Genomic DNA, 55969 nt, shown 5'->3' on the forward strand with positions numbered 1-55969 from the left:
GGTCAACTGGCGGAATCGCTAGGCGACATGCACTAGCGGGCACATCTATCTTCCCCTTAAAACCAAGGGGAAAAGCGATGATCCAAGCCCATGTTGTCAATGCCCAGAACAAGCATCTCTATGAACGCGAGTTCGAAGAGTTTCTCAGACGCCGCCACGATTACTACGCCGTAGCCAATCGCTGGGTGCCGATCAGTGATGACGGCCTGGAACTGGATCCCTTCGACACGCCGGAAGCCACCTACCTGCTCGGAATGCTCGGAGATCGGGTGGTCACCTCGGCACGCCTGATGCCGACGACCATTCCGAACCTCGTCTCCGAGGAGTTCCCGCACATGTGCGAGAACATCGGCATTCCCTGCAGCCCCGAATGGGCCGACTGGACCCGGACCTACGTGCTGCCCGAGTACCGCGGCGTCGGCGCCACCGGAATTCTCGGCCAGATGTTCTGCGCCGTGATGGAATACTGCCTCGACGAGGGGATCACCCACACCGGCGGCGTGCTGCAGCAATTCCTGCTCAAGCGCTGGCTCGACCTTGGCTGGAAAGTGATCCCCGCCGGGATGCCGCGCATCCTGTCGGGCGACTGGTGCCTGGTGGCCTATGTCGAAGTCAACGAAGCCGCCCTGCATTCAGGCCGGGTGCACGCGTCCGTCGATCGCCCACTGCTGATCCGCAAGGGGACGCAGCTGCCCTTCATCAAGCCATCCCTGACCCCGGAGATCGGGGCTGCTTCATGAGCGACAATCCGGCAAGCATCGAGGAGACCATCACCCTGTTGAAGATCCAGGCCCTTCTGGCCGGCGCCTACGAGCTCTCGCGTCAGGCCGACAAGGTAGCGCTGCGTTCGGACACAAAGTTCCTGTCCTACCTGATCAAGATGGCCCGGATGGAAGTCGGGGCCTGTTTCGAGACGGTCAAAACGGAGCGTCGCAGCTCCGAAAACCGCGACAATCTCGATCGCATGTGACCTGAATCGCGCCGCGCGACCTGTCCTGAGCGCGGCGCGGCCACCCGGTTGCCCAGGGGATTGCAGGCCCAAGGGTTTTCACCTTTCTTTAAGTACGTGCTGCTAGCTTGAAGGTGCGAGACCCCTCTCCGGGGAGGCATGACGCACTCTCGCCCGCCAGTTCGATCGCACATGATCCAGGCATGTTGGACTACCGGTTCAGACCGCGCTTGCATGTCGCCGCCTGCCCTTGACGGGGCGCGCCCATCCCTGCGCCGGTCTACACAAACAATTGCTTGTTATCGCGTTAGGAGTTCGTCGTGGCTGCCCAGAAATCAGACAATACCAAGACCCAGAGCAATAAAGGCGGCATGATGGGCATGGTTTCGAAAGCTCTCGGCGTCGCGGCGATTACGCTTGGCGCCCTGTTCTTCGCAGCGATGTTCGATGTCGGTCATGCCGGCCTGCTGCACACGCTTGCCGGTTCCTCCATCGTCCTGGTCCCGTTGTTCGCGCTGTTTTCGATTGCCGCGATGTTCCTGTCACCAAAGTCCGGCGCCGACCTTGACGAGCTTTCCGCCCAGGTCGCAGCACTCACGGAATTCAAGTCGAAGATCACCTCGCAGGTTCTCGCGCTCCAGAACAAGCTGGACTCGATGAGCGGCCAGGATGTTGAATCGCTCAGGACCCGGAACGAGGAACTGCAGGCACAGCTTGACGCCTACCAGCAGGCCGAACGCGAGAAGATGGATGTTGAAGTGGACTCGCTGCGCAAACGCAACGAGGAGCTCGAGGCCCAGATCAAGCAGTGGGCACTGGATACCATCTCCAAGAGCGTCTCCGGCGAGGCTCCCAAGGCGGCAAAAGCCGCCTGATCCAACAGGCCAATCGGCAAACAGTTCAGCTCTAGGGTGTTATCAGCACCTTCCGCCTCCGGCCGCTCTGTCTGCCGGAGGCGTTTTTGCATTCAGTCTGCATTACCCCAGATCGACCGGCACGCCTGTGGCCAGCGATTTTGCCGCCGCATCAGCTATCAGCTGCGCCGCAAGGCCATCGCGGATGCCCGGTGACGGCGCGGTTCCCTCGGTCAGGCAGTCGATGAAGTGCTTCATCTCGGCAAGATAGGCTCCGGCATAGCGCTCGAGGAAGAAATGCTGTGCCGGCGCCGAGCGGAAACCGGCGCCGCTGGCGATCTCGACATTGTTTTCAGCCACATTGTTGGCCTTGATCAGGCCAAGCGAGCCATGCACCTCGGCCCTCTGGTCATAGCCGTAGGTGGCGCGGCGCGAGTTGGAGATCTGGCAGATCCTGCCCGAGGCGGTGGTCAGCACGGCAACAGCGGTGTCTACGTCGCCGGCCTCGCCGATCGCCGGATCGACCAGTGCCGAACCGGTGGCGAAGACCCGCACGATCTCTTCGCCGAGCAGGAAGCGGGCCATGTCGAAATCATGGATCATCATGTCGCGGAACAGGCCGCCCGAGCTCTTGATGTAGCTGACCGGCGGCGGCGAAGGATCGCGCGACAGGATGGTGACGAGTTCGACATCGCCGATCTCGCCGGCCTCGATCCGCGCCTTCATCGAGGCAAAGCCGGGGTCGAAACGGCGGTTGAAGCCGGTCAGGAACGGCACGCCGGCGGCTTCCACCACGCCGATCAGCTCCCTGATCCGGTCGGCCGACATGTCGACCGGCTTTTCGCAGAAGATTGCCTTGCCGGCCTTCGCACTCTTCTCGATCAGGTCGAAATGCGTGTCCGTCGGCGTGCCGATCACCACCGCGTCGATATCCGGGCTGGCGATGATCTCGTCGACCGGTATCGCCGCCGCGCCGGTCCTGGCAGCCAGTGCGTTTGCCGCCTCGGGGAAAGCGTCGGCGACGGCCGCGATCCGGGCATTGTCGATGCGTTGCAGGCTGCCGGCATGAACCTGGCCGATGCGGCCGCAGCCTAAGAGTCCGATGTTGAGCATATGCGTCTGTTCCTGTTGCGACAGTTATGGTTGGCCCGGGCCGAATGCGCGGATCACCTCGCGGGCCGCCGCCATCACCGGGTCATGGGTTTCCTTGAGAATTGTCACCCGGTCGAAGCGGTCCGGGTCGCGGTTCACCGCCTCCCGCAGAGCGTCGCCGAAGGCCATGCGGAGTTCGGTGCCGATGTTGAACTTGCAGATCCGCGAGCCGCGAGCCAGCGCCGTGCGCTGCGCCACCGGAACGCCCGATCCGCCATGGATAACCAGCGGCACTTCGGTCAGCGCCTCGATGGCGCGGATGCGCGGCTCGTCAAGCCCGCCTTCCCTGTCCTGCTGCAGATGCACGTTGCCGACCGAGATCGCCATCGCGTCAACGCGCGTTTCGCGGGCGAAACGGGCGGCTTCCTCCGGATCGGTGCCAGCGGACGTCTCGCCGCCGGAATAGCCGACGAAGCCGATTTCACCCTCGCAGGAAATGCCGGCCGTGTGCGCCATCTCGGTGATCCGCGCTGTCTCCTCGATATTCCGCTCGAGCGGCTTGCGCGATCCGTCGAACATCAGCGAGGTGAAGCCGCTGTCGAGCGCTTCCCTGCATTCCTCGAAGGTGTAGCCGTGATCGAGATGGGCGACGACCGGAACGGACGCGTTTTCGGCGAGATGGCGGAACATCTTGCCAAGGATCGGCAGCGGCGTGTGCGCCCGGCAGGAGGGGCCGGCCTGCAGGATCACCGGCAGGCCCTCGGTTTCGGCGGCGGCCACATAGGCGCGCATGTCCTCCCAGCCGAGCGTCACCAGCCCGGCCACCGCATAGCCGCCCCTGAGTGCCGGCTGCAGGACTTCGGCGAGTGTTGCAATGCTCATTTGAACTTCGCGACCATGTCCTTGATGCCCGGGATCGTCTCGATCTGGTAGGCATGGGTGGGCTGGAAATACTGGATCAGCGAGCGCTGGCTGAGCCCGCCGAGGATGGTGAAATAATACATCTCGTAGCCCGGCAGCACGCAGCACGGGTGGTAGCCCTTGTCGAGGCAGATCGTCGAGCCGTCGACGATGTGGTAGGCGTCGCCCGGCTTGTTGTCCTCGCGCTGCAGCATCTGCACGCCGGAACCGTGATTGGGCCGGAAGCGGAAATTGTAGGTCTCGTCGTGCCGGGTCTCATCAGGCAGACGATCGGTGTCGTGCTTGTGGCTCGGAAAGCCCGACCAGCCACCCTGCCCGACGGTGAACAATTCGCTGACCAGAAGCCGTCCGACCTTGCCATGCTGCTTCTGGCCGAGAATGTGCTTGATCTTGCGGTGGGTCTTGGTGTCGTCGGAGCCGTACTGCACAAGATCGAGCCCGTCGGCGCGCACGTCGAAAGGCTCAAGCACCTTGTCGTATTTTGCCCCGGCGATAAAGGTCTCGGTCCGGTCGGACACGCAGACGATGGTCACCTTCGCGCCGACCGGCACATAGACGCCTTCCGGCTCGCCGTCCCAGACATCGACGCCGCGATTGCCGAGCTTGGCGAAGGACACGCCCTCGACACTGACATCGACGCTGCCGGTGGCGGGAACGATGCAGGTCTCGTAGCCGGGCACCTGATACTCGAACGCCTCGCCCTTCTTCAGCTTGACGATGTTGAAGTAGTTGAGCGGCACGCAGGCATTCTCGGCGTCCACGATCGGCTTGTTCTGGTTGTCATAGGGCGCGATATGCATGGGTGTGGTCCTTTCAGACGATATGGGGCTCAGACTGTGGTCGGGCCGGGATGGGTTGCGAGGAAGGCCTCGAGTTCCTGGGTATCGGGCATGGCAGGAGCGCAGCCGGGCCGTGAGACGACGATGGACGCACAGGCCGAACCGCGCAGCACCACGTCGCGGATATCGCGGCCTTCCGACAGCGAGGCCAGCAGCCCCGCCATGAAACTGTCGCCCGCCCCGGTGGGCTTGAGCGCTTCGACCGGATAGATGCCGGTGCGAATTTCATCGCCGTTCGCAAACGTCACCGCGCCGTCCGGGCCCATCTTGTAGACCACGATCGCGGCACTCGAGCGCGCCAGCTCACGCGCCTTGTCGAGACCCTTGTCGATGCCGCCGGCCATGAAGCCGAATTCCTCGTCATTGCCGACAATGACATCCGCCATCGCGCCCGCGCGCGACAAGACCTCCTCCGCGACCTGCGGGGACGGCCATGAGTAGGGCCGGTAGTCGACGTCGAAGATGATCGGCAGACCGGCTGCCCGGGCAAGTTCGAACGCCCGGAACGCGGCCGAGCGCGAGGGCTCGGCGGCAAACACCGTGCCGGCGGTGATCAACGCACCAAACCGCGCATAATCCACCGCTTCGACATCGGCGAGGTCCATCTGGAAGTCCGCTGCATTGTTGCGGTAGATGACGCTCTGATGCTCCTCGATCCGGCTCTCGTAGACCGCGAGCGAGGTACGGTATTCACCGGTGATCCTCTTCACATGGCTGCGGTCGACGCCGTAATGATCGAGCTGGTTCAGGCAGTACCAACCGACAGCGTCGTCCGACACCCTGGTCACCAGCGCCGCCTTGCAGCCGAACTTGACCAGGCCGGCGGCGATATTGGCGCTCGAGCCACCCATGCCCACCGTCATCGAAGCGGCATCACGGGTGCGGGTTCCCGCAGGCTCTGGCGACAGATCCATGCCGACCCGGCCGATGACGAGGAAGTTTCGCGCTCTGATGCCCTCGAATACATTCATGCCCGGCCTTCCGCATTGCCGGCGCGCGCCGCATCGAGCACTTCCGGATAGGGATAATTGAGCCCCAGAAGCTGGCGCATGTCGGGACTCGCCGCATTGAGGAAGGATTGCGGCAAGGCCGCGGGCATGTCCTCCATCGGCTTGACCCATTTGGGCAGGTACTGGATCAGGATGGCGCTACGGTCATGGTCGGACCGGTTCGGCATGGCGCAATGCCAGGTCACACCGTAAAACAGCGCTACGTCGCCGGGCTCGCCCAGCATCCGCTCGCAGCGTTCATGGAAGCCGTCCTCCGCTGTCGGGTAGCGCAGCTGTTTCTGGCTTCCGGGCACGTAAGCCGTGGCGCCGCTTTCTTCGGTGAACGGATCGAGGATCACCGAGACCTGGGCATTCATCGGAAACGAGCCGTTGAAGCCCATCGGATGGGTCTCGGGCTTGTGGAAATCCCAATAAGGATAATCCACATGCGGCTCCTGCCCCGGCCCGCCCGGAAGGATCCGGTTGGCGGCGATCGAGCCCATGATGAATTCGGTGCCAAGGAACTTGCGCAGGATATCCATCAGCACGGGATGCGCCGCCATGCGCGAAAACACCTCGCCCTTGGCCAGCAGGTTCCAGACCCGGCGCTGCAGGTTGATCTTGCCCTCCTGTTCCGCCGCGCCCTGGAAATGGGTGACCTTCTCCGTCTCGTTCTCCGAATGCGCCATGACAATGGCGCGGGCCTCGGCAATATCCTCGGGCGTGAACAGGCCGGAAATGGCGACCGCACCGCCGCCATTGAGCAGCTCTTCGATGATGATCTGTGGATCGGCCGATTGCGCGGTGAAGCGTTTCATCTCAGACACCCTTGCGTTGTTTGGAGCGGGTGGACTCCTGCTCTTCGTGCGCAGCCCTGACCTTGGCGTTGCCGGTGACATGCGGCGTGCCGACTTCCCACCACGCATGGCCTTCGGTGGTCCAGCCGTCATAGGGATCGACCTTCATGACGATGACATGGGTCTTCGGGCTCGCCTTGGCGCGCTTGAACGCTTCGCCCAGCTCCGCCGGGTTGGAGACGGTTTCGGCATTCGCCCCCATCGCCGCCGCGTGCGCCTCGAAATCGACCGCGAAGGGCTCGGCGACGGTGGGGCAATCGGCGATCAGGTTGTTGAAACTCTCGTTGCCGGTGTTGTTCTGCAGCTTGTTGATGACGGCAAAGCCGCCATTGTCGAGCACCAGGATTATCAGCTTCCGGTCGCTCAGCACCGAGGAATAGATATCGGAGTTCATCAGCAGGTAGGAGCCATCGCCGACAAAGACGATGGTGTCCTTGTCCGGTTCGCGCTCGAACTGGGCGATGCGCGCACCCCATCCGCCGGAAATCTCGTAGCCCATGCAGGAAAAGCCGAACTCGACGTCGACCGTGCCGATATCGAGCGTGCGCCAGTTGGCGGTCACTTCCGCCGGCAGCCCGCCCGCGGCGGTGACAACCCGGTCGCGCGGATCGCACAGCGCGTTGACCACGCCGATCGCCTGCGCATAGGAATTGGGCCGGTTGCCATGCGCGACATTGCCCTCGACGTAAGTGTCCCAGGCCTTGCGCTCGGCCTGTGCAAACGAGGTCCAGTCCCCAGGCACCGCGTAGCTGCCCAGCGCCGCATCGAGCGCCTCGATCGCAAGTTTCGCATCCCCCACCACCGGCAGCGACAGGTGCTTGGAGGCATCGTGCCGGGCGGCATTGAGGGAAACCAGTTTCGCCGCCTTGTCGAATGCCGTCCACGACCCGGTGGTGAAATCCTGCAGCCTTGTGCCGATGGCGATGATCACGTCCGCCTTTTCGGCAACCGCATTGGCGCTGTCCGAACCGGTAACGCCGACGGGACCGATATTGAGCAGGTGCTCGTTCAGGAGGTTCGCCCTCCCTGCGATGGTTTCGATCACCGGGATCTGCCGGGCCTCGGCGAAGGCGGTCAGTTCCTTGACCGCGCGCGAATACTGCACGCCGCCGCCGGCGATGATCACCGGCCGTTTCGCAGAGGAGATCGCCGCCGCGGCGTCAGCGATTTCATGTGCATCCGGCGCCTGCCGGCGGATGCGGTGCACCTTCTTCGCAAACAGCTCGACCGGGTAGTCATAGGCCCAACCCTGCACATCCTGCGGCAGACCGAGGAATGCCGGGCCGCAATCGGCCGGATCGAGCATGGTGGCGATCGCCGCGGGCAGCGACTGGATGATCTGCGCCGGATGGGTGATGCGGTCCCAATAACGGCTGACCGCCTTGAAGGCATCATTCAAGCCCATGGCCGGATTGCCGAAATGCTCGAGCTGCTGAAGCACTGGATCGGGCAGCCGGGTGAGAAAAATGTCGCCACACAGCATCAGCATCGGCAGCCGGTTGGCATGCGCCAGCGCTGCTGATGTCAACAGATTGGCCGTCCCCGGCCCCGCCGATGCCGTGCAGAACATGAAACGCTGCCTGAGCCACTGCTTGGCGTAGCCGGCGGCGGCAAAGCCCATGCTTTGTTCGTTCTGGCCGCGATAGAGCGGCAGCTCCGCGCGATGATCATACAGCGCCTCGCCCAGGCAGGTGACGTTGCCATGGCCGAAAATGCCGAAACCGCCGCCGCACAGGCGCATCTCCTCGCCGTCGATCTCGATATACTGGTTGGCCAGGTACCTGATGATGGCCTGCGCCGTCGTCAGCCGAACGGTCCCGTCATTCATGAGCGCTGCAACCTCCCGATGGCAGCGGCAGATTCTCCGGATTGTTTCCGGTTGCCAAAATGCCGCTTGCGAAACTCCGATTCCGAGGATACTTATTTTGCAACCGGTTGCAAACTGAATTTCAAAACAGAGGCTGATATGGGAGAGATCGGCATCGGGATCGTCGGCGGAGGCTACATGGGCAAGGCCCATGCGGTGGCGATGACGACTGTCGGCGCGGTGTTCGACACCGGCCTGCGGCCACGGCTCGAAATGGTCTCCGCAGGCTCGCCGGACTCGGCCGAACGCTACCGCAGAGCCTACGGATTCCGGCGCGCCGCGCGCGACTGGCGGGAACTGGTCGCCGACCCGCAGGTCGAGGCCGTCATCATCGCCTCGCCGCAATCCACCCACCGCGCCATCGCCGAGGCCGCCTTCGCGCTCGGCAAGCCGGTACTGTGTGAAAAACCCATGGGCGCAAGCCTGGACGACAGCCGCGCCATGGTCGAGGCGGCGGAAAAAAGCGGCGCGGCCAACATGGTCGGCTTCAACTATATCCGCACACCCGCAAGCCAGTTCGCGCGGCAATTGATCGCCCAGGGCGCGATCGGCGACATCACCTGGTTCAGAGGCGAACACACCGAGGATTTTCTGGCCGACCCCGAAACGCCTGCTAACTGGCGAACAGATGGCCAGGCCAACGGCACCATGGGCGATCTCGCCCCGCACATGATCAACGCAGCACTGGCGCTGATCGGCCCGATCCGCTCTCTGATCGCCGAGATCGAGACCGTTCATACCGACCGTCCCGGCGGAACGGTCTCGAATGACGACCACGCCCAGATGATGTGCCGGTTCGAAAACGGCGCGATGGGACAGATGCATTTCAGCCGCATCGCCACCGGCCGCAAGATGGGCTACGCCTACGAGATCACCGGCACCAGGGGCGCGATCCGCTTCGACCAGGAAGACCAGAACGCGCTCTGGCTCTACCGGATGGACGAGCCGGAAGCCGTGCGCGGTTTCCGCAAGATCCTGACCGGTCCGGCGCACCCCGATTACCTGCCGTTCTGCCAGGGCCCCGGCCACGGCACCGGCTACCAGGACCAGATCACCATCGAGGCACGGGATTTCCTCCAAGCGATCGAGACCGGCACGCCGGTCTGGCCGACCTTCCGCGACGGGCTCGCGGTCAACGAAATCGTGGCGGCGGCCTTCGCCTCCTCACGGACAAGAACCTGGCAAACCATCCAAACGCTCTGAGGGCTCTAGGACATGACCATCCAAATCGGCAATGCGCCCTGCTCCTGGGGCGTGGAGTTTCCAAATGATCCGCGCAATCCGGCCTGGCGCACGGTGCTGAGCCAATGCGCGCAAGCCGGCTACACCGGCATCGAGCTTGGCCCGGTGGGCTACATGCCCGAGGATCCGGCAATTCTTGCCGAGGCGCTTGAAGAGAATGGACTGGAGCTGATCGGCGGCGTGGTGTTCCGCGCCTTCCACGATCCGGCGCAATGGGACGACGTGATGGATGGTGCGGTCCGCACCTGCAAGGCGCTTCATGCCCATGGCGCACAACATCTGGTGCTGATCGATTCGATCTCGCCCCGCCGCGCGCCGACCGCCGGCCGCGCCAGCGAGGCCGAGCAGATGGATCAGGCCGAATGGACCGCCTTCCGCGACCGCATCGCCACCGTGGCCAAGCTCGGGGCGGAGGAGTATGGCTTGACGGTGGGGATCCATGCCCACGCCGCAGGCTTCATCGATTTCGAACCCGAACTCGAGCGCCTGCTCGACGAGGTCGACGAGAAGATCCTGAAGATCTGCTTCGACACCGGCCATCATTCCTATGCGGGTTTCGATCCGGTCAGCTTCATGAAACGCCATATGAAGCGCATTTCCTACATGCATTTCAAGGACATAGACCCGGATGTCAAAGCGAAGGCGATTGCCAACCGCACCGGCTTCTACGATGCCTGCGGGCAAGGAATCTTCTGCAATCTCGGCCAAGGCGACGTCGATTTCCCCGCCGTGCGGCAGATCCTGCTCGATCACGGTTTCGATGGCTGGTGCACGGTGGAACAGGATTGCGATCCCCTGCTCGACCCCGACACGCTGGGCGACGCCACAGCCAACCGCGCCTATCTCAAATCCATCGGCTTCTGAGCGGGGAACCTGACCATGACAAAGCTCAAATGGGGCATGATCGGCGGCGGCGAAGGCAGCCAGATCGGCCCGGCGCATAGGCTCGGCGCCGGCCTTGACGGCGAGTTCGAGTTTTCAGCCGGCGCCCTCGATCTCCGGCCCGATGCCGGCCGCGATTATGGTAGGCGGCTGGGCCTTGCAACCGACCGCGCCTATGGCGACTGGCGCGAGATGCTTGAGGGCGAGAAAAACCGCGAAGACCGCATCGATCTCGTCACCGTCGCCACCCCGAACGCCACCCATTACGAGATCACCAAGGCCTTTCTCGAGGCGGGCTTTCATGTACTCTGCGAAAAGCCGATGACCATGACGATTGAACAGGGCGAGGACATCGTCCGCACCGCCCGCGCCACGGGCAAGATCTGTGCCGTCAACTACGGCTACACCGGCTATTCGCTGGTGCGCCACATGAAGGCGATGGTTGCGCGCGGTGATCTCGGCAGGATCCGGCTGGTCAAGGCCGAGTTTGCCCATGGCCACCATGCGGATGCCGCCGACGCCGACAATCCTCGGGTCCGCTGGCGCTATGATCCGGCCAAGGCCGGCGTGTCAGCCCAGTTCGCCGATTGCGGCATTCACGCGCTGCACATGGCGAGTTTCGTCACCGGCCAGGAAGTCGAAAAACTCTCCGCCGACACCGTGTCCTGCATTTCGAGCCGAGAGCTCGAGGACGACGCCATGGTCAATTTCCGCATGGACGGTGGAGTGGTGGGGCGACTCTGGACCTCGTCCATCGCCATCGGCCGCCAGCACGGGCTGACGCTGCAGGTCTTCGGCGAAAACGGCGGATTGCGCTGGGCCCAGGAACAGCCCAACCAGCTCTACTGGATGCCGCTTGGCGGCCGCCTCCAGACCATCGAGCGCGGCGAGGCAAACCTCTCGCCCGAGGCAGACCGCACCACCCGCGTCACCATCGGCCACGCCGAAGGGATGCCGCTGGCATTTGCCAATATCTACAAGGATCTCGCCGAAGCCATCCGCGCCGAGAAGCAAGGCCGGAGCATGGACCCCGCCGCCAATCTCTACCCCCGCGCCGAGGACGGCCTGCGCTCGATGGCCGCCGTCTTCGCGGTGGCGGAATCAGGCAAACGGGACGGGATCTGGGTCGACGCCCGGCCGCCGATGTTCCGCTAGAGCAATTCCAGCGAAAGTGGAAACCGGTTTCGCGTCCGGAATTGCGTGAAAACAATAAACTGGAGCATTTCCGGTGATTTCGTTTTCACCGAAAATGCTCTAGCGGCAATCTGCCCCGCAGACCACGCCGCGACTTCGATTGCAAATCCGGCCCATCCGGTCGAAGATGGACCATGGCCCTTGAGATCGAACGCAAATTCCTGGTCGACAGCGACGCCTGGCGCGATGCCGTCGAGAGCTCGCAAACCATCGTCCAGGCCTATGTCGCCGTCGACGGCGACACCTCGATGCGGGTGCGCATCTATGACGAGACAAGGGCCGAACTGACGGTGAAGGTCGGCGTCTCGGCGATGACCCGGCACGAATTCGAATACGCCATCCCCGTTGCCGATGCCCGCGCGATGACCGAGGCCAGCCGAGGGCGGGTGATCGAGAAGACCCGCCACATCCTCACCATCGGGGGCTTCGTCTGGGAGGTCGATGCCTATGAAGGCCGGCTCGCGGGCCTCGTCACCGCCGAGGTCGAGATGGGCTCGGAGAGCGACGATCCGGCGCTGCCTTCCTGGCTCGGACGCGAGGTCACCGGTGAAGCCGCCTGGTCCAACGCCACGCTGGCGATCAACGGCTGGCCCGAGGCTGCGCACCGATGAGTTACAGCATCCGCCCCGGCAGGCCGCTGACCGGCGAGGTCACGCGCGTCGCCGAAATCCAGTACAGGCGCGCCATCGAGAGCCTGCGCAACAGGCCCGACGGTCCGCACGAAGCCATTCACGAGGCGCGCAAGCGTTTCAAGCGGCTGCGCGGCCTGTTCCGGCTGGTCCGTGCCGCAGCACCCGAATTCTGCGCCCGCGAGAACGCCCGGGTGCGCGACATTGCATCCACGCTGTCGGCGGTGCGTGACGCCACTGCACTGGTCGAGGCGATGGACCATCTGCTGGCCTCAGGCGCCGCGAGCAGCCATCTCCCCGAGCTTGCCGCCATCCGCGACCGTCTGGCCTGCCGCCGTGACCGCATCGCTTCGGCGGAAACCGACCTCGAAGCCAAAATCGCCGCGGCGATTGCCGACTGCCAGGACGGCATCGCGGCGCTTGCCGGGCTCAAGCTGCCGAAGAGCAAGGCCAGGGCCGTCGAACTGCTGGCCCGGGGCGTCGCCCGGAACTACGGCCGTGCAGTCCGGGCGCTCGAAGCAGCGACCGCCAGCGGCCTCGCCGAGGACTGGCACGATCTGCGCAAGCGCATCAAGTATCACCGCATGCACGTGCAGCTGATGAGCCCCGTCTGGCCCGGCGACATGGCAATGCGCGCTGAAATCTCCGATCTCGCCGGCGAGGCGCTCGGCGACGACCACGATCTCGCCAACCTCGAGGCCCTGATCGCCTCCGACCCGGACACGATCGGCGACCCGGCCGAGATCGCCACCCTGCGCACGGTGATGGCGGCCCGCTCGGCGGAACTGCACGAGAAGGTCCGCGGTATCGTGAAGAACCTGCTCAAGGACGACAAAAAGCTGGTGCGGAGCAGGATCGCTGCGCTGTGGCGGGATGCGGCAGGGTGAAGGCCGGCGCAGTGCAGCCGGTTGCGGAAATCAGACGACAGCCTTCACAGACTCACCGGCTGCAATGGCAACCCGTCTTTCAGCACCGAAGTCCGTACCTGGCCGCACGGCAGGCAGTAACCCTCGCACGCCCGGTTGATCACCAGGTTCGTTTGGTTGGGCCGGAAGACCTATCGGACCACGTGCACCGCACAGGGCGCATGCCGAACCACCCTGCCCGCGGTCGAACCGAGGAAATAGTCCTGCAGGCCGGGACGGTGAGACGCGATCACGATGCAATCGACGTCGTGCTCGGTGGCGTATTCGACAATCGTTGTGCCGGGATGTCCGCTGACCACGACGGGCTTGACATCGGCAACGCCCCCAAGCTTGGCTTTCAGCATCGTTTCAGCGTCCGCATGCCGGCTCCTGAAGTGCTCCTGAGGAAGATATGGCACCACGTAAGAAGGCATCTCCTCCAGCACATTCAGAGCGATGACAGACGCGCCTTCATCAGCAAGCGACCGGGCAGCGGCAAAGGCGCCGGCAACATCATGTGTGTGATCAAGGGCCACCGCCACGAGGATGTTCTTGTACATATCAGGGTCCTCCTTTGCTGTGTTTATCGCACGGATCAGGAGCGCATTTATTGATTTGCCTCAATCATCGGGCTTCTCGTCCCCTGATCTGGCCATTCGAACGGGGTACGCAGTGGCACGGTCAGCACCGAGGTGGCAATTTCAGCCAGCATATCCAGACGTGCCGTGCTTTGCTTACAGTGCCGCCCCGGAGACGACCCACGCCCTCACCCGATCATCTTCGCGCCAACGCAGGCGTGTTTCGCACATTCGAGCTCCAGCGTCGTGTGGTCGAGGTCGAACTGCTGCTTGAGCCGCGCCTTGACCGCCTGCTTGATCGCATCGGCGTCGCCCCAGCGTCCGGTGTCGATGACGAGATGCGCGTCGAGCGCCGCTTCGTGTTCCTGCATCTGCCACAGATGCAGGTGGTGCACGCTCTGGACGCCGTCGATGGCTTCGATGGTTTCGATCACCTGTGACGCGCTCGGCTCCGGCGGGGCGCCGAGCATCAGGATGCGGATCACATTGCCGATCTCGCCGAACGACAGCCACAGGATGTATCCGGCGATCGCCAGCGTGACGATCGGATCGATGATCTGCCAGTCGTAGAGGATGATCAGGGTTCCGGCGAAGATCACCGCCAGGGAGCCCAGCGCATCGGCGACGTTGTGCACGAAGGCTGCGCGGATATTGACGCTCTCCTTCGACAGCGAAAATGTCAGCAGCGCCGTCACCACATCGACGGCGAGCGCCACGCCGGCGATGATCACCACCAGCCATCCGTCGACGCCGGAAGGCTCGATGAAGCGCATGATCGCCTCGTAGACCAGATAGAAGCCGATCACGATCAGCGTCGTGTAGTTGATCAGCGCCGCCACCACCTCGGCGCGGCCATAGCCGAAGGTCATTTTTCCGTCGGCCGGGCGCCGGGCGATCTTGCGGGCAAAGAAGGCGATGATCAGCGACATCGCGTCGGAGAAATTGTGGATCGCGTCGGCGATCATGGCGAGACTGCCCGAGACGATGCCGCCGATAATCTGCGCCACCGTCAGCGCCAGGTTGACGACAACCGCCCAGGCAACGCGTGAATCGCCCTTCCCGGCGTCGATGTGGTGGTGATGGTGGCCTGCCATTAGGAGGGTCCTGCCTTTGCGCTGGAATCGTCTGGCCACAGCTTTACCCCTGAAGCCGGCCAAGGCCACAGCTAATCCGCCAATGCGACCTCTTGCCCGCGTTGATCGGGCAGCCGGACAACTGCCCAGGCGCCACCGCGTGGGCCGCCTGCCGAGGCTGATTGTATTGCCGCTCGCCTTTTCCTAAATAGGCGGGCAAACAGCAATGCAAATCCCGGGCGAGGACCTGGCACGGGGCCTGACGAGAGCGCAAGCGCGCGACAGGCCGGCAAAGGACACGACGCGTGAAACAATTCACCTACCCCAACTTCCCGACCCGGCACGGCTACATGACGGAGAAGACGCAGCGGGACTACATCACCGCCGCCATCGAAAAGAAGCTGCTTCCCGACAACGCCCACCGGATGGCGCAGATCATCTCGCTCGAGGCATCCAACGACCTGTCGAAGCCGATCCAGTTCTGGCAGCTTTTCTCGGTGCTCGGGCCGGAACGGATCGTCCGCATCGTCGAGAATTTCTACACCCGGGTGTTTGCCGACGAGGACTGGTTCGTTTCAGTCTTTGCCCGCGTCGGCGGCGTCAACCACCACATCAACACGCAAGCCTCGATGTGGGCCGACGTGATGGGCGGCGGTCCGTATTATCACGGCGCCGATTTCAGGCTGAGCTTCCACCACACCCACAACGCCATGCAGCTGATGAACGACCGCGGCGCCGAGCGCTGGACCAGGCTGATGGTCGAAACGCTCGATGCCTGCCAGGCCGACATGACCGATGATCCGCGGGTCAGGCCGGCGCTCAACACCTTCCTCGACCATTTCATGGGCAAATATGCCCGGGAATTCGCGTTTGCGAACACCAGCGTGTTCGGCGAGCTCAATCCGCCGGTCAAGCGCAAGCTCAATTTCATGGCGATGACGGCGGAGGCGATCGAGGCGCTGAGCGAGGAAGAACTGCGCGACGCACTCCACGATCGCGGCATCGACACCTCGGCCTATCCGGAAAAGCGGGACCTGGTCGAAAAGGCGCAGATGCTGTGATCCGGCCGATGCCGCTGACGGCCGATATCAGTCTACCGGTCTGAGGGTACCGCGCTCGATCACCTTGCACGGAAACAGCCGGGCTTCGGGGTAGCGGTCGGGGTTTTCCAGCATCGAGACGATCAGTTCGATCGAGGACGCAATGATCTGGCTGATCGGCTGGCGGATGGTGGTGAGATTGATGTTTTCCCAGCCCGCCATCTCCATGTCGTTGAGCCCGATGATGCCGATGTCGCCCGGCACCTTCAGGCCGCTGTCGGCAATGGCGCTGAGCGCGCCGATCGACAGCACGTCGTCACCGCAGAAATAGGCCTCGGCCGGCTTGTGCTTCAGCAGCGCCAGCATTTCCTTGCGCCCCGCGTTGAACGAATAGGCCTCGGCGAATGAGTGCCGCACCGAGATCTCCGGATGCTGCGCCAGCTCCTCCATGAAGCCGCGAAAGCGGTCCTGTGTCGAGGTTGCGGATTCCGGCCCGCCGAGAAAGGCCACATCACGATAGCCGCGGCGGATAAGCTCGCGCGCCGCCATCCGGCCGCATTCGGCGTTGTCGATGCCGACCACGTGCACTTCCGGCGAACTGGCGTAGCGGCCGAAGCTGTGCACCACCGGCACACCGGCATCGCGGAACGCCTTGGCGAAGCCCGGCGGCAGCGTCGAGGACGCGACCACCACGCCGTCGACCGAATATTGCCGGAGCATGCGGATCGAGTTGGCGGGATCGGTTTCATCCGACAGGTTGACCAGGAGCGGCCGCAAGCCCCGTTCCTGCAGCCCGCGGGTGAACAGGTCGAACACTTCGAGAAAGATCGGGTTGTGGAAATTGTTCGAGACCAGGCCGATCAGCTTGGTCCGCCCGGTGGTCAGGCTCGAGGCGAGCGCATTGGGACTGTAACCGAGTTCAGTCGCGGCCTTCTCGACTTTCCTGCGCATTTTCAGCGACACCGACGCGCCGTCGGTGAAGGTGCGCGAGACCGCCGCGCGCGACACCCCTGCCCTTTCGGCGACATCCTTCAGCGTTGGCGGCATTGATCAGCGTCTCCTGTCGCTCAGTCCGGAACCACCTTCATTACTGCCCAGAAAAACCAGTGAAAGCAAGAATTTCGAATTCCATTTTGCAACCGGTTGCAAAATGGAATGATTCGTGGTTTCCTGACCATCGAGAGACGGCGGGAGGCCGGCCTTTCCATTCATTCGACAAATACTCTGGGAGGAGATCATGATGTCATTGACCAAGAAGCTCGCTCTGGCGGTTGCGGTGTTCGCAGCGCCGGTGCTGAGCGCTACCACGGCATCCGCCGAAGGCGAACGCTACGTGCTCGTCAGCCATGCGCCTGACAGCGACAGCTGGTGGAACACCATCAAGAACGGCATTGCGCTGGCCGGCAAGCAGATGGGTGTGGAAGTCGAATACCGCAATCCGCCCACCGGCGATCTCGCCGACATGGCCCGCATCATCGAGCAGGCCGCCGCCTCCGGCCCCAACGGCATCATCACCACGCTGGCCGATTACGACGTGCTCTCAGGCCCGATCAGGGCCGCCGTCGATTCAGGCGTCGACGTCATCATCATGAACTCCGGCACCCCGGACCAGGCCCGCGAGGTCGGCGCGCTGATGTATGTCGGCCAGCCCGAATATGACGCCGGCTATGCGGCAGGCCTGCGCGCCAAGGGCGATGGCGTCGGCTCGTTCCTCTGCGTCAATCACTACATCTCCTCGCCGTCGTCGACCGAACGCTGCCAGGGCTTTGCCGACGGGCTCGGCGTCGATCTCGGCAACCAGATGATCGATTCCGGCCAGGATCCGGCCGAAATCAAGAACCGCGTTCTGGCCTACCTCAACTCCAACCCGGACACCGATGCGGTGCTGACGCTCGGCCCCACCAGTGCCGACCCGACGATCCTGGCGCTGCAGGAAAACGGCATGGCCGGTGAAATCTACTTCGGCACCTTCGACCTCGGCGCCAACATCGTCGAGGCTATCAAGGCAGGCACCATCAAGTGGGGCATCGACCAGCAGCCCTTCCTTCAGGCCTATCTGCCGGTGGTGGTGCTGACCAACTACCATCGCTACGGCGTGCTGCCGGGCAACAACATCAATTCCGGCCCCGGCTTCGTGACTGCCGATGGCCTGACGATGGTTGAAAAATACGCGGGCGAATACCGCTAGGGCTTCCTCCCCCTCGGGCAGCGGCGCTTCGGCGATGCTGCCCGTTTTTTTCCAGGAATCTCAAACGTCTGTGAGGTCTCATGTCCGACATGGCTGACGCACCTGCAAGCGACGAGCGCATCAAGCAGACATCCGCCCTGCGCAAGGCGCTGATCCGCCCAGAATTGGGTGGAATCTGCGGAACCGTGATCGTGTTCGTGCTGTTTGCGATTTTTGCCGGCGACAGCGGGATGTTCAATTCGCAAGGCATTCTCAACTGGTCCATCGTCTCGGCGCAGTTCATGATCATCGCGGTCGGCGCCTGCCTCTTGATGATCGCCGGTGAATTTGACCTCTCGGTCGGCTCGATGATCGGTTTCGCCGGAATGATGATTGCGATCTTCTCGATCACCCTGGGCTGGCCGGTCTGGCAGGCGATCCTCGTGACCTTCGCGCTGTGTGTCGCCATCGGCGCGCTCAATGGCATTATCGTGGTGCGCACCGGCCTGCCGAGCTTCATCGTCACGCTGGCCTTCCTCTTCATCCTGCGCGGCTTCACCATCTATTTGCCGCAGTTGATCGAGCGCAAGACCATCATCGGCGGTATCGACAAGGCGGCCGAGGGCGACTGGCTGGCGGCCCTCTTCGGCGGCAAGATCCTCAAGGGGCTGTTCGCCTGGCTCGGCGACGCCGGCATCATCGCTGTGTTCGAGCGTGGAAATCGCGCCGGGCAGCCGGTGGTCGACGGCATCCCGATGCTGATCGTCTGGGCGCTCATGCTGGTGGCGTTCGGCCATTTCGTGCTGACCCGCACCAAATTCGGCAACTGGATCTTCGCCTCCGGCGGCGACGCCCAGGCCGCGCGCTATGTCGGCGTGCCGGTCAACCGGGTGAAGATCCTGATGTTCATGTTCACCGCCTTCTGCGCGACCGTCTTCGCCACCTGCCAGGTAATGGAGTTTGGCTCGGCCGGCGCCGACCGCGGCCTGCTCAAGGAATTCGAGGCGATCATCGCCGTCGTCATCGGCGGCGCGCTGCTGACCGGTGGCTACGGCTCGGTGATCGGCGCGGCACTTGGCGCGCTGATCTTCGGTGTGGTCCAGCAGGGCCTGTTCTTCGCCAATGTCGAAAGCTCGCTGTTCCGCGTGTTCCTGGGCGTCATCCTGTTGTTCGCCGTGGTGCTCAACACCTATATAAGACGCATGATCACGGGGGAGAGATGAGATGAATCCCGAACACGCTCCCCTGATTGAAATGAAGAACATCGAGAAGCATTTCGGCTCGGTGATTGCACTCAACGGCGTCTCGCTGGAGATCTATCCGGGCGAATGCCATTGCCTCTTGGGCGACAACGGCGCCGGCAAGTCCACCTTCATCAAGACAATGTCGGGCGTGCACAAGCCGACCCGCGGCGAGATTCTGTTCGAAGGCAAGCCGATGCATTTCGAGGATCCGCGCGACGCCATCACGGCCGGAATCGCCACCGTCTACCAGGATCTCGCCATGATCCCGCTGATGTCGGTGAGCCGCAACTTCTTCATGGGCAACGAGCCCGAGAAGAAATTCGGGCCGTTCAAGCTGTTCGACCATGCCTATGCCAACGAGATCACCATGCAGGAAATGCGCAAGATGGGCATCAACCTGCGCGGCCCCGACCAGGCGGTGGGCACGCTCTCGGGCGGCGAACGGCAGACCGTCGCGATTGCAAGGGCAGTGCATTTCGGCGCCAAGGTGCTGATCCTCGACGAGCCGACCTCGGCGCTCGGCGTGCGTCAGACGGCCAATGTGCTCGCCACCATCGACAAGGTGCGCAAGGACGGCATTGCCGTGGTCTTCATCACCCACAATGTCCGCCATGCGCTGGCGGTCGGCGACCGCTTCACCGTGCTCAACCGCGGCAAGACGCTGGGGACGGCGCAGCGCGGCCAGATCACGCCGGACGAGTTGCAGGACCTGATGGCCGGCGGCCAGGAAATGGTGGCGCTGGAGAGCTCGCTCGGCGGCACCGTCTGACGCAACACCGCGTCTTTCTAAAGCAACCGGATGGCGCGACTTCGGTCGCGTCTTTTCGTTACAGGTCCGTTTTTGTTTCGTTATTTTCGAATTGCCGCCTCAGAACTGGCATGCTTGAGCTCCGGTCTGGGCAGTTCGCCCCCATTCTCTCCTGTTAATTCAAACAGATGACCTGTCATAATCGCTTGCCATTTCGCCGCTGACCCAGAATAGTCAGCGCGGGAGAAACGAAATGCCAATTGGGAGGAAGATCATGACCTTGAAATCACTGCTTTTGAGCACCATCGCCGGTGTGGCCCTGACAATCGCTGCGCCGCTGGCCGCATCCGCCGCCGATTGCGAGCGCGGCACGCTGGATGAACGCTATTGCGACGTCGACGGCGACATGATCGCCGACATTCCGACCGATGCGGCCGAGCTCATCGATCCGGACACGCTTATCTTCGCCTACACACCGGTGGAAGACCCCGCCGTCTACAAGGAAGCCTGGTCCGACTTCCTGACCCACTTGGACAAGATCACCGGCAAGAAGTCGGTGTTCTTCCCGGTCCAGTCCAATGCCGCCCAGATCGAAGCCATGCGTTCGGGCCGTCTCCATATCGCCGGCTTCAACACCGGCTCCAACCCGCTCGCCGTCAACTGCGCCGGCTTCCGTCCCTTCACCATCATGGCATCGGAAGATGGCGGCTTCGGCTACGAGATGGAAATCATCACCTATCCCGGTTCGGGCGTCGAAAAAGTCGAGGACATCAAGGGCAAGACCATGGCCTTCACCTCGGAGACCTCGAACTCCGGCTTCAAGGCACCCTCGGCACTGCTCAAGGCCGAATACGGCATGGTCGCCGGCACCGATTTCGAGCCTGCCTTCTCCGGCAAGCATGACAACTCGATACTCGGCGTCGCCAACAAGGATTACCCCGCCGCAGCCATCGCCAATTCGGTGATGCACCGGATGATCGAGCGCGAGGTGATCAAGGCGGATCAGGTCAAGTCGATCTACAAGTCGCAGACCTTCCCGACCACGGGCTTCGGCGTCGTCTATAACCTGAAGCCCGAGCTTCAGGAAAAGATCAAGGAAGCCTTCTTCACCTTCCCCTGGGAAGGCTCGTCGCTGAAGAAGGAATTCGAGAAGTCCAACGAAGGCCAGTTCCTGGAAATGAACTACAAGGATTTCTGGGAAGTCGTGCGCAAGATCGACACGGCCAACGGTGTTCAGTACACCTGCGGCTAATCCCCTTCCCTCTGGCGCCGGGCGTTTTGGCGCGGCGCCTTCTTGCTTCATGACGGGGCCCCATGCTCGAACTCAAGAACCTGTCCAAGACCTATCGCACCGGCGACAAGGCACTCCAGAACGTCACGCTGACGGTCCCCAAGGGCCAGGTCATGGCCCTGATCGGGCCGTCCGGCGCGGGCAAGTCGACGCTGATCCGCTGCATCAACCGCCTGGTCGAGCCGACACAGGGCAGCGTCATCCTCGACGGCACCGACGTGACCGCGCTCAGCTCCGGCGCGCTGCGCAAGATGCGCCGCAAGATGGGCATGATCTTTCAGCAATATGCGCTGGTCGAACGCCTGACCGTCATGGAGAATGTGCTCTCCGGGCGCCTCGGCTATGTTGGCTTCTGGCGCTCCTATTTCCGCAAATATCCGCAAGCCGACATCGATGAGGCCTTTCGCCTGCTCGACCGGGTCGGCCTGCTTTCCATGGCCGACAAGCGCGCTGACGAACTGTCGGGCGGCCAGCGCCAGCGCGTCGGTATCGCCCGTGCCCTGATCCAGGATCCACGCCTGCTGCTGGTCGATGAACCGACCGCCTCGCTTGATCCAAAAACCTCGCGCCAGATCATGCGCCTGATCTGCGAATTGTGCGCCGAGCGCGGCCTCGCCGCCGTCATCAACATCCACGACGTGGCGCTGGCCCAGATGTTCGTCGAGCGTATAGTCGGGCTCAAGGCGGGCGAACTGGCCTTCGACGGCAAGCCGGTCGAGATGACCGAGGACGTGCTGACCAACATCTACGGTGAAGAGGACTGGCACGCGACCATCCGCGAAGTCGACGATGAGGACGCGGACGCCGGGGAAGCGGTAGCATGACCGCCGTCACGCTTGAAGAGAGGCTCGGCACCGCCTGGAAGAAACCTCCGCTGATCGCCAACCCGGCGCTGCGCTGGGGCCTGTTCCTCGCCGCCGCGATTTATCTGGTGCTGGCGGTTGCCTCGATCGATGTCAACTGGGCCCGCGTCGCCGAAGGCCTGAGCCGCGGCTGGGCTTTCATCACCTCGTTCTTCAATCCCGATTTCGTCTCGCGCGGGTCCGATATCCGCGACGGCATTCTCGAAAGCGTGATCATCACCGTGGCCTCCACCGTGGTCGGCATCCTGATCTCGATTCCCATCGGCCTGGGGGCTGCGCGCAACATTGCGCCCTTGCCGGTCTATCTGGTCTGCCGTGCCATCGTCGCCTTGTCGCGCGCGCTCAACGAGATCATCGTCGCCATCCTGCTGGTGGCGATCTTCGGTTTCGGGCCGCTGGCGGGTTTCCTCACCCTGTCGTTTGCCACCATCGGCTTTCTCGCCAAGCTACTGGCCGAGGACATCGAAGAGATGGACAAGGTGCAGGCGGAAGCCATCCGCGCCACAGGTTCGACCTGGATGCAATGGATCAACTACGGCGTGCAGCCGCAGGTCATGCCGCGGCTGATCGGCCTGTCGATGTACCGCCTCGACATCAACTTTCGTGAATCCGCGGTTCTCGGGCTGGTCGGCGCCGGCGGCATCGGCGCCACGCTCAACACAGCCTTCGACCGCTATGAATTCGACACGGCGGCGGCGATCCTGCTGATCATCATCGTCACAGTGATGGCGCTCGAATATCTGTCCGGCATCATCAGGGCAAAGGTGCAGTAATGCCGGTTTCACAAAACGCGAGCGGCACGAAAATCTGGCAGTTGCGCAACCGCAACCAGACGCTTGTGCGGTGGGCTGCCTACCTGGCGGGCGTCGCCGTCTTCATGTGGTGCTGGCAGCGCATTTCCGAGGCCACCACCTGGTTCTTCGTCTGGGATGCGCCGCGAATTGCCGCCGACATCGGCGGCCGCGCCTGGCCGCCGCGCTGGTCGTACATGGACAAGCTCTGGGGGCCGCTCTGGGACACGCTCAACATGGCGACACTCGGCACCCTGCTCGCCCTTGTTATGGCGGTTCCTGTGGCCTTTCTGGCTGCGCGCAACACCACGCCGAGCGCCGTGTTCATCCGGCCGGTGGCGCTGTTCATCATCGTCGCCACCCGCTCGATCAACTCGCTGATCTGGGCCCTGCTGCTGGTCGCCATCGTCGGCCCCGGTGTCTTTGCCGGGCTGATGGCGATCGCGCTGCGCTCGATCGGTTTCTGTGCCAAACTGCTCTACGAGGCGATCGAGGAGATCGACCCTACCCAGGTCGAGGCGATCACAGCCACCGGTGCCAGCCGCTGGCAGGTGATGGCCTATGGCATAGTCCCGCAGATCATGCCTGCCTTCGCCGGCATCAGCGTCTTCCGCTGGGACATCAACATCCGTGAATCCACCGTTCTCGGCCTGGTCGGCGCCGGCGGCATCGGCCTGCAGCTGCAATCCTCGCTCAACACTCTTGCCTGGCCGCAGGTGACGCTGATCCTGATTGTCATCCTGGCTGCCGTCGTGATAGGCGAATGGGTCTCGGCCAAGGTGCGTGGAGCCATCATTTGAGTACAGGATCAGAGGTCATCAAGGACCAGGGCGCCGAGTGGGCCTTCCGGGAATATGAATCTGTGCGCCACCGCCTGCCCGCATTGCGCCGGCAGGCCGAGTTCGTCCGGGCCGAAAACCTCGATGCGATCGCCGACCGGTTCGACGTGTTCCTGCTCGACGCCTTCGGCGTGCTCAACATCGGCGAGACCGCCATTCCCGGCGTCGTCGACCGCGTCAACGGACTGCGTGCGCGCGGCAAGCAGGTGATGGTCGTCACCAATGCGGCCGGCTACCCCTCCTCCGTGCTTCATGCCCGCTACCAGCGCCTGGGCTACAGCTTTGGTACGGACGACGTGGTTTCAAGCCGCATGGCCCTGCTCCGGGGGCTCGAAACCCGCCCGGAGCTGAAATGGGGCATGGCGGCCCAACCGAAATTCGGCCGCGAGGAACTGCCCGACGGCGCGCATTTTCTCGAGGACGACGCGTCCGCCTATGCTCAGGCCGAAGGGGTGCTGATGTTCGGCGCATCGGCCTGGAGCGAAGCACGCCAGGCGCTGCTCGAACAGGCAATGAAGGACAACCCGCGCCAGGTGCTGGTCGGCAATCCGGATCTGGTCGCGCCGGTGGAGAGCGGACTGTCGCGCGAGCCGGGCCATTATGCCCATCGCCTCGCCAATGCCACCGGCATCGAGCCGGTGTTCTTCGGCAAGCCGTTCCCGGCGATCTTCGACATGGCCCGCGAGCGCATCCGCCCCGGCGTCCCCGACGAGCGGGTGCTGATGGTGGGCGACACGCTGCACACCGACATTCTCGGCGGCAACGCCGCGGGCTTCCGCACCGCCCTGATCGCGGGCTACGGCTTCTTCGACGGCGAGGATCCAGCAAACGCCATCGGCGAATCCGGCATCGTTCCCGACTTCATTCTCGACCGGCCCTAGCCGGGCGCTCGACAACTGAGTGTCTTGCTGACGGTCGTCCCTCATCGGCAGGGATTGATTTTTGCACGAAACCGGACACAGGCTTATCCCACCTCTGCAAGTTGCTGATGCGTCTTTTCATATTCTCTTAAACATATTTCCGCACATTCACGAGATGTAACGGCAAGCCCGCTACAGGACCCGAGACAGGAAATGCGGCAAGCATGATGCGCGCCGTCGAGACAGCCATGTCCCCAGTTTTCAGTATTGCATCAGCTTATTGCAGAACGGCGGATGCGCCCCCGCCCCACCCGCCAGCAGTTAAAGATTTCCTCCCGATCGGACCGGACCATGAAAAAGAACATCACCATTCGCATCAAACTCATTGCCATAGCCGTTGCCGCCGCCGTCGGATTCGGCAGCCTGGTCGCCATCGGCTGGATTGAAGGCTCCCGGACCCAACGCTCGGTTCTCGTCGCCGATGCCATGAACCAGGAAATCGCTACCGTGAATGCCATGCGATTGGCCAATATCGAGATGACCCTGGCCGCGATGGATTCCATCATCGATCGCGACGAGGGCGTCGTACTCCCCGAGCGCGTCGAGACCATTGCCAGTTCCCTCGCCGTCATTCGCCAGGGGGCCAATTCCGCAACTATGGTGGCCCGACAAATCGGCAGGCCCGAATTGATGGAGACTTTTTCCGCCGACCTGGCCGAGGTTGCGGACGCCATTCAGATTCAGTTGCCGAAGCTGATCGAAAGCAATGCCTCGCAGGAAGAGTTTGCGGCTCTCGATGACGCCATCGATGGTGGCGGCGAACGGCTGAACGTCAATCTGAGTACGCTGGCCGAGATCGGCAATCAGCATGTCCGCTCGCAACTGACTGCGGTCGGCACCGCAGCCCAGCAGACGAAAACCGTCCAGTCAATGTCAGCGCTTCTGTTCCTGTTGCTGGTGGTCGGAATGTCGGCGTTCATAGGCCGCGGCATCATCCGCTCCCTCGCCGGGCTTCGCGACGACATGCAGCGTGTGGCCGCAGGCGATCTGGACCGCGACATCCAGGGTGCGGACCGGACCGATGAAATCGGCCTCATGGCCCAGACCCTGCTGGCATTCCGCGAAGCCGCACTCGACAAGCTTCGCGTCGACAGGGAGGCCGCCCAGGCGCGCAGTGACAAGGAGCAGCTTGATGCCTCGACGGCAGCCGGCCGTGCCCGCGACGAGGCGGATCGCAGCCGCGTCATCGAAGCCCTGACCGAGGGGCTGGAGCGGCTGTCATCGGGAGACCTGAGCTACCGCATCAACGAAGCCTTCGCGCCCGAGTACGAGAAGCTGCGTTCGGAGTTCAATTCGTCGATCAGCGCCTTGAGCGCCACCATGGAAGAGATTTCGGCGGGCACGAAATCCGTGCATCTGTCCGCCACAGAGATCGGTTCGGCCTCCGACGACCTGTCCCGCCGTACCGAACAGCAGGCAGCCTCACTTGAAGAAACCGCAGCCGCGCTCGACGAGATCACTTCGACGGTGAAGAACTCGTCACAACGCGCCGACGAGGCCAGCGTCATGGCATCCAATGCCAAGAAGGGCGCAGAAAAATCCGGAACGGTCGTGCGCAATGCCATCAGCGCCATGGAAAGGATCGAAGAGTCCTCGCACAAGATCAGCCAGATCATCTCGGTGATCGACGACATTGCTTTCCAGACCAACCTGCTGGCGCTCAATGCCGGGGTCGAGGCGGCCCGCGCAGGCGAAGCAGGACGCGGGTTTGCCGTGGTCGCCCAGGAAGTGCGCGAACTGGCGGGGCGCTCGGCCAACGCCGCCAAGGAGATCAAGACGCTGATCGAGACCTCATCGAGCCAGGTCGGCAACGGCGTGGCGCTGGTCAACGAAACCGGCACGTCGCTGGGCGAGATCGAGGTCGAGATTACAAAGATCAACGACCACATCCAGTCCATCGTCACCGCATCGACCGAGCAGTCCAATGCGCTCGCCGAGATCAACTCGGCGGTCAACCAGATGGATCAGATGACCCAGCAGAATGCGGCGATGGTGGAACAGACCAATGCTGCGACCCAGGGTCTGTCCGGCGAAGCGATCAAGCTCGAGGGCCTGGTCAGCCGCTTCAAGCTCTCGGGCGGCGGTTCCGTCGCTGCGGCAAGACCCGCACCGGCGCCTGCAAGCAAGGCTTCGCCTCCCACCCCCTCGCCCGCCCGGGCGCTGGGCCGGAAGATCGCCAATGCCTTCGGAGCGGGTCAGGCAGCCGCGGTCAAAGAGGAAGCCTGGGACGAATTCTGATTCCCGCCCCATAACCATGGTTCAACACTCAAGGGCCGCCGGATCATCTCCGGCGGCCCTTGCCGCATTCCGAACCTGCTGATGGACGGTTGCCATCCGCCTCGATCCGATTTCAATCGTTTTGCATCCGGCCTTGACGCACATCAAGGCAACCCGGATTCCCGCTTCTATAGTTGCCTCTCGTTCTGACTGTTTCAATCAGCCTCCGGGAGAGCCGCATGTCCGCAGCCAACAAGAATGTCATCTGGTTTGAAGATCTGTCGCGCGGCGACGTCGGCTTGGTGGGCGGAAAGAATTCGTCGCTGGGCGAAATGGTGCAGCAGTTGGGCAGCAAGGGCATCGACGTGCCGCCCGGCTTCGCCACCACGTCAGACGCCTTCCGCGCCTTCATCAAGGCCAACAATCTCAACCAGGTCATCGCCGACGCGATGGACATGCTCGAAAGCGGCAAGCGCACGCTGGCCGAAACCGGCACGGCGGTCCGCGCCGCAATCGTGGCGGGCGACTGGCCCGAAGACATCCGCGAGGCGATCCTGTCGGCTTACCGCGAACTGTCCGAACGCACCGGCAACAAGGAGCTCTCCGTCGCCGTCCGCTCCTCCGCCACCGCCGAAGACCTGCCCGACGCCAGCTTCGCCGGCCAGCAGGAAACCTTTCTCAACGTCCGCGGCGAAGCCGCGCTGCTGTCGACCTGCCGCCGCTGCTACGCCTCGCTGTTTACCGACCGGGCGATCACCTACCGCAAGATCCAGGGTTTTGATCACAACCAGGTGGCGCTGTCGATCGGCGTGCAGCTGATGGTCCGCTCTGACATTGGCGGCTCCGGCGTGATGTTCTCCATCGACACCGAGTCCGGCTTCGACAAGGTGGTGCTGATCAACGCCGCCTGGGGCCTGGGCGAGAACGTCGTCCAGGGCGCAGTCACTCCCGATGAATACGAGGTCTTCAAGCCGCTGCTCGACAAACCCGGCCTCAAGCCGATTGTCGAGAAGACCTGCGGCGCCAAGGAGATCAAGATGATCTACGCCGGCGCCGAAGGCGGCGAGACGAAGAACGTGCCGACCTCGAAGGCCGAGCGTCAGGCCTATGTGCTGTCCGACGAGGAAATCCTCAACCTCGCCCGCCAGGCGGCGACCATCGAGAAGCATTACGGCCAAGCCATGGACATGGAATGGGCCAAGGACGGCGAGACCGGCAGGCTCTACATCGTCCAGGCCCGGCCCGAGACGGTGCAGTCGCGCATCGATGTAACGGCGCTCAAATCCTACACCATCAAGAAGACCGGCAAGACCCTGCTCACCGGTCTTTCCGTCGGCGCCGCTGTCCGCGCCGGACGCGTCTGCCTGATCGAGAGCGTCAAGGACATCGACAAGTTTGTCGACGGCTCGATCCTGGTGACGTCGACCACCGACCCCGACTGGGTGCCGATCATGAAGCGCGCCACCGCGATTGTCACCGACCACGGCGGCCGCACCTCGCACGCGGCAATCGTCAGCCGCGAACTCGGTCTTCCGGCAATCGTCGGCACCGGCAACGCCACCCACATCCTGCACGACCAGCAGGAGGTCACCATCTCCTGCGCCGGCGGCGAGGAGGGCGCGGTTTACGAGGGCATCGCCGAATACGAGGTCACCGACGTCCGTCTCGACCATGTGCCGCAGACGAAGACGAAGATCATGCTCAACCTCGCCGATCCGTCGGCGGCGTTCCGCTGGTGGCGTCTGCCCGCCGACGGCGTCGGACTTGCGCGCATGGAATTCGTCGTCAATTCCGCCGTCAAGGTGCACCCGATGGCGCTGGTCAATTTCGATACGCTCAAGGACGAAGCCGCCAAGGCCGAGATCGCCGAGCTGACCCGCCGTTATGACAACAAGGGCGACTATTTCGTCGAGACGCTGGCGCGCGGCCTTTCGCGCATCGCCGCCGTCGCTTACCCGAAGCCGGTGATCGTGCGGATGAGCGATTTCAAGACCAATGAATATGCCGAGCTGCTCGGCGGCCGCGCCTTCGAGCCGAAGGAAGAAAACCCGATGATCGGCTTCCGCGGCGCCTCGCGCTATTACTCCGACGCCTACCGCGACGGCTTCGCGCTCGAATGCAGGGCGATCAAGATGCTGCGCGAGGAAATGGGCTTCGACAATGTCGTGGTCATGATCCCGTTCTGCCGCTCGCCCGACGAGGCCGACAAGGTGCTGGCCGTGATGGCCGACAACGGCCTCAAGCGCGGCGAGAACGGGCTTCAGGTCTACGTCATGGGCGAGATCCCGTCCAACGTCATCCGCGCCGCCGAGTTTGCCACCCGCTTCGACGGCTTCTCCATCGGCTCGAACGACCTCACCCAGCTCACCCTCGGCGTCGACCGGGATTCGGGCGAGCTGGCAAACCTGTTCAGCGAGGCCGATCCGGCGGTGATCTGGATGATCGAGACGCTTGTCTCTCGCGCCCACGAGGCGGGTGCGAAAGTCGGGCTGTGCGGCCAGGCACCGTCCAACAACCCGGCATTCGCCAAGATCCTGGTCAAGGCAGGGATCGACACCATCTCGGTGACGCCCGACAGTTTCGTCGCGGTCAAGACCAACGTCGCGGAGGCGGAAAAAGCCGGACAATAATCCGGCCATTCCGCCCTGCCATGGATTGAAACCCCCTGCCCGCCTGTGTGATGGTCCGCTCCATGTCCGACATTCTGACCATCACGCTCAACCCTGCCCTTGACGTGGCAACGTCCGTCGACGCGGTTGTGCCCGGCCCGAAGCTGCGCTGCGCCGAACCGCGCTACGACCCGGGCGGCGGCGGCGTCAATGTCTCCCGGGCGCTGCTGCGGCTTGAGGGAAGCTCACAGGCCTTTGTCGCCTTCGGCGGCGAAACCGGCAGCATGGCGCTGTCGATGCTCAAGGCGGAAGGCATCGACGTCGCCCACTTCCCCACCGCCGGCAACACCCGGCAGTCCTTTGCCATTCTCGATGAAAGCACCGGCAAGCAGTTCCGGTTTCAACTGCCCGGTCCGGTCTGGCAGCCGGACCAGACCGAGCGGATGCGGGCAGCGCTCGAACCACATCTCGCCAAAGGCCGCATCGCCGTGATGTCGGGCAGCCTGCCGCCGGGCGTGCCGGCCGGTATCGCCTCGACCGTCAACCAGATGGTGATCGACAAGGGCGCGCAGCTGTTCCTCGACACCTCCGGCGAGGCGCTGGAGGCAGCTGCCGCCAATCCAGGCCCGCCGTTTGCGCTGCTCCGGATGGACGGCGCGGAGGCGACCGAGGTGTCGGGCAAAAACTTCGCCTCCCCCGCCGAACTCGCCGATTATGGCCGCGAGCTGATACGCTCGGGCGCAGCGGAACGGCTGGTCATGTCGATCGGCGCCCAAGGCACCGTCGGGGTGACGGTGGACGACCGTTTCTTCTGCTGCCCGCCGAAGATCGAGACACTGAGCGCGGTCGGCGCCGGCGACAGCATGGTCGCTGCCATCGCGCTCGAACTGTCACGCGGCGGCAGCTTCCGCGATGCCGTCCGCCACGGCGTCGCCGCCGCCGGATCAGCTGTCATGACGCCCGCCACGCAGTTGTGCTCGAAGGCAACGGCGGACGAGATTCTGGAGAAGGTGGTGACTGAGGAGATTTGAGGGGCGGATCGCCGCCTCAGAACTCGAGTTTCGACGAGAACCCCGAAATCACCTCGGCGCTGCGTTTGAGCGCCGCGCGTTCGCTCGCATCCAGATCGGGCATCAGCGTGGCGATGATGCCTTCGCGGCCGACGATGCGCGGCAGCGACAGAGGCACGTCCCGGACGCCCTCGATGTCTTCATTGACCTGTGAGACGCTGAGCACGGTGCGTTCGTCATCGATGATCGAGCCGACGATGCGGGCAAGCCCGGCGCCGATGCCGTACCAGGTTGCCCCCTTGCCCTCTATGATGGTGTAGGCCGCCCCCTTGACCTGTTCGGCGATACTGGTCCGCGCCGCCACATCGAGCGGCCGGCCGATCTGCCTGGCGAAGGAGACGATCGGCACGCTGCCGGCCATGGCGCTCGACCAGACAGCGACTTCGCTGTCGCCATGCTCGCCCAGCACATAGGCATGCACGGAATTGGGGGCGATGCCCAGATGATCGCCGAGCAGCGTTCTCAGCCGCGCAGTATCGAGAATGGTGCCCGAACCGATCACCCGCTCGGGCGGCAGGCCGGAGATGCGCTGCGCGATGAAGGTCATCACATCGAGAGGATTGGTGGCGATCAGAAGGATGGCGTCGGGCGCAGCCCTCATGATGCCGCCGATGACGGACCGGAACACCTCGACATTGCGTCCGAGCAGCGCCAGCCGGCTTTCGCCCGGCTTCTGGCTGACGCCGGCGGCGATGATCACCACGGCGGCGTCCCTGAGGTCCGCATAGTCCCCGGCGTGGATGGCAACCGTGGTGGCGAACGGCGTGGCGTGGGCAATGTCCTGCGCCTGGGCCAGCGCCAGCGCCGGGTTGGCGTCGACCAGCACGATCTCCGTGCCCACGCCCAGAAGCGCCATGGCATAGCCCGCGGCACTTCCGACCATTCCGGTTCCGACGATTCCGATCTTCATCCGCTCTGTGCTCCGCAGGTTAACCGGCGCGCACTTCCCGCGCCCGCCGATCCTCCTAGCAGGAAACATCGCTCCGCACTGTGACAGAAGTCAAATCGACCGCGCCGCAAGCCACCCTGCCCCGGATCGCCGGAGGCAGCGCGGCGCTACACCCCGCACAGCCAGCCAGAATGCAGATGCCCGCGGGTCACAGCCTCGCGCGGTGGCGCGAGGTCAGGAGCTTCGGGCAGCCTCGGTGGCGTCAATCGCCTTGCGCAGATAGTTGTCGCGGCCATAGACATCGGCGAAATATTCAACCGTCCCGGCATCATCCGGCCACGCGGTGAAATAGGCCACATGCACCGGGATCTTCGTCGAAAGCTGCACCTGCTTGTTCTGCCCGCCGGCAATGTGGCTGCCGATATCGGCGACAGATGTGCCGAGTACCTTGGCAGCCATGGCGCGCGGATCGTGCAGCCGGATGCAGCCGTGGCTCAAGGCGCGGGTGTCGCGCTGAAACAGGGATTTTGACGGCGTGTCGTGCATGTAGATCGCGTGGCTGTTGGGGAACAGGATCTTCAATTCGCCCAGCGCGTTGCCGTCGCTTGGCGGCTGGCGCACGCCGATGCCGCTGCCCTTGCCGACGGCATTCCAGTTGACCGAACTCGACGAGACCGCGCGGCCGCCCGAGGTGACCTCATAGCCGAGCCGGTCGAGATAGGACGGGTCGGCCCTCAGCTTCGGCAGCATCTCGTTGATGATGATCGACTGCGGCACGCCCCAGTAGGGATTGAACTCGACGAGTTCGATGGTGTCGTCGAAGAAATAGGTCTGGTTGGACTTGGAGCCGACAACGACCCGCATCGACAGATCCGACTTGCCGCCTTCGAAATAGGTTGCGGTATAGGCCGGCTGGTTGATGAACACCCGCCGCGAGGCCAGCACGCCCGGTAGCCAGCGCGCCCGCTCCATCGCCAGTTTCACCTTCTCGATCTTGTCCGCATTGGTGATGCCGACCATGGCACGGCGGGTCGCCGGGCCGACGACGCCGTCGGGTTTGAGGCCGGCTTCCTTCTGGAACGCCTTGACCAGCGAGACCAGCTCCTCGTCATATTCGGGTTTGCCGGCATAGCTCGCAAACAAGAGCGCATGGTCGGTCTTCAGCGCATCGCTGCCCTTCATTTCGATCGCAGCAATCACATTGGCAAGCTCGGGATTTGATTGCCCCGGCTTGAGCAGCAGATCCGCGGCGATTTCGATGCGCGCGCCGTCATCGAGATCCTTGAGCCGCTTGAGTTCCGCTTTCAACGCCTCGAAATGCGCGCCTTGCGGGTTTTGCGCAACAAGCGCCTCGGCCGGATCGGCAGCCTTCGACAGCGCTTCGAGCTGCCTGGCCAGATCCGGGGTCTTGCGCTTGAAATCGTGATAGCCGGAGATCCGGTTGGGATCGACCCGGCCGCGCGTGGCGTCGAGCATGTAGTTGGCGACCGCGACCGACAGCTTCATCTCGAAGGCCATCAGCTCCTTCTGGCGTTCGGTGCCCTGCGTGACATCAAATGCGTCGGCGGGTGCGTCGACCCTGTAGTCTGCTGCCGACAGGCCAACTTCATCGGCAGCATTGAGCACGTCGATCACCGCCCGGGCGCGATCCGTGATCGATGTTCCCGCCACCCAGATGTAGCCCGGATGGATGGAGTAATATTCGACCACCGCCTCGGCTGCCTCCGGCAACGCCTTGAGCGACAGATCCGCCAGAGCCGGTCGTCCTTCGGCGAACGGATCGATGCCGAGCGGCGACAGTGCCATGTCGTCGATCCCACCGGTCACCACGGGATCGGCGATCTTGCCGAAATCGACCTTGACCAGGGTATCGGGCTTGTAGGCCCGGTAGCTTGGTCCGCTGATCCGGGTGACGGGCTTTGGCGCAACGGCCTGCTGCTGAGCCTGTTCGCGCGCCATCTGCTCGCGCTTCCGCTGGGCCGGGCTCTTGAAGAGGGCGTCGAGCAGGCCCTGGGCCTGAACCGGCGGCGTTGCTGCCACCACGCCGGTAAAAGTGACCGCGATGGCGATCAACGCCACGCCTGCACGCATCTTGATACTCATGCCCAACCCAGATTGTTATGCAAGGCCCGAGGGCCCCGCGCGTTCCGACAATATTGCCAAGTTCGCCCGAACACTAACAAATCAACACGGCAATGGAAAGAATGACTGATGGTTTCAATCCGCAGAATTGTCACCCTTTCGTGAGCAGGCCGGACAACCGGACTGTCGCGAAAACGCCTCCGGCTCATGATACAGCACATTTCGTCGATACCAGAAAACCGTGCCGTCCGTGGTCCGCCAGGGTGGCGGAAGCATCAATCCGGCGTGTCTGCCGCACCGCGCCGGGCAAGGGCCGGCGCCATCTCGTACCAGCCCTTCGACCGGTTGACGATAAACACCAGGGACAACATGACGGGAACCTCGATGAGCACCCCGACCACGGTGGCGAGTGCTGCGCCGGACTCAAAGCCGAACAGGCTGATCGCCACGGCGACCGCCAGCTCGAAGAAATTACTGGCTCCGATCAGCGCCGACGGTCCGGCGATCACGTGGGTCTCGCCGACCACACGGTTGGCGATATAGCCGATGCCGAAGATCAGGTAGGTCTGGATGATGATCGGCACGGACAGAAGCACGATGATCAGCGGCTGTGCCAGGATCGCCTGGCCCTGAAACGCAAACAGCACGACCAGCGTCGCCAGCAGCGCCACGATGGACAGCGGCTGCAGTTTCGACAGGAGCCCCTGCAGCGCGGCCTCTCCGCCGGATGCCAGAAGCCGGTTGCGCAGAACCTGGGCGATGATCACCGGCACCACGATGTAGAGCATGACGGACAGAAGCAGGGTCTGCCACGGCACAGTGATCGCCGAAATGCCCAGAAGCAGCGCAACGATCGGGGCGAAGGCAATCACCATCACCAGGTCATTCACCGTCACCTGGCTCAGTGTGAACAGCGGATCTCCCCTGGTCAGGTTGCTCCAGACAAACACCATCGCCGTGCAGGGTGCGGCGCCAAGCAGGATCAGGCCGGCGATGTAGCTGTTGATCTGCTCGGAGGGCAGATAAGGCAGGAACAGCCATCCGATGAAAAACCATGCCATGACCGCCATGGTGAAGGGCTTGATCGCCCAGTTGACGATGAGGGTGACCGAGATGCCGCGCCAGTGCCGGCTGACCTGCCCCAGCGACCCGAAATCGATCTTGACCAGCATCGGGATGATCATCAGCCAGATCAGCACCGCGACCGGCAGGTTGACATTGGCGATCTCGGCGGATCCGATGGCCTGGAAAACGGCCGGGAAGGCGTATCCGAGGCCAATCCCCGCCACGATGCAAAAGGCGACCCAGAGTGTCAGGTAGCGTTCAAATGTCGACATGTCGTACTCCCGGGCACCGATTCGGGCAGGCAAACGCGTCTGCCCTGATCACGATATCAAAGCCTCGCGCCACTAAAACGATTCATCCACTTCGATATGTCATGATATTTTGATATATACAAGAGCACCTTCGTCCCTGTACCCAAAGCGCAATTGCAATTCATCCGCCTTCATCCTAAGACCGGGCCTTCAGACGAATGCATGTCGCGCTCAAACGGTTTCATGTAAGCGACAACGCGCATGCATTGATTCAACAATTTGAAGCGGCCTTTGCGCATCCAATTGGATACGCGGCATTGCAGGCGACTAACAGGCGACCGGAAAGGTATCCCGTGGCAAACGATCTCTTCCCCCTTGGACCCGACACCACACCCTGGAAAAAACTGACCGACAAGCATGTCGGCGTCGAGGAATTCCGCGGCCAGGAAATACTGACGGTGGACACCGACGGTTTGCGTCTTCTTGCCGAAGCGGCTTTCGGCGACATCAACCATCTGCTCCGCCCCGGCCATCTCAAGCAACTGGCGGCCATCCTCGACGATCCGGAAGCCACCGAGAACGACCGTTTTGTCGCCTTCGACCTGCTCAAGAACGCCAATATCGCCGCCGGCGGCGTGCTACCGATGTGCCAGGACACCGGCACCGCGATCATCATGGCCAAGAAGGGCCGCAAGGTCTGGACCGAGGGCGGCGATTACGAGGCGCTGGCCGGCGGCGTGATGGACGCCTACGAGCGCCGCAACCTTCGCTACTCGCAGCTCGCTCCCCTTTCCATGTTCGAGGAGAAGAACACCAAGACCAACCTGCCGGCCCAGATCGACATTTATGAAGAGGGCGAGGACAGCTACGACTTCCTGTTTGTCGCCAAGGGCGGCGGTTCGGCCAACAAGACCTTTCTCTACCAGGGCACGCCGTCGCTCTTGACCCATGACCGGATAATCGAGTTCCTGCGCGAAAAGATCCTGACGCTGGGCACCGCGGCCTGCCCGCCCTATCACCTGGCGATCGTCATCGGCGGCACCAGCGCCGAGATGAACCTCAAGACCCTCAAGCTCGCCTCGACCAAGTATCTTGACGAACTGCCAACCAGCGGCTCGGACTCCGGTCACGCCTTCCGCGACCTCGAAATGGAAGCCGAAGTCCACAAGCTGACCCAGCAGATGGGCGTCGGCGCGCAGTTCGGCGGCAAATATTTCTGTCACGATGTCCGCGTCATCCGCCTTCCCCGCCACGGCGCCTCGCTGCCGATCGGTCTCGGTGTCTCCTGCTCGGCCGACCGCCAGGCCAAGGGCAGGATCACCAAGGACGGCATCTTCCTTGAGCAGTTGGAAGCCGATCCGTCAAAATACCTGCCGGAAATCGACGAGAACAAGCTCTCCGAACACGTGGTCAAGATCGACCTGAACCGGCCAATGAGCGAGATCCTGGCTGAATTGTCCAAGCACCCGATCAAGACGCAAGTGTCGCTCACCGGCTCGATCATCGTTGCCCGCGACCTGGCGCATTCGAAGATACGCGCGCGCCTGGAAGCCGGCGAAGAGATGCCCGACTATCTCAAGAACCACCCGGTCTACTATGCCGGTCCCGCCAAAACGCCCGAAGGCTATGCGTCCGGTTCCTTCGGCCCCACCACCGCGGGCCGCATGGATTCCTATGTCGATCAGTTCCAGTCCTTCGGCGGCTCCATGGTCATGCTCGCCAAGGGCAACCGGTCGCGCTCTGTGCGCGAAGCCTGCGCCCGGCATGGCGGCTTCTATCTTGGATCGATCGGCGGCCCGGCGGCCCGCCTGGCACAGGACTGCATCCGGAAAGTCGAGATCGTCGAGTACCCCGAACTCGGCATGGAGGCGATCTGGCGGATCGAAGTCGAAAATTTTCCGGCCTTTATCGTGATCGACGACAAGGGCAATGATTTCTTCAAGGAATTGAATTTAGGCTAGAATTCCAAAACCATCGCGGTTTTTGCATATCCACGGGTGAGCAACGGGGCTGAAAGCCTCGTTGCCATTAATATTTCCCCAAGATTTTACCCGTAAGAATAACGGCCACTAGAGCTATGAAAGCCATTCTGGGGACGACAATGACGGTATCGCCGACGAACAAGGTCCATTCGATGGACACGGCCACCTTGGTGCTCGCCACCATGCGCCGTAGAGGCATTTCCGGTCTGCCGCGGAACTACGAACTGGTCTACGAAGCGCTCAATGCATCCAACCCGACCCTGACGAAACAGTTTGAGGCGCTTGGCCGCAATCCGGCCCAGGACGATCTCGATGCGTTGGGCAAGAAGGTTTTCCCCCATCACTACCGCACCGGCGTGGTGGAAGGGGCTCACGACAAGATTTCCGGCGAACTCGATGGCATGCTGCGGCTGCTCAAGCAGGAGCAGTCGTCGATGGAGAGCTACTCGAAGCTGCTCGGCGAAGCCTACAACCGCATCTCCACCAAGAGCATGGCCAGCGCCGAGATTCTCAACAACGTCATCAGCGTCCTGACCAATGCCACCGGCGACAGCATGGAAAAGGGCAAGGTCGTTGTCGAACATATGGTCGAACGCGCCCGCGAGATGGAACAGGTCAAGCTCGAGCTCGACGAGTACAAGCGCATCGCCAACACCGATCCGCTGACCCGCCTGGCCAACCGCCGGGCCTTCGACGAGGTCCTGGCCAACATCTACAACGAACAGCGCAACGCGATGTATTATGCGCTGATTGTCGCCGATATCGACCATTTCAAGAAATTCAACGACACCTACGGCCATCCGGTCGGCGACCGCGTGCTCGGCGTTGTCGCGGCGGTGATGAAAAGCACGCTGCGCAAGGATGTCTTCATCTCGCGCACCGGCGGCGAGGAATTCGCGGTGATCCTTGAGGGAACCAGCCTCGAAATCACCATGGAAATCGCCGAACGCCTGCGCAAGGCCGTCGAAGCCACGCCGCTGCGGAACCAGAAAACCGGCGTCAATTACGGGCCGATCACCCTGTCCCTCGGAATTTGCATGGCCAGCGATGCCGACAGCGCCGAGGAACTCTACAACAAGGCAGACGTGGCGCTCTATACCGCCAAGCATAGCGGCCGCAACAGAACGCAGCTTTACAAGCCGGAGCTGAACCAGGATTTCGAAAAGAACTGGGCGATCTACAAGTCCTGATTGTCTCCTTCAGAATACAGACGTAAAACGCCGCCCATTTTGCAGCGCCAGACAGTACATTTTGGCAAAGACAATCCGCTCCAAGCTGGACAGTCCGCAGCGAAGCAGTTACCCATAAGCATCATGGGTCGGGGTCTTGTCTGCGGATTGGCTGAGGCCTTGCTCAAGCAACGAGTCTCGCCCTCTTTCAACGACAGCTCCGGATCGTAACATGAAACGTATGATATCTTCCGCTATTCTCGCCCTATGCCTGATGGCGCCTGCTTCCGTCCAGGCCCAGCCGGCCGGCCAGACCTCCTCTGATTCCAAGTCCCTGCTGCAGTTGCTGTTTCCGCCCTCGGAAAACTACAACAAGCACCGCCGCTCGGACAAATCGCCGATCAAGCGCAAGGTCATCTCGTTCAAGGAGAACCATGCGGAAGGCACCATCATCATCGACACCTCCGACCGGCGGCTCTACCACGTTGTCGGCAAGGGCAAGGCGATGGCCTACGGCATCGGCGTCGGCCGTGACGGCTTTACCTGGCAGGGCACCAACAAGATCACCCGCAAGGCCGAATGGCCGGGCTGGACGCCGCCCCAGGTGATGCGGGACCGGGTCAAGCGCCAGGAAGGCCGCGTTCTGCCGGCCTACATGGAGGGCGGACCGGACAATCCGCTCGGTGCGCGCGCCATGTATATCGGCTCGACCATTTACCGCATTCACGGTACCAACCAGCCCTGGACCATCGGCCAGGCGATGTCGTCTGGCTGCATCCGCATGGCCAACGATGATGTCACTCATCTCTATGACCAGGTGAACATCGGCACCAGGGTGATCGTCCGGAACTGACCGGATCATCCAGGTTGAAACAATGAAAAACCGGCCCTAGCGGCCGGTTTTTTTGTCACCACATGCTGTTCTTCGCCCGCTCGGGCCAGTCCCTGTCGTAAGTCAAGCTGTCGAAGTCCTGCTTGAGCTCCCGCATCAGGCTCCCCGGCGTCGGCAGATCGCTGACATCCGGCCAGGCGTTCTGGTCCCAGATCCGGGCGCGCATCAGTGCCCGCGCGCACTGGAAGTAGATTTCGCCGACACTGACGACGATCGCCGACCGCGGCAGCTTGCCCTCCATCGCGAGACTTTCGAGCAGCTCCGGGTCGACCGAGATCTCGGCCCTGCCGTTGACCCTCAGCGTGGTGTTGGAACCGGGGATGAGGAAGAGCAGTGCAACCCGCCCGTCCCGCACGATGTTGCGCAGCGAATCGATCCGGTTGTTGCCGCGCCGGTCGGGCAGCACCAGGGTGCGGTCATCGAGGATGGTCATCACCGCGCCCGGATCGCCGCGCGGCGAGCAGTCCAGCCCCTCCGGCCCGCATGTCGCAAGCGCCACGATCGGCGAGGCTTCGATCAGCCGGCGATAGCCTGAGGTCAACCGGTCGCTCACCTTGATCAGCGACGCTTCCGATGTCTCTCCATAGATCGCATCGAGTTCAGCAACCGTTTTGACAATGCTCACGCGAGCCTCCGTACGCTCCTGTCTTCGCTGGCCGTCAACCTATTCGGTTCGCTCGAACATGGAAGGGGCAGACCGACGATTTCCGCAGCCCTGCCCTCCTCGCCCAAGAAGGCGACGACCGCCTGGATGACCGGTTCGGCGGCAACGATGCGCCGGTGACCGAAGCCGCTGGCTTTCATCAGCCTGACATGCGGTCCGATCCCGGCGATCGCCTCGGCATTGGAAAACGCCACTTCCTTGTCGTCCTCGGCATGGATCGCCAGCGTCCGGACTGGAACATCATGCATCATCCGGTCTACCCGGAACTCGGACAGCGGCCTGCCTGCAAACCGCAACACCTGGCGCTCGAACGCACTTTGCGCGGCAGCGCCAAGCCCCATCAGCTTTCCCGCCCAACGGAACACGTCGGCCATGTTGGAAGGAGCCGCGATGGTGACAATGCGGTCCGGACGCCGCTGCGGCACGTGCAGGATAGACCCCGCCGCCGCAGCCATCACCGATGGTCCGCCGAAGGAATGGCCGACAAAAGCATCAAACGGCCCGTGCTGGCGCCAGGCCGCGTCGATGGCTTCCACCGCCTTGCCCAGATGCAGGGTTTTGCCGGTTGACGCGCCGTGCCCCGGAAGATCAAGGCACACCACGGTGTGCCCGGCCGCAACCAGCGCGTCGGCGAGCGCGATCATGTGATCGCTGCGCGACCTGTAGCCGTGCACCACCAGAACCTTCTGCCCGCCAGGCGCCGGGGTCTGCGGCCGGAACACGTGGGTGGCGACGACACTGCCGGCAATCACCAGGCGCACGGTCTCGCTCCGGGCCATGCGCGCTTCGGCAAGCGCCAGCGCCTTTCGCTCCTTATCGCTCTGCGGCTTGGTCGAGCGTGTGCGGGTAAACAGCCAGAACGCCAACTCCCCGGCCTTTTCCGGCGATTGCGCGGCAACAAGACGAAGCGCCGCACGGGTGACCTTTTCAACAAGAGATGCCATAGTGGGGTTTCCAGATTGGTTCAACTATGAACAGAATTGTACAACCATGAACAAAAATCAAGCCCTGCCTTGGGAGAACCCGCGTTTTCACAACTGGATCGCCGTGGCCCGCGCCTGCCAGGTGATGGGCTTGAGCCTGGCGCGGGCGCTTCAGCCGCTCGACCTCAAGCCGCCGCACCTCGACATTCTGGTCAACCTGTTCCGCGCGCCGGGGATCTCCCAGCAGGATCTTGCAGACAAGCTGCTGGTTGGCCGCTCGAACCTGTCGATGCTGTTGCCGCAGCTTGAAAAACGCGGGCTTCTGGTCAGGCGCGGCGACCCGCAGGACCGGCGCATCCTGCGGCTTGAACTGACACCTTCGGGAACCGACGTGACATTGCAGGCGATCGCCATCCAGTCCGAACTGATCGACCGCACCATGAAGACGGCGAGCACGGATGAGTGCAACCTGGTTGGCGAGGTGATGACGCGGATCATCCACGAGCTGACGCGACCGGACACCGTCGAGGAAGGTCAGGCCGACGAACCCGGGCGCAAGAAGGCCTAGGCTACTGTCTCAACGCGTTCTCGACATGCCCTTGTCCGCCAGTTCGGCAATGTATTCGGCCCAGCGCTCCTCCTTCGCCTCGCCAATCTCGGAGAGGAAATTCCAGGTGAAGATGCCGCTGTCATGGCCGTCGTCGAACACCAGCCGAACGGCATAATTGCCGACCGGCAGCACCTTCGAGATGGTCACGCCGGACTTGCCGCCGACAGTCACCCTCTGCGCCGGAGAATGCCCCTGCACTTCCGCCGAGGGCGAGCGGACCCTGAGCAGTTCGGCCTCGATGCCATAGCTGCGATCGTCGGTGAAACGGACCGTCAGCATGCGGCGGTCGGGAGAGACCCGTAATTCCTTGGGCCATGCCGTTTCATGAACGCTCATCGGTCGTAGTCCTCATTTTCTTCGCATTTGTGGCTGATCTAGAACCGATCCGGCCCGATCACAAGCCGAAGCCGTCAAAACTCACCGTGATGGTGCCAATCGGTTTGGCCCGCCCCCTTGACGTGCCACCGCTGGATGACGACATTGCAATCAACCAATGAAGGATCCTCCGCCATGGAAGACACCGCAGCACCGACCATGATCGACCCGTTCGGCCGCGCGGTGAACTATCTCCGGGTGTCGGTCACCGACCGCTGCGATTTCCGCTGCACCTACTGCATGGCGGAAAACATGACGTTCCTGCCCAAGAAGGATCTTCTCACGCTGGAGGAACTCGACCGGGTCTGCACGGTTTTTGTCGAGAAGGGCGTGCGCAAGATCCGCCTCACCGGCGGCGAGCCACTGGTGCGCAAGAACATCATGGCCTTTGTTCGCCAGGTCGGCCGCCACATCGACGCCGGCCGCATGGATGAGCTGACGCTGACCACCAACGGTTCCCAGCTCGCCCGCTTCTCCTCCGAGCTTTACGATTGCGGCGTTCGCCGCATCAACGTGTCGATCGACACGCTCGATCCGGACAAATTCCGCAAGATCACCCGCTGGGGCGAACTCGACAAGGTGCTCGAGGGCGTGCGCGCCGCCCAGGCCGCGGGCCTGAAGATCAAGATCAACGCCGTGGCGCTCAAGGGCTTCAACGACACCGCGATCCCCGAAATGCTCAAATGGGCGCATGACCAGGGCATGGACATGACCGTGATCGAGACCATGCCGATGGGCGAGATCGACGAGGACCGCACCGACCAGTACATGCCGCTGTCGCTTCTGAGGAGCAATCTGGCCAAGCAGTTCACGCTCGAGGACATTCCGTTCCGCACCGGCGGCCCCGCCCGCTACGTGACGGTCAAGGAGACCGGCGGCAAACTCGGCTTCATCACCCCGATGACCCACAATTTCTGCGAAAGCTGCAACCGGGTGCGCCTGACCTGCACCGGCACGCTCTACATGTGCCTGGGCCAGAACGATGCGGCCGACCTGCGCTCGCCGCTGCGTACCTCCGAAGGCAACGAGCTCCTGTCGGCGGCCATCGACGAGGCCATCACCCGCAAGCCCAAAGGCCATGACTTCATCATCGACCGGACGACCAAGCAGCCGGCCGTCGCCCGCCACATGAGCGTCACCGGCGGCTGATCGCCTGCAGCGGCTTCACGCGGCGGCGGGTTCCGAGGCCCGCGACTGATCAATTTCCGTGATGGACCGGCAGTCCTGGCTGACTGTGTCGCCTGCCGCAACAATGCTATGAAGCGGGTTGAGCCAGCGATTCCATGCCGGCCGTTTCCGGATGTATCATGGCCATTTCCCCCAATATGCGCGGCGCGTTGTTCATGTCCCTGTCGATGGCGGGGTTCACGTTCAACGATTCCATCGTCAAGCTGCTGACCAACGATATGAACGTCGCCCAGGTGATCCTTCTGCGCGGTGCGGTGGCCTCGCTGCTGATCTACCTGCTGGCCCGGCAGCGCCGCGCGCTCCGTCCGCTGCGCATCCTGCTCGACCCTTGGGTGGCGATCCGGGTCATTGGCGAACTCGGCGGCACGCTGACCTTCCTGGTCGGACTGTCCCACATCCCGCTGGCCAACGCATCGGCAATCCTCCAGGCCCTCCCCCTCGCCGTCACCATGGCCGCGGCGCTGTTTCTGTCCGAGCCTGTCGGATGGAGACGCTGGGGCGCCATTCTAACCGGTTTTGTCGGGGTCCTGATCATCGTGCGGCCAGGGCTGGAAGGCTTTTCTCCCTATGCGCTTATGATTGTCGGCACCGTCATCTTCGCCGCCGTGCGCGACATCGCCACGCGCAAGATCGATGCCGCCATTCCGTCGCTGTTCCTGTCAACGGTCACGGCGGCGGGCGTGGCCGTCGCCGGCCTTGTGCTGATCGGGCCGATGGGCGGCTGGAGCCCGGTGTCCGCGGCAGATTTCGGCCTGATCTGCCTCGCCGCCTGCCTGCTGCTGGTCGGCTACCAGTTCATCATCATGTCGATGCGCGAGGGCGAGATCTCGTTCATCGCTCCGTTCCGCTACACCAGCTTCATCTGGGCCCTGCTCCTGGGAATGGTGGTGTTTGGCGAGTACCCGGATGCCTTCATGATCGCCGGGGGCGTTATCGTCATCGGTTCGGGTCTCTACACGCTCTACCGCGAACGCATCAGGAGCACGGCCAAGCCTGCGGCCCGGGCGGCTCCCCGTCACTTACCTTGAAACTCACCTACCGGGACGCGGAAATTGGCTTGGAGGAAAAACCTTCATCCACTTCAGGGAGTGAGGCTTCCTTGGCTGAAGTGTTGACATTGACGACCGAACGGATACTTCCAGAAGGCTTCGGGCCTGAACGGCGCGCCGCTTCATTGTCCAGTTCGGAGAGCAACTTGACATGCATACAATCACCCCAGGCTGCATTGCAGAAGGGACATTGGTCAAATTCGCCGTTGCCGGACATCTGGCTTCACCCGATCCAACATCAGATTCCATTAACAACAAACACCCTAGGAATCCACTGCTTTTAAGTTGTCCTATCAGAATCAAAAAGTAAAACGTATTCGCCCGACGTGCAACCGCGCGGTAACTTGTTCCACATCAATGAAGGCCCCGACGCACAAACCTCATTCAAGCATTAGTTCGTGTGCGCCGGCGCCGTGAGGATACAAAACACCAGCAATGACCAAAACAGTATTCCTCAATCGCAAGACACCGCCACACATTGCCACGCTTGTGGTGATCGCCGGGCTCAGCGCACTGAATATGAACCTTATTCTGCCTTCGCTGCCGGGTATCGCCACGTACTACAAGGCGGATTATGCCCTGGTTCAGCTGGCAGTGTCCGGCTACCTGGGCGTCACCGGCCTGCTGCAGCTGATCATCGGCCCGTTGTCGGACCGTTACGGGCGGCGTCCGGTGATGATCGCCAGCCTGATGATCTTCCTGATTGCCACTGCGCTGGCGCCTTTCGCGCCAACCATCGAGACATTCCTCGCAATCCGCATGCTGCAGGCCGGTGTTGTCTCCGGAATGGTGCTTTCGCGCGCCATCGTTCGCGATATCGTCGGCACCGATCAGGCCGCCTCGATGATCGGGTACGTCACCATGGGGATGACATTGGCGCCGATGATCGGTCCGGCTTTGGGCGGGATCCTGGAGGAACTGTTGGGCTGGCAATCGGTCTTCGCGCTTTTGTTCCTCTTTGGTGTCGTGACCTTCATTCTGCTGCTGGCCGACCTGGGGGAAACCAATCTCAACCGCTCTGCCAGCATGCTCAAGCAGTTCGGCGCCTATCCGGAACTTGCCCGCTCCCGCCGCTTCTGGGGCTATTCGCTGACAGCCACCTTTGCGTCGGGCGCGTTCTTCTCGTTTCTTGGCGGCGGTCCGTTTGTGGCAACCGCCATCCTCGGCTTGCCTCCATCGCGGCTTGGCCTCTATTTCGTGTTCATCGCGCTGGGATACATGACCGGGAATTTCCTCTCCGGCCGCTTCGCCAGCCAGATCGGCATCAACCGCATGATGGTCACGGGCTGCATCATTTCCACCCTCGGCATGAGCCTGTCGCTGATGCTGTTTCTCGCGGGACTGTGGCATCCGATGTCCTTCTTCGGACCGATGCTTTTTGTCGGCCTTGGCAACGGCATCACCCTGCCGAGCGCCAATGCCGGCATCGTCAGCGTTCGCCCGCATCTGGCGGGATCCGCCTCGGGCCTCGGCGGCGCCATGATGATTGGCGGCGGTGCGGCGCTGTCAGCTCTGGCCGGCGCTGTTCTCTCCACCGAAACTGGCCCCTATCCGCTGACCATCGTCATGCTGGTCTCTTGCATCCTAAGCGTGCTGGCCACGCTCTACGTGATCCGGGTCGAAAACAGCCTTTCCGGCGATGCAAGGATCGAACGGTCCTCCTGAGCCTCCCGGCGACTGCATGGCCCGCACAGCCAAACCGGCCATCGATTCATGGCCCCGCAAAAGCTTACCCGCATTGGCATTGGGTAAGCTCGCATTTCCTGTTGCAATCCCCGGCAAAACAGTGGGAATATTCCGCCCAGCGCGGTGAACATCACCTGCGATCAACGGAAAGCGGCGGTCCAACAAGCCGCTATCCAGCCAACAGAGAGGACACCTATGTCTATTTCCCGACGGATTGTTCTTGCAGCCTCGGCTGCAGCACTCGCTCTTTCGATGGGCGCAGCAGCCCAGGCGGCCAGCCATGGCGGCATGAAGAAGCTCATCATCGGCACCGAAGGCGCCTACCCCCCCTTCAACAATCTTGAATCCGACGGCAGCCTGGTCGGTTTCGACATCGACATCGCCAAGGCGCTTTGCGAGGAAATGAAGGTCGAATGCGAATTTGTCACCCAGGACTGGGACGGCATCATTCCCGCGCTTCTCGCCGGCAAGTTCGACGCCATCATCGCCTCCATGTCGATCACCGACGAGCGCCGGGAAAAGGTGGATTTCACTAACAAGTACTACAACACCGGTCCGGCCATTGCCGTGCCGAATGACAGCGCCATCACCGAAGCCACCGACGCCGGCCTCGCCGGCAAGGCGCTGGGTGCGCAGTCCTCGACCACCCACTCCAACTACGCGGAAGCCAAGTTTCCCTCTGCCGACCTGAAGCTTTACCCGACGCCTGACGAATACAAGCTCGACATTGCATCGGGACGCATTGACGCCGTCATCGACGACGTGATCGTGCTGTCGGACTGGCTCAAGTCAGACGATGGCAAGGCCTGCTGTAAGATGCTCTCCGCCCTGACCCCCGATCCGGTCATCAACGGCGAAGGCGCGGGCATTGCCATCCGCAAGGGCGAAACCGAACTGCGCGACATGTTCAACGCAGCCATCGCCGCAATCCGCGCCAACGGCACCTACAAGACCATCAACGACAAGTATTTCGACGTTGATGTCTATGGCGACTAAGTCGATCCTGCATCGGTCAAAGACCTAGAAAATGGCGGTGGACGCTCGATCGTCCGCCGCCACACTCCAAGACCGCCAGAAAGGCGGCAGGATCAGGGGATAGAATGGAACCGACAGCATCGCTGGGAGGGCAGCTATATCGGCTTGCGTCGCTGTTTGACCCGTTCTGTGGCCCGCTGGGCCTGCTCAACCTGCTGCCCGAAGGCTCGCTTCTCTCCTGCGGCGACACCGGCTGGGGCGACGAGGTGGCGCGGGGCTTCTTCGTCACCATCACTCTGGCCCTGTGCACGCTGCCGATCGGGCTGACCATCGGGCTGTTCCTTTCCCTGGCCAAGCAGACCGAAATCCGCACGCTCCGGGCTGCGGCCAATATCTACACCACGATCTTTCGCGGCCTGCCGGAACTGCTGACCATCTTCATGATCTATTTCGGCCTGCAGATCGCCGTGCGTGAGATGGCGCTGGCGCTGGGCTACGAGAGCGGCTTCGATGTCAATTCCTTCGTCGCCGGCACCATCGCGCTGTCGCTGGTGTTCTCGGCCTATGCCTCGGAAGTGCTCTCCTCCGCCTTCAAGGCCATTCCCAAGGGCCAGTACGAGGCGGGCTACGCGCTGGGCCTGCGCCCGGGCAAGACCATGCGGCTCATCATCCTGCCGCAGCTGGTCCGCATCGCCCTGCCGGGTTTGGGCAATCTCTGGATGATCCTGATCAAGGATACCGCGCTGATTTCGGTGATCGGGCTCGGCGACACGCTGCGCCAGACCGGCATTGCCGCCAAGGTCACCAAGGAAGCCTTCTTCTTCTACGGCATCGCCTGCCTGCTGTTCCTCACCCTGGCGATGGCCTCGTCCGTGGTGTTCTCGAAGATCGAAACCAGAGTGCAGCGTTCGGGAGTGAACCGATGAGCGTCGCCGACGAGCTGATCCCGCCGCAGCCCGCGCCTCCGGTCCAGGCCTTTCACTGGACCGGCTTGCGCATTCTCGGCGCCACGTTGCTTGGCCTGTGGATCGTCGCCGGCATTGCCCTGGTGCTCTGGCTGGTGGACGCCTGGGACATCGACAAGGTCACCACCTATGGCCCGAAATTCCTGTCGGGCCTGGCAACGACGCTGACCCTCGTCGGCATCTCCGTCACCCTGGGTGCTGTGCTGTCCGTTCCCATAGCGCTGGGGCGGATGTCATCCAACCGCGTCCTGTCCTGGATCGCCTACGGCTATGTCTACTTCTTCCGCGGCACGCCGCTGATCGCCCAGCTGTTCCTGATCTATTACGGCTTCGGCAGCTTCCGCACCGAACTCGAGGCCATCGGCCTCTGGGTGTTCTTCCGCGACGCCTGGAACTGCGCCCTGTTCGCCTTCACGCTCAACACCGCCGCCTATCAGGCCGAGATCCTGCGCGGCGCCATCGAGAGCGTCACCCGCGGCCAGCACGAGGGCGCCGCGGCGCTGGGCCTGACCCGGTTCCAGACCTTCCACCAGATCATCCTGCCCCAGGCGATGATCGTGGCGCTCAGACCCTATGGCAACGAGATCATCCTGATGATCAAGGGCTCGGCGATTGTCGCGATCGTCACCGTTTTCGACCTGATGGGCGAGACACGCCGGGCCTATTCGCGCACCTTCGATTTCCAGACCTATATCTGGGCGGCAGTGTTCTACCTGGTCATCGTCGAGGCGCTGCGCAATATCTGGGAAAAGCTCGAACAGCGGCTCACCCGCCACCTCAAGCGCTAGCCGCCTCATTCACCGCTTGCCGCGCCCGCGCCTTTGTATAAAAGGGGCGCGAAACCTCTATTGGAGCCAGACCATGGCAAAGACCGACGACGACGCTCTGGCGGAAGCCTACAACCGCGCGCTGGCGCTGGAAAAATCCGGCGATTTCGATCTCGCGGCGGTAGCCTATGCCGAAGTGCTGGCGCTCGATCCCGAAGACCACGGCGGCGCCGCAGTAAGGCTTGCCTCGATGAAACGCGGCGACGTACCGGTGCGCGCCTCGGAGGCCTATGTGACCACGCTGTTTGACCAGCACGCCGATGTCTTCGACAAGGTGCTGGTCGAGGATCTCGGCTACCATGTACCGCTGCTTCTCCGCCAGCGGCTGATCGAACTGGGGCTCACCAGCTTCGACCGGATGCTCGATCTCGGCTGCGGCACCGGCCTCACCGGCGGCGCGCTCGAGGACATGGTCGATGACGCCACCGGCCTCGACCTTGCCGAGAACATGGTCGAGATCGCCCATGAAAAGGGCCTCTACGACACGCTCTACGTGGCCGATGCCGTCGACTACCTAGAGGACAATGACGACGAGCCGTTTGATCTCATCGCCGCCACTGACGTGCTGCCCTATCTCGGCGCGCTCGAGCCGCTGTTTGCCGCGGCGGCGGCGAACGCCACGCCCGGCGCGCTGTTGTGCTTTTCAAGCGAGACCCTGCCCGAGGCCGATTTCGAAGGCCGTCCCTACACGGTCGGCCGCTTCCAGCGTTTTGCCCACACCGAGGCCTATGTGCGCGCAGCACTCGAGGCGGCAGGCTTCGAAACGCTTGAGGCCGGCGACATCGTCGTCCGCCACGAACAAGGCCTGCCCATTGCCGGGCATCTGTTCATCGCACGCAAGAGCTGAGCTTTTTCCAACCTGAACAAGACGATGTCGCAAACCGCCGCGGCGGCATCCGGGCCTTCATCACATAGCCGTGGGTGCGGTCGCCCGTTTCGCCGCAGCCGCGCTCAGATTTCACGGGCCGCCTGGACCGCGATGCCTGCCAGGTCGGGTTGACCGCCAGGGCCGACCACGACGTAAGCCGCCCCGTTGCTCTTCCAGGATACGAAATCGAACCCCTTGATCGTCTGCTGCTTGAGGGTGGGCGGCGATGCCGTGTCGCCGTTCGGGCTGCTTTGCAGGCACAGCGCGATGACGGTACCATCGGCCTGCCGGTACATCAGCTGCCCAACCGGCTTGCCATTGGCGACCAGCAGACGGCCACCCTCGAATGTCAGCCCGAAACCTGTCAGGTCCGGGATCGAGAACGCCACGCCGACGTTCGCCCCGAGCCATTTTTTCAGGTGATCGGATTCGTCCGCCCCGACCTCGACGAGGTGGCGCTGCTGACCCGCGTAGATCGCGTGATAATCGGCGATGTCATTGAGCCAGCCGGCCTGCGCCACCAGGGTGCCGGCAGGCGAAATCCGGTCCTTCAGCAAATAGCCACCCATTCCCCCGAACACGAACAGGGCGAGGCCGGCGGCGAGCGCCCCCCAGACCGGACGCGAAGCCGGGCGCGAGGGTGGGGATCCGACGGGCAATGCCTTGATCTTTTGCGCGAGCGCCAGCGGTACCGGGTCGCCCAGCTGCGCATCGAACTGATCCTGCGCCAACGCGTCGGCGGCAATCAGCGCGTCAAGTTCGGCCTGCAAAGCAGGGTCCGTTTCCAGCATGGCCTCGAGCGACCGGGCTTCCGCCGCGTCCAGCTCGCCGTCCAGATAGGCACTCAACTTGATGGAAATATCTGTCATGTCGTGATCCGCTCCCCCTGACCAAGGGTGGAAACCAGCAGTTTTCTTGCCCTGTGAATGCGGCTCATAACGGTTCCGACCGGAATATCCAGGAGCTCCGCGACTTCCAGATAGCTGTATCCCTCCGCGCAAACCAGCAGCAATGGGCGGGAAAGCTCCGCAGGCAGGGCGCTGACCTTGCCCTGCACCTGCCTTGCCGCAATGGCGTCATCGGCATCTGCGGTTTGCAGTTCCGTTGCATCTTCTGCGGCGACATGGCCCTGCCCTTGCCGGATCTGGCGCTTGCGGATCTCGCTGATCCAGAGGTTGCGGATGATCCGGAACATCCAGCGATCCAGCGGCTGCCCGGGATCGTAGTGATTCCACTTTTGCAGCGCCGCCGCGCAGGCATCCTGCACCAGGTCATCGGCGTCGGCAGCCGAGCGGGTCAGCGAAAGCGCAAACCGCCGGAGTCGAGGCAATAGTCCGATCATCTCGGTCTTGAACTGGTCTGGCGTAGTCACCTTTGCCTCATTCCCGTTGGCTGCGGCGTCGCCCCGGTTTGCGCGGGCAATCTGCCCCCGAGGGCCGGCTCGCGCCGACCGTTGACCATTAATGACCATTTTTCCGGCACCGTTGCAATCCGCCATTACCTTGCGGCCGAAACCCGAATCCAGGGGCCGCGCGCAACGGCTGGCGGCCCCTGGTCTCACTGCCTCAGTGTGCGACGTGCCAGACGCCGCCGACGCCATCGCCGTTGGTCTCACCCGGTTCGGTGTCACCCATCCAGAAATAGAGCGGCTTGCCGTCCTTTGCCCACTGCTTGGCGCCATCCTTGCGCTCAATGGTGGTCAGACCCGGCATCGCGGCGCCGTTGTCCGCGAGGTACGGAGGCCATTTAACGGCGCAGTCCCCATAGCAGGCCGATGTCCCGGCCGTGTCCTTGTCGAAGGTGTAGAGCGTCATGCCGTTGGTGTCAGTCAGGTTCGCATGCGCGGCGGCATAGGCTCCGGTTGATCCGGCGACAAGCACCGCCAGAGTGGCGAGGGTTGCAAGCTTCATGGGGAATACCTTTCGAAATCAGCAGAACGACCACAAGCGGCGCTCTTGACCCGGATTACGCATGGCCGCGCCAGATTATTCCCGGTCAAGGAAGAAAAACGGCATCCATCTGATTTAAAAGAATATTTTCCACCGCCCCGCCCCTGAGACCACCGCGGCATGAAATGCGTGATCACATGAAGCTGCTCGTCGCGCCCGTACGTATGCCTTATGCGAACCCAACCGTAAGCAACCCACCATGCGCCAGCTTATCCTCGCAGCCGCCTGATGTTTCCAACCGTGGCCCTCGCCGCCTCAGCCGCCCGGGCTGAGGCTCCAGACACCCTTCGGATCGGCCACATCCTTTGCCGGGATCTCGATCGAATTGACCTCGGCCCAGATCGGCGCGAAATCGCCGTAGTGACCTGAAAACACGTTGCCCGATTGTCCGGTCGTCTGGATGTAGGTGGCGCGGTCGAGATCGGCCATGTCGAAGATGCCGCGATAGCTTGCGGCATTGGTGTTGGCGTAGGGATCCTTGTCGTCCTGGACCTGGGTGCGTCCGCGATCGAGCGTGAAAGGTCCGCCGCCGCTTTCGACCTCGACATTGAAGAAGCGCCTGAGCAGGGCAACTTCGCCGAACGGGCGATGCACACCCTTGGCGTAGTGCGCCTGCCCCCAGCGCCACTTGTTCGCATCTTCGCCATAACGCCGCTTCAGATCGGCGACCGCCGCCTCGAAGGCATCCGCCACGATCTCGTTGCAACTTTCCGCTTCCGGAGTGGACTTGACGTCGCACCAGTCGCGCGCGGTCTCACCGTCGAGCAACCGTTCCATGACCTTGCCGCGCACCTTGAACCAGTCCTTGAACATGAAGCCGAGATCGTCCTCGAATGTCATGATCATGGTGTGGCGGACCCAGGCCATGAACAAAAGCGGTTCCATCTTTTCGCGCGTCATGGTCTCGTCCCAGGACGCAAGACGGGCGACCAGCGCCTGATTGTCCTGCGACAGCGCCTTGCCCTCCAGCGCTTTCAGCATGCGCGGTTTCAGGCTGGCAAAGGCCGGCGAGAAGACATCGGCCTGCACCTGCCGCGACATCGCCATCGTGTGCTTTTCGTTCGATTCGTTGATCAGCGTCTCGATCCGGTTCTGACGGAACGGCTCGTCCCAGTCGAATGTCAGGTGAAGCGGATAATCCGGCCCGACGATCTTGGTGTTGGCCGTGGCAATCAGTCCGCTTTCCGGATTGGTCTGCCGCGGCAGGTCCTTGTAGGGCGCATAGCCGCGCCAATCGTAGATCGCGTTCCAGCCCGGTGCCGGCGCGCGGCCGATCAGCCGGTTTGCCGGATCGCGTCGCGGCACCCTGCCCGCCGCCACGAACCCGATATTGCCCGAGCGATCGGCGACCACCATCGACTGCATCGGCGTCAGGAAGGCGTCGAACCCGTTCTGGAAGTCCTCGACCGTGCGCATGCCGTAGAGCCGCGGACCGACCAGCGCCGTGGTGTCGTCATGCGCCAGCGCCACCCATTGCAGCGCCGCCACTGTGTTCTGCGGCAACAGCCTGTCGAAATTCTTGTAGCTTGCGGGGAAGACCGGGCCATGGCGGGTCCAGCGCCGGGTGAAGCTCTGGTCATCTCCTCCCTTGACCTTGATCACCTCGTCCTTCTTGCCGAAAGGCGCCCACCCGGTCGGGGTCAGATACTCGTCCGGGTTTTCCGGATTGACCCGCTCGACAAACACGTCCTGCGCATCGGTCGCCGTGTTGGTGAACCCCCAGGCGATGTCATTGCCGCGTCCCAGCAGCACGAAGGGTGTGCCAGGCAGCGAAACTCCGATGAGATGCCGCGGTTCGTCGAACTCCCCGGTGACCTCCATATGAGCCAGATACCAGATCGAGGGCGCCATCAGACCCAGATGCGGATCATTGGCCACGACCGGCATCCCCGACTGGGTCCGCTCGCCCGAAATCACCCAGTTGTTGGAGGCTCCCGTGGCCAGCACGCCATCGATGTCTTCAAAGGCGCCCGATGCATCGGCGGTGGTCGTGGCCTCGCCGAGCGGCACAGGATCGAGGCCCAGCAACGCGGTCAGATCCGGCATCGCGGGAGGACTGTCGACATCGAGATAGGGAAGCAGATCGCGAATCTCGGTTTCGGAGAAGCCCAGCCGGTGAAAGCCGAGCCGCAGCGCCTCTTCGCCGAGGTTCTCTGCAAGCGATACAGACATCATCTTGATCGCGGTCAGCGTATCGACCGGCCGCCAAGGTTCCGGCTTGTAGCCGAGGATCAGGTATTCCGGCGGCAGGCGCGAGGAAAACACCTGCGGTGTGCGCTCCATCCAGGCGTTGACGCCGCGCGCATAGCCCTCGAGCATCGCCATCGTGTCGGCATCCATGACGGCGAGCGATGCCTCGGCCGCCTCGTCAATGGCCATGGTCCTGAGCCAGATATCGGTGCTGACGGTGGCGCTGCCGAACATCTCGGACAACCGTCCCTGCCCGGCCATGCGGCTGACCTCCATCTGCCACAGCCGGTCCTGCGCATGGGCAAACCCGAGGCCTGCCGCCGCATCCGCGCGGGTGCTGGCCTTGACATGCGGCACCCCATTGTGGTCGCGCGTGATCGTCACCTCGCCGCCGAGCCCGGCAATCTGCATGGCCCCGTCGGACGGCGCTTGCGACCTGGAAGCCCACAGCACTCCCGCGCCCAGAACCATCACTGCGAGGGGAACAAGAAGAAGAATGAGCTTGATAAGCCCTTTGACGATGCGCATCATTGGTCTATGTCCCTCCCAGGAGCCGGCGGCCTGCTTTACGTAACTTGCAATCAGGTCAGCCGTAAAGCGTATTTGTGACAAAAGGATAGGCGAAATGGCAACAGTTTCCTTCATCGGACTTGGCGTTATGGGCTACCCCATGGCGGGGCATCTCAAGACCAAGGGCGGTCACGAGCTGCGGGTTTACAACCGCACGGCGGAGAAGGCGAAGAAATGGGCCGCGGAGTTCGGCGGCACCGCCTGCGCCACGCCGGCAGAGGCTGCAACAGGCGCCGATTTCGTCTTCACCTGCGTCGGCAACGACGATGATCTCAGGGCCGTGACGCTCGGCCCGGACGGTGTTCTTGGCGGAATCAAGACTGGCGCCATCCTGATCGACAACACCACCGCTTCCGCCGAAGTGGCGCGCGAACTGGCCGAGGCCTGCGCGGCGAAAGGCTGCGGCTTTCTCGACGCACCGGTGTCCGGCGGCCAGGCGGGCGCAGAAAACGGCGTGCTGACAGTCATGGTCGGCGGCGATCAGGCAACCTTCGACAAGGCCAGCCCGGTGATTGACGCCTATGCCCGCATGGTCGGCCTGATGGGCCCGACAGGCAGCGGCCAGCTCACCAAGATGATCAACCAGATCTGCATCGCCGGCCTCGTCCAGGGCCTCGCCGAAGGCATCCATTTCGGCAAGAAGGCCGGCCTCGACATCGAGAAGGTGGTCGACGTCATTTCCAAGGGGGCCGCCGGCTCCTGGCAGATGGAAAACCGCCACAAGACCATGAATGCCGGCAAGTACGACTACGGCTTCGCCGTCGATTGGATGCGCAAGGACCTCGACATCGTGCTCACCGAGGCCAGGCGCAACGGCGCAACGCTGCCGGTCACCGCGCTCGTCGACCAGTTCTACGCCGACGTGCAGGCCATGGGCGGCAAACGCTGGGACACCTCCTCGCTGCTGGCGCGCCTGGAAAAATAATGCTGGACCCGGCGTCGGACACCGAAGCCATCGTCGCGCACCTGAAATCGCTGCGCTCGGAGGCCAATATTGCCGGCATGGGGCGATACGGCATCGTCACCGACCAGGCGCTGGGGATCTCCAACCCGGACATGCAGGCGATCGCACGGACGGTGAAAAAAAACCATGCCCGCGCCTTCGAACTCTGGGACACCGGAATTCGCGAGGCCCGCATGCTGGCGATCTACACCCTGGATCCCAGGCTGCTGACACAGGCGGAAGCCTGGCGTCTGGCCACGGATTTCAAGTCATGGGAAATCGTCGACGCCGCCGCCGATCTGTTCGTCAAGGCGCGGCTCGAAGACCGGTTAGTACCGGAATTTGCCGCTGACGGGCGGGAATTCGTCCGCCGCACGGCCTTCGCCATGATCGCCGGCGCCGCCGTGCATTTGAAAAAAGAGCCGGACGCCACCCTGATCGGCTACTTGCCGCTTATCCAGGCGCACGCCACCGATCCGCGCAATTTCGTCCGCAAGGCGGTCAATTGGGCGCTGCGCAACATCGGCAAGCGCAGCATGGTCTGCCATGCGCCGGCCCTGGCGCTGGCCGAAATACTCGCGGCCTCTGACGACAAGACCGCGCGCTGGATCGGCAAGGATGCCGTCCGGGAACTGACGGACGAAAAGGTCCGCCAGCGCCTGGCATCAAAACAGAGATAGGCCCCCGGGGGTCACATCCCGTCTGCGGCATCCTTGATGATGTCGGACAGAAGCGTGTTGACCGCATCACGCTCGCCGCCCGCGGGCAGCATCCGGAACCCGACGGTCACCTTGCCCGGCGTCTCGGCGGGTTCATAGGCGAACACCACGTAGGGGCAATAGGCGATGTCGCCGATCTCGCCTTCCATTACCTTGCGCGACACCACGGCCGAGCAGAAGGTGAAGAACTCGGCGTCCTTGTAGAGCGCCTTGCCGGCGTCGACATCGGTGGCGGTGCGCTTGAGCATGTCGCCGATGAGCCCGTGGTAATCCACCTTGAAACCGCGGTTGACGATGGCGTTCTCGATGCCCGAGGCGACATCGGCAAAGGCCGCATCGCTTTCCACCGTCTTGACGTCATCGCCGGCGGCATGGGCGGCGTTTGCCAGCAGGAAGGCGGCCATGGTTGTTGCAGCAAGAAGCGTTTTCATCTCAATCCTCCAGTTAGGGATCATCCCCTCAACACAT

At 62.9% G+C, this 55969-nt stretch carries 55 protein-coding genes (1 of these 55 only partly in view); 34 read left to right on the top strand and 21 right to left on the bottom strand.

The features are described 5' to 3' along the window. The 4 genes from O4H62_RS07800 to O4H62_RS07815 form a co-directional block, all read left to right on the top strand. Positions 1-36 carry the final stretch of a LuxR family transcriptional regulator gene (locus O4H62_RS07800; RefSeq protein WP_269386799.1) on the top strand. Its footprint begins 720 nt before the window's first position, so only the last 36 of its 756 coding nucleotides appear in the window; the start codon falls outside the window, past its left edge; the stop codon is at positions 34-36. A 41-nt stretch (positions 37-77) separates the two neighbouring features. After that, positions 78-740, top strand: coding sequence for an acyl-homoserine-lactone synthase (locus tag O4H62_RS07805; RefSeq protein ID WP_269386800.1), 663 nt, complete (start codon positions 78-80; stop codon positions 738-740). Beyond that, complete coding sequence (locus O4H62_RS07810; protein ID WP_269386802.1) at positions 737-970, top strand: hypothetical protein; 234 nt, start codon at positions 737-739, stop codon at positions 968-970. Before O4H62_RS07805 ends, O4H62_RS07810 begins: the two co-directional genes overlap by 4 nt. Positions 971-1269: 299 nt before the next feature. Beyond that, a complete protein-coding gene (locus tag O4H62_RS07815) occupies positions 1270-1824 on the top strand; it encodes a hypothetical protein (RefSeq protein ID WP_269386804.1) in 555 nt (184 codons plus the stop codon). A 102-nt stretch (positions 1825-1926) separates the two neighbouring features. Here O4H62_RS07815 and iolG read toward each other — a convergent pair whose 3' ends face one another. The 6 genes from iolG to iolD are packed head-to-tail and all read right to left on the bottom strand — an operon-like array spanning position 1927 to position 8329. Continuing rightward, positions 1927-2916, bottom strand: coding sequence for an inositol 2-dehydrogenase (gene iolG, locus O4H62_RS07820; RefSeq protein WP_269386806.1), 990 nt, complete (start codon positions 2914-2916; stop codon positions 1927-1929). 24 nt (positions 2917-2940) lie between these two features. Beyond that, positions 2941-3777, bottom strand: coding sequence for a class II fructose-bisphosphate aldolase (locus O4H62_RS07825; protein ID WP_269386808.1), 837 nt, complete (start codon positions 3775-3777; stop codon positions 2941-2943). Continuing rightward, positions 3774-4616 carry a 5-deoxy-glucuronate isomerase gene (locus tag O4H62_RS07830; protein ID WP_269386810.1) on the bottom strand — a complete coding sequence of 281 codons (843 nt, stop codon included), beginning with the start codon at positions 4614-4616 and terminating at the stop codon, positions 3774-3776. The genes O4H62_RS07825 and O4H62_RS07830 overlap by 4 nt, the downstream gene beginning before the upstream one ends. A 29-nt stretch (positions 4617-4645) precedes the next feature. After that, a complete protein-coding gene (gene iolC, locus O4H62_RS07835) occupies positions 4646-5626 on the bottom strand; it encodes a 5-dehydro-2-deoxygluconokinase (protein WP_269386812.1) in 981 nt (326 codons plus the stop codon). After that, positions 5623-6462, bottom strand: a complete 840-nt coding sequence (locus O4H62_RS07840) for a phytanoyl-CoA dioxygenase family protein (protein WP_269386814.1) — start codon at positions 6460-6462, stop codon at positions 5623-5625. The genes iolC and O4H62_RS07840 overlap by 4 nt, the downstream gene beginning before the upstream one ends. Before the next feature lies 1 nt (position 6463). Continuing rightward, entirely contained in the window at positions 6464-8329 is a 1866-nt protein-coding gene (iolD, locus tag O4H62_RS07845; RefSeq protein ID WP_269386816.1) for a 3D-(3,5/4)-trihydroxycyclohexane-1,2-dione acylhydrolase (decyclizing), read from the bottom strand. 138 nt (positions 8330-8467) lie between these two features. On the opposite strand from iolD, the gene O4H62_RS07850 reads away from it, so the two are divergent. The 5 genes from O4H62_RS07850 to O4H62_RS07870 all read left to right on the top strand — a co-directional run bounded on the left by O4H62_RS07850 (position 8468) and on the right by O4H62_RS07870 (position 13202). After that, entirely contained in the window at positions 8468-9571 is a 1104-nt protein-coding gene (locus tag O4H62_RS07850; protein ID WP_269386817.1) for a Gfo/Idh/MocA family protein, read from the top strand. 12 nt (positions 9572-9583) lie between these two features. Beyond that, positions 9584-10474, top strand: coding sequence for a sugar phosphate isomerase/epimerase family protein (locus O4H62_RS07855; RefSeq protein WP_269386818.1), 891 nt, complete (start codon positions 9584-9586; stop codon positions 10472-10474). A 15-nt stretch (positions 10475-10489) separates the two neighbouring features. Then, positions 10490-11647: a Gfo/Idh/MocA family protein gene (locus O4H62_RS07860; RefSeq protein ID WP_269386820.1), complete on the top strand. Its 1158-nt coding sequence runs from the start codon at positions 10490-10492 to the stop codon at positions 11645-11647. Between the two features lie 173 nt (positions 11648-11820). Beyond that, on the top strand, positions 11821-12297 hold the full coding sequence (locus tag O4H62_RS07865; RefSeq protein WP_269386822.1) for a CYTH domain-containing protein: 477 nt from the start codon (positions 11821-11823) through the stop codon (positions 12295-12297). Next, entirely contained in the window at positions 12294-13202 is a 909-nt protein-coding gene (locus O4H62_RS07870) for a CHAD domain-containing protein (RefSeq protein ID WP_269386824.1), read from the top strand. The genes O4H62_RS07865 and O4H62_RS07870 overlap by 4 nt, the downstream gene beginning before the upstream one ends. Before the next feature lie 170 nt (positions 13203-13372). Here the strand turns inward: O4H62_RS07870 and O4H62_RS07875 are convergent, their stop codons facing one another. Both O4H62_RS07875 and O4H62_RS07880 read right to left on the bottom strand, forming a co-directional pair. Beyond that, positions 13373-13780, bottom strand: a complete 408-nt coding sequence (locus O4H62_RS07875; protein ID WP_269386826.1) for a universal stress protein — start codon at positions 13778-13780, stop codon at positions 13373-13375. A 206-nt stretch (positions 13781-13986) separates the two neighbouring features. Next, positions 13987-14892: a cation diffusion facilitator family transporter gene (locus tag O4H62_RS07880; protein ID WP_269386827.1), complete on the bottom strand. Its 906-nt coding sequence runs from the start codon at positions 14890-14892 to the stop codon at positions 13987-13989. Positions 14893-15176: 284 nt separating this feature from the next. Here O4H62_RS07880 and O4H62_RS07885 point away from each other — a divergent pair, with 284 nt between their 5' ends. Further along, the gene (locus O4H62_RS07885; RefSeq protein ID WP_269386828.1) at positions 15177-15932 is read left to right on the top strand and encodes a hypothetical protein; all 756 of its coding nucleotides are present in this window, start codon (positions 15177-15179) and stop codon (positions 15930-15932) included. 27 nt (positions 15933-15959) lie between these two features. Here the strand turns inward: O4H62_RS07885 and O4H62_RS07890 are convergent, their stop codons facing one another. Further along, the gene (locus O4H62_RS07890) at positions 15960-16958 is read right to left on the bottom strand and encodes a LacI family DNA-binding transcriptional regulator (RefSeq protein ID WP_269386829.1); all 999 of its coding nucleotides are present in this window, start codon (positions 16956-16958) and stop codon (positions 15960-15962) included. A gap of 193 nt (positions 16959-17151) precedes the next feature. Between O4H62_RS07890 and O4H62_RS07895 the strand changes: the two genes are divergently transcribed. The 11 genes from O4H62_RS07895 to O4H62_RS07945 all read left to right on the top strand — a co-directional run bounded on the left by O4H62_RS07895 (position 17152) and on the right by O4H62_RS07945 (position 30631). After that, positions 17152-18099, top strand: a complete 948-nt coding sequence (locus O4H62_RS07895; RefSeq protein WP_269387559.1) for a sugar ABC transporter substrate-binding protein — start codon at positions 17152-17154, stop codon at positions 18097-18099. A gap of 80 nt (positions 18100-18179) precedes the next feature. After that, on the top strand, positions 18180-19301 hold the full coding sequence (locus tag O4H62_RS07900) for an ABC transporter permease (protein WP_269386830.1): 1122 nt from the start codon (positions 18180-18182) through the stop codon (positions 19299-19301). Positions 19302-19332: 31 nt separating this feature from the next. Continuing rightward, positions 19333-20091 (top strand): ATP-binding cassette domain-containing protein, encoded by a 759-nt coding sequence (locus tag O4H62_RS07905; protein ID WP_269387560.1) that lies wholly within the window; start codon positions 19333-19335, stop codon positions 20089-20091. Between the two features lie 253 nt (positions 20092-20344). After that, the gene (phnD, locus tag O4H62_RS07910; RefSeq protein ID WP_269386831.1) at positions 20345-21322 is read left to right on the top strand and encodes a phosphate/phosphite/phosphonate ABC transporter substrate-binding protein; all 978 of its coding nucleotides are present in this window, start codon (positions 20345-20347) and stop codon (positions 21320-21322) included. 62 nt (positions 21323-21384) lie between these two features. After that, positions 21385-22185, top strand: coding sequence for a phosphonate ABC transporter ATP-binding protein (gene phnC / locus O4H62_RS07915; RefSeq protein WP_269386832.1), 801 nt, complete (start codon positions 21385-21387; stop codon positions 22183-22185). After that, complete coding sequence (gene phnE / locus O4H62_RS07920) at positions 22182-22997, top strand: phosphonate ABC transporter, permease protein PhnE (protein ID WP_269386833.1); 816 nt, start codon at positions 22182-22184, stop codon at positions 22995-22997. Before phnC ends, phnE (O4H62_RS07920) begins: the two co-directional genes overlap by 4 nt. Next, positions 22997-23815, top strand: coding sequence for a phosphonate ABC transporter, permease protein PhnE (gene phnE, locus O4H62_RS07925; RefSeq protein ID WP_269386834.1), 819 nt, complete (start codon positions 22997-22999; stop codon positions 23813-23815). Before phnE (O4H62_RS07920) ends, phnE (O4H62_RS07925) begins: the two co-directional genes overlap by 1 nt. Then, positions 23812-24735: a TIGR01459 family HAD-type hydrolase gene (locus O4H62_RS07930; protein WP_269386835.1), complete on the top strand. Its 924-nt coding sequence runs from the start codon at positions 23812-23814 to the stop codon at positions 24733-24735. Before phnE (O4H62_RS07925) ends, O4H62_RS07930 begins: the two co-directional genes overlap by 4 nt. A 330-nt stretch (positions 24736-25065) precedes the next feature. After that, positions 25066-27012, top strand: a complete 1947-nt coding sequence (locus O4H62_RS07935; RefSeq protein ID WP_269386837.1) for a methyl-accepting chemotaxis protein — start codon at positions 25066-25068, stop codon at positions 27010-27012. A 218-nt stretch (positions 27013-27230) separates the two neighbouring features. Next, complete coding sequence (gene ppsA / locus O4H62_RS07940) at positions 27231-29621, top strand: phosphoenolpyruvate synthase (protein ID WP_269386838.1); 2391 nt, start codon at positions 27231-27233, stop codon at positions 29619-29621. A gap of 62 nt (positions 29622-29683) precedes the next feature. Continuing rightward, positions 29684-30631, top strand: coding sequence for a 1-phosphofructokinase family hexose kinase (locus O4H62_RS07945; RefSeq protein ID WP_269386840.1), 948 nt, complete (start codon positions 29684-29686; stop codon positions 30629-30631). 16 nt (positions 30632-30647) lie between these two features. On the opposite strand, the gene O4H62_RS07950 is transcribed toward O4H62_RS07945, so the two are convergent. From O4H62_RS07950 to arsB, 3 genes are all read right to left on the bottom strand, one after another. Beyond that, positions 30648-31580: an L-lactate dehydrogenase gene (locus O4H62_RS07950; protein ID WP_269386841.1), complete on the bottom strand. Its 933-nt coding sequence runs from the start codon at positions 31578-31580 to the stop codon at positions 30648-30650. A 213-nt stretch (positions 31581-31793) separates the two neighbouring features. After that, positions 31794-33662, bottom strand: coding sequence for a L,D-transpeptidase family protein (locus tag O4H62_RS07955; RefSeq protein ID WP_269386842.1), 1869 nt, complete (start codon positions 33660-33662; stop codon positions 31794-31796). Positions 33663-33916: 254 nt separating this feature from the next. Next, positions 33917-34978 (bottom strand): ACR3 family arsenite efflux transporter, encoded by a 1062-nt coding sequence (arsB, locus tag O4H62_RS07960; RefSeq protein WP_269386843.1) that lies wholly within the window; start codon positions 34976-34978, stop codon positions 33917-33919. Between the two features lie 332 nt (positions 34979-35310). Between arsB and O4H62_RS07965 the strand changes: the two genes are divergently transcribed. The 3 genes from O4H62_RS07965 (at position 35311) to O4H62_RS07975 (ending at position 38961) form a co-directional block, all read left to right on the top strand. Continuing rightward, entirely contained in the window at positions 35311-36918 is a 1608-nt protein-coding gene (locus tag O4H62_RS07965) for a fumarate hydratase (RefSeq protein ID WP_269386845.1), read from the top strand. Positions 36919-37058: 140 nt separating this feature from the next. Continuing rightward, positions 37059-38129 carry a GGDEF domain-containing protein gene (locus tag O4H62_RS07970; RefSeq protein WP_269386847.1) on the top strand — a complete coding sequence of 357 codons (1071 nt, stop codon included), beginning with the start codon at positions 37059-37061 and terminating at the stop codon, positions 38127-38129. Positions 38130-38340: 211 nt separating this feature from the next. Next, positions 38341-38961 carry a L,D-transpeptidase gene (locus tag O4H62_RS07975; protein WP_269386849.1) on the top strand — a complete coding sequence of 207 codons (621 nt, stop codon included), beginning with the start codon at positions 38341-38343 and terminating at the stop codon, positions 38959-38961. A gap of 55 nt (positions 38962-39016) precedes the next feature. Here the strand turns inward: O4H62_RS07975 and O4H62_RS07980 are convergent, their stop codons facing one another. Further along, a complete protein-coding gene (locus tag O4H62_RS07980; RefSeq protein ID WP_269386851.1) occupies positions 39017-39625 on the bottom strand; it encodes a pyridoxamine 5'-phosphate oxidase family protein in 609 nt (202 codons plus the stop codon). Next, positions 39622-40608: an alpha/beta fold hydrolase gene (locus O4H62_RS07985; RefSeq protein ID WP_269386853.1), complete on the bottom strand. Its 987-nt coding sequence runs from the start codon at positions 40606-40608 to the stop codon at positions 39622-39624. Before O4H62_RS07985 ends, O4H62_RS07980 begins: the two co-directional genes overlap by 4 nt. A 46-nt stretch (positions 40609-40654) precedes the next feature. Between O4H62_RS07985 and O4H62_RS07990 the strand changes: the two genes are divergently transcribed. Beyond that, complete coding sequence (locus tag O4H62_RS07990; RefSeq protein WP_269386855.1) at positions 40655-41155, top strand: MarR family winged helix-turn-helix transcriptional regulator; 501 nt, start codon at positions 40655-40657, stop codon at positions 41153-41155. A 9-nt stretch (positions 41156-41164) separates the two neighbouring features. Here O4H62_RS07990 and O4H62_RS07995 read toward each other — a convergent pair whose 3' ends face one another. After that, complete coding sequence (locus O4H62_RS07995) at positions 41165-41533, bottom strand: DUF971 domain-containing protein (RefSeq protein WP_269386857.1); 369 nt, start codon at positions 41531-41533, stop codon at positions 41165-41167. Positions 41534-41707: 174 nt separating this feature from the next. Here O4H62_RS07995 and moaA point away from each other — a divergent pair, with 174 nt between their 5' ends. Together moaA and O4H62_RS08005 are read left to right on the top strand one after the other, a co-directional pair. Next, on the top strand, positions 41708-42721 hold the full coding sequence (gene moaA / locus O4H62_RS08000) for a GTP 3',8-cyclase MoaA (protein ID WP_269386858.1): 1014 nt from the start codon (positions 41708-41710) through the stop codon (positions 42719-42721). Positions 42722-42879: 158 nt separating this feature from the next. Next, entirely contained in the window at positions 42880-43788 is a 909-nt protein-coding gene (locus O4H62_RS08005; RefSeq protein ID WP_269386859.1) for a DMT family transporter, read from the top strand. A 7-nt stretch (positions 43789-43795) separates the two neighbouring features. On the opposite strand, the gene O4H62_RS08010 is transcribed toward O4H62_RS08005, so the two are convergent. Beyond that, positions 43796-44026: a hypothetical protein gene (locus O4H62_RS08010; RefSeq protein WP_269386861.1), complete on the bottom strand. Its 231-nt coding sequence runs from the start codon at positions 44024-44026 to the stop codon at positions 43796-43798. A gap of 218 nt (positions 44027-44244) precedes the next feature. On the opposite strand from O4H62_RS08010, the gene O4H62_RS08015 reads away from it, so the two are divergent. From O4H62_RS08015 to O4H62_RS08035, 5 genes are all read left to right on the top strand, one after another. Next, complete coding sequence (locus O4H62_RS08015; RefSeq protein ID WP_269386862.1) at positions 44245-45474, top strand: multidrug effflux MFS transporter; 1230 nt, start codon at positions 44245-44247, stop codon at positions 45472-45474. Positions 45475-45690: 216 nt separating this feature from the next. Then, positions 45691-46491 (top strand): transporter substrate-binding domain-containing protein, encoded by an 801-nt coding sequence (locus tag O4H62_RS08020; RefSeq protein WP_269386864.1) that lies wholly within the window; start codon positions 45691-45693, stop codon positions 46489-46491. A 104-nt stretch (positions 46492-46595) separates the two neighbouring features. Next, a complete protein-coding gene (locus tag O4H62_RS08025) occupies positions 46596-47396 on the top strand; it encodes an ABC transporter permease (protein WP_269386866.1) in 801 nt (266 codons plus the stop codon). Next, on the top strand, positions 47393-48223 hold the full coding sequence (locus O4H62_RS08030; RefSeq protein WP_269386868.1) for an ABC transporter permease: 831 nt from the start codon (positions 47393-47395) through the stop codon (positions 48221-48223). The genes O4H62_RS08025 and O4H62_RS08030 overlap by 4 nt, the downstream gene beginning before the upstream one ends. A gap of 73 nt (positions 48224-48296) precedes the next feature. Continuing rightward, positions 48297-49109 carry a methyltransferase domain-containing protein gene (locus O4H62_RS08035; protein WP_269386870.1) on the top strand — a complete coding sequence of 271 codons (813 nt, stop codon included), beginning with the start codon at positions 48297-48299 and terminating at the stop codon, positions 49107-49109. Between the two features lie 104 nt (positions 49110-49213). On the opposite strand, the gene O4H62_RS08040 is transcribed toward O4H62_RS08035, so the two are convergent. The 4 genes from O4H62_RS08040 to O4H62_RS08055 form a co-directional block, all read right to left on the bottom strand. Next, positions 49214-49999: an anti-sigma factor family protein gene (locus O4H62_RS08040; RefSeq protein ID WP_269386872.1), complete on the bottom strand. Its 786-nt coding sequence runs from the start codon at positions 49997-49999 to the stop codon at positions 49214-49216. Next, positions 49996-50730 (bottom strand): RNA polymerase sigma factor, encoded by a 735-nt coding sequence (locus tag O4H62_RS08045; protein WP_269386874.1) that lies wholly within the window; start codon positions 50728-50730, stop codon positions 49996-49998. Before O4H62_RS08045 ends, O4H62_RS08040 begins: the two co-directional genes overlap by 4 nt. Then, positions 50696-51040, bottom strand: a complete 345-nt coding sequence (locus tag O4H62_RS08050; protein ID WP_269386876.1) for a COG4315 family predicted lipoprotein — start codon at positions 51038-51040, stop codon at positions 50696-50698. Before O4H62_RS08050 ends, O4H62_RS08045 begins: the two co-directional genes overlap by 35 nt. A 294-nt stretch (positions 51041-51334) precedes the next feature. Further along, a complete protein-coding gene (locus O4H62_RS08055; protein ID WP_269386878.1) occupies positions 51335-53800 on the bottom strand; it encodes a penicillin acylase family protein in 2466 nt (821 codons plus the stop codon). 94 nt (positions 53801-53894) lie between these two features. Here O4H62_RS08055 and O4H62_RS08060 point away from each other — a divergent pair, with 94 nt between their 5' ends. Continuing rightward, on the top strand, positions 53895-54764 hold the full coding sequence (locus O4H62_RS08060) for an NAD(P)-dependent oxidoreductase (RefSeq protein ID WP_269386879.1): 870 nt from the start codon (positions 53895-53897) through the stop codon (positions 54762-54764). Continuing rightward, a complete protein-coding gene (locus O4H62_RS08065) occupies positions 54764-55462 on the top strand; it encodes a DNA alkylation repair protein (protein WP_269386881.1) in 699 nt (232 codons plus the stop codon). The genes O4H62_RS08060 and O4H62_RS08065 overlap by 1 nt, the downstream gene beginning before the upstream one ends. A gap of 11 nt (positions 55463-55473) precedes the next feature. On the opposite strand, the gene O4H62_RS08070 is transcribed toward O4H62_RS08065, so the two are convergent. Further along, a complete protein-coding gene (locus O4H62_RS08070) occupies positions 55474-55932 on the bottom strand; it encodes a DUF302 domain-containing protein (protein WP_269386883.1) in 459 nt (152 codons plus the stop codon). Positions 55933-55969 lie beyond the last annotated feature (37 nt).

The organism is Parahoeflea alexandrii, assembly GCF_027214025.1.
Taxonomy (GTDB): Bacteria; Pseudomonadota; Alphaproteobacteria; order Rhizobiales; family Rhizobiaceae; genus Hoeflea; species Hoeflea alexandrii_A.

Bases quoted from the DNA above. Each gene is read 5' to 3' on its own strand.
- O4H62_RS07805 (WP_269386800.1), top strand. From the start codon at position 78: ATGATCCAAGCCCATGTTGTCAATGCCCAGAACAAGCATCTCTATGAA.
- O4H62_RS07810 (WP_269386802.1), top strand. From the start codon at position 737: ATGAGCGACAATCCGGCAAGCATCGAGGAGACCATCACCCTGTTGAAG.
- iolG (WP_269386806.1), bottom strand. From the start codon at position 2,916: ATGCTCAACATCGGACTCTTAGGCTGCGGCCGCATCGGCCAGGTTCAT.
- O4H62_RS07825 (WP_269386808.1), bottom strand. From the start codon at position 3,777: ATGAGCATTGCAACACTCGCCGAAGTCCTGCAGCCGGCACTCAGGGGC.
- O4H62_RS07830 (WP_269386810.1), bottom strand. From the start codon at position 4,616: ATGCATATCGCGCCCTATGACAACCAGAACAAGCCGATCGTGGACGCC.
- iolC (WP_269386812.1), bottom strand. From the start codon at position 5,626: ATGAATGTATTCGAGGGCATCAGAGCGCGAAACTTCCTCGTCATCGGC.
- O4H62_RS07840 (WP_269386814.1), bottom strand. From the start codon at position 6,462: ATGAAACGCTTCACCGCGCAATCGGCCGATCCACAGATCATCATCGAA.
- iolD (WP_269386816.1), bottom strand. From the start codon at position 8,329: ATGAATGACGGGACCGTTCGGCTGACGACGGCGCAGGCCATCATCAGG.
- O4H62_RS07850 (WP_269386817.1), top strand. From the start codon at position 8,468: ATGGGAGAGATCGGCATCGGGATCGTCGGCGGAGGCTACATGGGCAAG.
- O4H62_RS07855 (WP_269386818.1), top strand. From the start codon at position 9,584: ATGACCATCCAAATCGGCAATGCGCCCTGCTCCTGGGGCGTGGAGTTT.
- O4H62_RS07860 (WP_269386820.1), top strand. From the start codon at position 10,490: ATGACAAAGCTCAAATGGGGCATGATCGGCGGCGGCGAAGGCAGCCAG.
- O4H62_RS07865 (WP_269386822.1), top strand. From the start codon at position 11,821: ATGGCCCTTGAGATCGAACGCAAATTCCTGGTCGACAGCGACGCCTGG.
- O4H62_RS07870 (WP_269386824.1), top strand. From the start codon at position 12,294: ATGAGTTACAGCATCCGCCCCGGCAGGCCGCTGACCGGCGAGGTCACG.
- O4H62_RS07875 (WP_269386826.1), bottom strand. From the start codon at position 13,780: ATGTACAAGAACATCCTCGTGGCGGTGGCCCTTGATCACACACATGAT.
- O4H62_RS07880 (WP_269386827.1), bottom strand. From the start codon at position 14,892: ATGGCAGGCCACCATCACCACCACATCGACGCCGGGAAGGGCGATTCA.
- O4H62_RS07890 (WP_269386829.1), bottom strand. From the start codon at position 16,958: ATGCCGCCAACGCTGAAGGATGTCGCCGAAAGGGCAGGGGTGTCGCGC.
- O4H62_RS07895 (WP_269387559.1), top strand. From the start codon at position 17,152: ATGTCATTGACCAAGAAGCTCGCTCTGGCGGTTGCGGTGTTCGCAGCG.
- O4H62_RS07900 (WP_269386830.1), top strand. From the start codon at position 18,180: ATGTCCGACATGGCTGACGCACCTGCAAGCGACGAGCGCATCAAGCAG.
- O4H62_RS07905 (WP_269387560.1), top strand. From the start codon at position 19,333: ATGAAGAACATCGAGAAGCATTTCGGCTCGGTGATTGCACTCAACGGC.
- phnD (WP_269386831.1), top strand. From the start codon at position 20,345: ATGACCTTGAAATCACTGCTTTTGAGCACCATCGCCGGTGTGGCCCTG.
- phnC (WP_269386832.1), top strand. From the start codon at position 21,385: ATGCTCGAACTCAAGAACCTGTCCAAGACCTATCGCACCGGCGACAAG.
- phnE (WP_269386833.1), top strand. From the start codon at position 22,182: ATGACCGCCGTCACGCTTGAAGAGAGGCTCGGCACCGCCTGGAAGAAA.
- phnE (WP_269386834.1), top strand. From the start codon at position 22,997: ATGCCGGTTTCACAAAACGCGAGCGGCACGAAAATCTGGCAGTTGCGC.
- O4H62_RS07935 (WP_269386837.1), top strand. From the start codon at position 25,066: ATGAAAAAGAACATCACCATTCGCATCAAACTCATTGCCATAGCCGTT.
- ppsA (WP_269386838.1), top strand. From the start codon at position 27,231: ATGTCCGCAGCCAACAAGAATGTCATCTGGTTTGAAGATCTGTCGCGC.
- O4H62_RS07945 (WP_269386840.1), top strand. From the start codon at position 29,684: ATGTCCGACATTCTGACCATCACGCTCAACCCTGCCCTTGACGTGGCA.
- O4H62_RS07950 (WP_269386841.1), bottom strand. From the start codon at position 31,580: ATGAAGATCGGAATCGTCGGAACCGGAATGGTCGGAAGTGCCGCGGGC.
- O4H62_RS07955 (WP_269386842.1), bottom strand. From the start codon at position 33,662: ATGAGTATCAAGATGCGTGCAGGCGTGGCGTTGATCGCCATCGCGGTC.
- arsB (WP_269386843.1), bottom strand. From the start codon at position 34,978: ATGTCGACATTTGAACGCTACCTGACACTCTGGGTCGCCTTTTGCATC.
- O4H62_RS07970 (WP_269386847.1), top strand. From the start codon at position 37,059: ATGACGGTATCGCCGACGAACAAGGTCCATTCGATGGACACGGCCACC.
- O4H62_RS07975 (WP_269386849.1), top strand. From the start codon at position 38,341: ATGAAACGTATGATATCTTCCGCTATTCTCGCCCTATGCCTGATGGCG.
- O4H62_RS07985 (WP_269386853.1), bottom strand. From the start codon at position 40,608: ATGGCATCTCTTGTTGAAAAGGTCACCCGTGCGGCGCTTCGTCTTGTT.
- O4H62_RS07990 (WP_269386855.1), top strand. From the start codon at position 40,655: ATGAACAAAAATCAAGCCCTGCCTTGGGAGAACCCGCGTTTTCACAAC.
- O4H62_RS07995 (WP_269386857.1), bottom strand. From the start codon at position 41,533: ATGAGCGTTCATGAAACGGCATGGCCCAAGGAATTACGGGTCTCTCCC.
- moaA (WP_269386858.1), top strand. From the start codon at position 41,708: ATGGAAGACACCGCAGCACCGACCATGATCGACCCGTTCGGCCGCGCG.
- O4H62_RS08005 (WP_269386859.1), top strand. From the start codon at position 42,880: ATGGCCATTTCCCCCAATATGCGCGGCGCGTTGTTCATGTCCCTGTCG.
- O4H62_RS08010 (WP_269386861.1), bottom strand. From the start codon at position 44,026: ATGTCCGGCAACGGCGAATTTGACCAATGTCCCTTCTGCAATGCAGCC.
- O4H62_RS08015 (WP_269386862.1), top strand. From the start codon at position 44,245: ATGACCAAAACAGTATTCCTCAATCGCAAGACACCGCCACACATTGCC.
- O4H62_RS08020 (WP_269386864.1), top strand. From the start codon at position 45,691: ATGTCTATTTCCCGACGGATTGTTCTTGCAGCCTCGGCTGCAGCACTC.
- O4H62_RS08025 (WP_269386866.1), top strand. From the start codon at position 46,596: ATGGAACCGACAGCATCGCTGGGAGGGCAGCTATATCGGCTTGCGTCG.
- O4H62_RS08030 (WP_269386868.1), top strand. From the start codon at position 47,393: ATGAGCGTCGCCGACGAGCTGATCCCGCCGCAGCCCGCGCCTCCGGTC.
- O4H62_RS08035 (WP_269386870.1), top strand. From the start codon at position 48,297: ATGGCAAAGACCGACGACGACGCTCTGGCGGAAGCCTACAACCGCGCG.
- O4H62_RS08040 (WP_269386872.1), bottom strand. From the start codon at position 49,999: ATGACAGATATTTCCATCAAGTTGAGTGCCTATCTGGACGGCGAGCTG.
- O4H62_RS08045 (WP_269386874.1), bottom strand. From the start codon at position 50,730: ATGGCGTCGGCGGCGTCTGGCACGTCGCACACTGAGGCAGTGAGACCA.
- O4H62_RS08050 (WP_269386876.1), bottom strand. From the start codon at position 51,040: ATGAAGCTTGCAACCCTCGCCACTCTGGCGGTGCTTGTCGCCGGATCA.
- O4H62_RS08055 (WP_269386878.1), bottom strand. From the start codon at position 53,800: ATGATGCGCATCGTCAAAGGGCTTATCAAGCTCATTCTTCTTCTTGTT.
- O4H62_RS08060 (WP_269386879.1), top strand. From the start codon at position 53,895: ATGGCAACAGTTTCCTTCATCGGACTTGGCGTTATGGGCTACCCCATG.
- O4H62_RS08065 (WP_269386881.1), top strand. From the start codon at position 54,764: ATGCTGGACCCGGCGTCGGACACCGAAGCCATCGTCGCGCACCTGAAA.
- O4H62_RS08070 (WP_269386883.1), bottom strand. From the start codon at position 55,932: ATGAAAACGCTTCTTGCTGCAACAACCATGGCCGCCTTCCTGCTGGCA.